This window comes from Oceanobacillus sp. HCA-5259 (genome assembly GCF_037892815.1).
Taxonomy (GTDB): domain Bacteria; phylum Bacillota; class Bacilli; order Bacillales; family Amphibacillaceae; genus Oceanobacillus; species Oceanobacillus indicireducens.
In genome coordinates this window covers 1-45,384 of record NZ_JBBKBV010000030.1, presented here as the reverse complement: position 1 = coordinate 45,384, position 45,384 = coordinate 1, and the positions used below count along the sequence as shown (strand labels likewise).

The following is a 45,384-nucleotide window of genomic DNA, read 5'->3' as shown; positions in this document are numbered from 1 at the left end:
ATAACTTTTTGGTATAAAAAAATGATTGCAAACTTAAACTGATGCTGGTATAATTCTTTTATGTGAGTTTTGATAAGTTTTTTACCACTTATGACGGCTCTTACAATAACTCTGTCTCCGCAGGATTCAGGGCAAAAAGGAGTGGAATGAAATGAAAAAGGATATTCATCCAGAATACCGTAAAGTAGTTTTTCTTGATACAAGCTCAGATTTCAAATTCTTAAGCGGCTCTACAAGAGAGTCTAACGAAACGATTGAATGGGAAGACGGCAACACGTACCCACTAATCAAAGTTGAAATCAGCTCAGACTCCCACCCGTTCTATACAGGCAAACAAAAAGCCGATCGCGTAGGCGGACGAGTAGACCGATTCAAGAAGAAATATAATATGAAATAAAAAGGTGAGGCGACTGTTCGGAAGCTGAACGCTAGCAAGGGACCGAAAAGCGGGTGCACTTCCCGCTATTCGTGTCCCTTGCTTATGACGGCAGCTTCAAGGAGCCGAATCTAGATTGAACCTAGATTGAACAAAAGGGTGAAAGGACTCGCCCAGCGACGAAAAGCATAAGTCAGAAGCCGCAGAGTGCCCGCTATTGGCACTCGGAGGATTATGGCTTATGTCTCGAGTCGCCAGCCCTTAAATCTAGATTGAAATAATAAAAAAGACAGGCAAAATGTCGAAAGCCAATTTGCCTGTCTTTTGTTTGTTTATATATCATGCTTGTTACACTCAAAATTAATTTTAATATTTTTCTCGAACAGGGTTAAAATACACTGCAAATTGGTATACACTTGTATAAGTAATCTGTTAACGACATAAAGGCGGAAGTGCCCATACAGGCTAAGTACGCGATTCGTTACGCGGGCGCCTATACTAAGCACGTCCGGTAGGCAAAGCGGCGTACAAACTGAAGCAGTCCGAGTCACTGGGCGCTAGACGTGGCTAGTACTAGCAACTAGTTATTCACAGCATTTTTATTTTATTGTTTGCTATGCAACAAGAAAAGAGGTCAACGCACATGTATATGATGAAGCAAAGCGGCTGGATCGAAGTAATTTGCGGCAGCATGTTTTCAGGAAAATCAGAAGAGCTTATTCGCCGGATTCGCCGCGCCAGCTATGCAAATATGCAGATTCGCGTGTTTAAGCCGGTAATCGACAACCGGTATGACGACGAGTCCGTCGTATCTCATAACGGAACGACAATTATGGCTCGCCCGATCAAACATGCAAAAGATATATTCGAGTACGTCGACGAAACGGTTGAAGTTGTCGGCGTCGATGAAGTGCAATTTTTTGATGAATCAATCATTGAAGTAATTGATGAACTCGCCAATCGCGGCATCCTTGTCATTGCTGCCGGACTCGACACCGATTTCCGCGGTGAACCATTCGGGCCGATGCCAAGATTAATGGCGATGAGTGAATACGTAACGAAACTTAATGCAATTTGCCCGATTTGCGGATCACCTGCAACGCGCACGCAACGATTAATCAACGGAAAACCAGCCTCCTACGATGATCCGGTCATTCTCGTCGGTGCCTCTGAATCCTATGAACCAAGATGCAGACACCATCATGAAGTACCGAACAAACCTAGTAGAATAGGTTTCGTTAACAAGTTAACAAACAGCACAAAATAGAGCATTTTTAATCGATTGGAGTTTAGTAGAGAAGTTTTAAACTTTCGAACGAGTCGGTAGAGCATTACCTGAATTGATTTAGGTGCTCTAACCGCTCGAACAGGCGGGCAACTGACGTCTTCGGCTTATTATGGGCTCTAATCGTTTGAAAAAACGTACCGGGCTCACTACTTCGATTGATTATAAGTGCTCCAACCTCTCAAACAAGAATGCCACCCACTTACTCCAGCTTATAATCGCTGGAAAAACGAGCTGATTCAACTTTCCGGTCGTTTATAAGCAGTATAACTCAATCAACGACTTACCTCGGGTGTTTACCACCTCCGCATCTTAAAAAAATTTTGACCAACTGTAGCGGCTATACTATAATTAGAGTGTTAATTCAAAAAGAGGTGTTCGTGATGTTAGATCGCTTACAAGCGTTGGAAGATCGTTATAATAAATTGAATGAATTATTAAGTGACCCGGAAGTGTCGAGTGATCCGAATAAATTACGCGAGTACGGGAAAGAACAATCTGATTTGGAAGATGTTGTTCAAGCATACCGCGAATATAAAAGTTTATCGACTGAGCTTTCCGATGCAAAAGAAATGCTCGAGGATGAGCTCGACGGTGATATGGAAGAAATGGTAAAAATGGAAATCAGTGAACTTGAAGAACAACTCGAGACATTAGAAGACAATATGAAAGTCCTTCTATTGCCAAAAGACCCGAACGATGGTAAAAACGTTATCGTGGAAATCCGCGGTGCGGCAGGTGGAGACGAAGCAGCGCTCTTTGCTGGTGATTTATACCGGATGTATTCCCGTTATGCCGAAGAAAAGGGCTGGAAAACGGATGTGATGGAAGCAAACACGACAGGTGTCGGCGGCTATAAAGAGATTATCTTCATGATTAATGGAAAAGATGTATATTCTCGCTTGAAGTACGAAAACGGTGCCCACCGTGTGCAGCGTGTACCAGAAACAGAATCTGGCGGACGTATCCATACATCGACCGCAACCGTTGCAGTACTTCCGGAAGCGGAAGAAGTGGAAATAGATATCCATGAAAAAGATATACGTGTTGATACCTTTGCCTCGAGCGGACCTGGAGGACAAAGTGTTAACACGACAATGTCAGCCGTTCGTTTGACCCACGAACCAACAGGAATTGTCGTCTCCATCCAAGATGAGAAATCACAAATTAAAAACAAAGAAAAAGCAATGAAAGTTCTGCGCGCAAGAATTTATGATAAATACCAGCAGGAAGCTCAAGCAGAATATGATGAAACGCGTAAGTCTGCGGTTGGTACAGGTGACCGTTCCGAACGTATCCGCACATATAATTTCCCGCAGAACCGTGTAACGGATCATCGTATCGGGCTTACTATCCAAAAGCTCGATCAAATTCTTGACGGGAAACTAGATGAATTTATTGAGGCCCTAGTTTTAGAAGAACAGACAGCGAAATTAGAGCAAATTGGTGAATAAAATGACGTTAAAACAATATGAAGTCCTGAAACGGGCTTCTCTTTTTTTAGAAGCAAATAACCGAGAACCTCGTTTTGCCGAGTTACTCCTCCAACATCATCTCGGCCTCTCGCGATCAGCATTTTTCCTAAATATGCGTGAGACGATTCCGGAAGAAGTGTATCATGCTTTTCAAACGGATCTGGAAAAGCATGTAAACACGGGTATCCCATTACAGCATCTTACCGGTTATGAGGAATTTTACGGCCGGCGTTTTCAGGTGAATGAATCAGTCCTCATTCCCCGCCCGGAAACGGAAGAACTCGTGCAGCATACGATTGCAGCCGTATACTTGAGGGGAAATCAAAAGGTGAGAATCGTTGATGTAGGTACGGGTAGCGGAATTATTGCGATTACACTGGCCTTGGAACTCCCTGAAGCAGACGTTTTCGCAACCGATATTTCCGAGGCAGCACTCCACGTCGCGCGGGCGAATGCAGCGAGGCTTGGAGCTGATGTTACTTTTTTTGAAGGTGATTTTTTACAACCACTCACGGAAAGACAACTACCTGTGGATATCCTCGTTTCAAATCCGCCTTATATTGCTGAAGCGGAACGGGGGGAACTTCATGACACGGTGAAAAACTTCGATCCCGATCTTGCCCTTTTTGCGGAAGACGACGGACTTGCTGCATATAAAAAAATCGTGAAACAAGCAACAGAGCTTATCAATCGAAACGGCTTGATTGCCTTTGAAATCGGGCATATGCAAGGAGAAGCAGTGAAACAACTTGTAGAGGAAAGTTTCCCTGACAGCAATGTGGAAATCATTCAAGATATCAACGGAAAAGATCGTATCGTTCTCGTAAAAATCTGCTAAAGTGAAACTCATTCAGTGGGTGTATCCTTACCTCGCCCACTGAATGTTTAGTTGAACAGAATCAGGTATTACAGACCGTTAATACGTGACAAATAACTTTTTACTAGAATACTAGTTTAAATTTTCGTTTCTTTGGTCATACTGTGGATAATTCAGTTGAAAAAGGAGTACCGAAAATGAAAAAACTAGTATTCTTTATTTTTATTATAGCTTTTATGTGGACAAGTCTTGCGGGATGGACTCCCGATGAACAAACAGAAAATCTAGATTACCAGGTCATTCCTGACGAAGCGATTCGCCTGCGGATTTTAGCAAACAGTGATGAGGAAAAGGACCAACAAATCAAGCGTGAGGTAAGAGATGAAGTTAACAGAGTAGTAAGCAGATGGGTGGCGGATATTACAGATATTGAGGAAGCACGCGAACTCATTCAGGAGCGTCTGCCTGAAATTGACGAGCTTGTCGGAGAAGTTTTGCAAGAGTCGGATTCGGATGAAAATAGGGAATACACAGTAGATTACGGCAAGAATATTACGTTTCCAATGAAGTTGTATGGAGACTATCTGTACCCGGCAGGTGAGTATGAAGCGATTTTAATTACACTTGGTGAAGGTGATGGCTCCAACTGGTGGTGTGTGTTATTCCCGCCCCTTTGCTTTCTTGATTTCTCATTCGGAACAACGGTAGAAGCGAAAGATGGCGAGTTAGACCAAGAACTAGAGGAAGAAGAGGAAACCGAGATTAAATTTTTCCTTTTTGAATGGCTTGGTTGGTCATAGTTTTCTTCGATTTGCATAACATGTCAGAAAGGGAACAATCAAATCTAGTAGAGGTGAATCGAAATGAAAGTAATGCCCGTAAAACACGCGACCTATGAGCAGCTTGATGATTTCTTGACGAGAAATGACCGTATCGATAAACCGTTACTCTTTGATAAGGGATTTGTAGTAGAAATTGGAGGGCGGATTGAGGCGAGTTTTATTCTTGATGAACTGGATTCTGGTGGATGTTGGTTGAAGCAGCTCTATATTACCCAGTCACATGCCGCGAAGTTACCTGTCTTGCTGGAAACGATTCTGCAGATTGCCCGTAAACAAGAGGCAAAAATTGTATATGTCCACAGTCACCAACCGGTTGTGGATATCCTGCTTGAGTCGCTTGACTTCCAACAGGAAAAAAATAAACAAAATATCCCCGAGAAGTCAGTAACATCAGGGTGTTGGTGGAGTTATCACGTTTCGTAAACAGCTATTTTATTTTCCACATTTTCCTGTGAATAACTTGTTGATAATTTACTTATAAATTTCAAAATGTTTATATGCCCACTTATTTTGAATAAAGTCCTGTGGATAAATTGCCGCAGGATTTTTTGTGGATAAATCAGTGGATTGCACAATATAAAAATATCAACTAAACTGGTAACATAGTAGCGAAGGTTAACGAAAGAGAAACGAGGATTTAATGAATGGAAACGAAACGATGGAACATACAACGAGGAACGACGATAAATAAACAATTCATTAGCGAGGCAGCTGCCCTCCTAAAGGCTGGAGAGACCGTTGCTTTTCCGACTGAGACGGTGTATGGTCTTGGAGCTGATGCAACGAACAAGTCAGCCGTCGCGAAGATATTTGAAGCGAAGGGGAGACCTCAAGATAATCCGCTTATCGCCCATGTCGCAAATGTTGAACAATTGCAACAACTTGTGGATAACCTCCCCGAATATGTGGATGATTTAATTACTGCTTTTTCTCCCGGTCCATTAACATACGTGCTCGAAAGTAATGGGGCTTGTGCAGAGAATGTGACTGCTGGACTATCCACAATCGGTGTGCGTATCCCTGATCATCCGGTTGCCTTGGAGCTGCTTCAAGCATGTAATTTCCCGGTCGCTGCCCCGAGTGCCAATCTTTCAGGTAAGCCGAGTCCGACCACCGCAAACCATGTGGATGAGGACTTAAACGGGAAGATATCGGGGATTGTAGATGGTGGTCCGACTGGGGTGGGTGTGGAGTCTACTGTCATTTCCTGTAGGGAACACGATGTTGTGATTCTTCGCCCAGGTGGCATTACGAAAGAACAAATTGAACAAATTGTTCCTGTTGCCGAGCCCGTGAATGAAACTGTGGATAAACCTGCCTCCCCGGGGATGAAATATAAACATTATTCACCGGATGTTCCCCTGTGGCTTGTGGACGGAGGTGCGGAGAAAATCCAAAACGTAATTGCTGAGGAAACCGCGAAAGGAAAAAAGGTTGCTCTTCTTGCACGTGATACGATCCTCGAGCTTGTCGAAGCAGATTTGAAACTTAGCCTCGGCTCCAGCTTAGAAGATGTTGCAAATAAGCTGTATGATAACTTACGGAAAGTTAAAAGATCGGATGTGGATATAATCGTTTCTGAAGTTTTTCCCGAATCGGGAATCGGACAAGCAATCATGAACCGTTTGAAAAAAGCGAAGACGGATTATATCCCTTAGTTTAATTATAGTAATTGGATGAAAAAAGCGATTCGTCTCGCAACATCGACATTAACGCGTTCTGTGCGTCGAAACTTCCGCTGAATGAAGTTTCGTTTTATTAAACGCTGGTGGTATAATAAGAAGTAAGAGTATTGTGGATAATTAAAATTGCAGGTACGGCGTCCGCACCCAGCAAAACTCAAATGAATTACAACTTCATGATATAGTCTAAAGCTCCCCGTCCTCTTAATCTCGCTTCAGGTAAAAAGGAAATCGATTAAGATCACGCACATATAGGCACCAACATCGAACTTCTTTCCATCCTGGAGGTACAGTTTGTGCATTGCTGTGACTACTGAACGCGCTCGTACAAAAATTCCTCGGTGGGACGATTAATCGCAATCTTTAGGCGGCCGCGCGAAAGCAAATCTTACTGTATGGCGCGGTTTTCGTCTTTGTTAATTTTCCACATATCCCCTCTTGGACATGCATATAGTGTATAAGCATGTCCAAGGGGGGATTTTTGTTGGGCATTTCAACAGGAGAATTTGTCACACTCATTTTTATGGGCCAGGCTCTTGCACTGGACGCTTTTTCGGTCTGCCTAGGGATCGGCATGCAGCAGATCCGATTAAAACGCATTCTGTGGATAAGTTTAATCATTGGGGCATTTCATATCATCATGCCGTTAATTGGAATTCTTATGGGAATAATGGTAGCAGGGCCATTTGAAAGTTATGCCCACCTGATCGGGGGAGCGTTACTTGTTTTCATCGGTTCCCAGATGTTTTTCAACGCTTTTACCGAAGAGAAAAAACTCATCATCCAGCCAGCTGGAATTGGTCTGATTATCCTTAGCTTTACCGTAAGCATGGATAGCTTCACAGTCGGTTTTGGTCTTGGGATTACAGGGGTCCATATTGCGCTTGCCCTTATATTATTCGGTGCATCCAGTGCCTTGTTATCTTGTATCGCCTTATTAATCGGGCGCCGTGTTCAAGGATTTCTAGGAAGATACAGTGAACTCCTTGGCGGAAGCATCCTATTCGGATTTGGCCTATACATCCTGCTCGCTTGAAAGGGACAGGGGGTCAGAGCATTTGTCCCGCGAAATGGGACAAATGCTCTGACCCCCTGTCCCGATTTTTCTGTCCGTGGGTGCTAGAGTGTGGTATATTTATAGGTAGATAGTCAGTGTTATCTTGCTTGGGGGGGAAAAGAGATGAATATTTTATTTGTTTGTACAGGGAATACGTGCCGCAGTCCGATGGCGGAAGCGATTTTACGGGATCGATATCCACAGGTCGCGGTTCAATCGGCAGGAGTTTTTGCTGTAGATGGAGTCTGTGCAAGTGGCAATACTTATAAAGCACTGGAGGAGTGTAATATTACACTGGATCACCGTTCCCAACCAGCCACTGAAGAATTGCTCCAGTGGGCAGAGCTTGTCCTTACAATGACGAGTCAGCATAAGGAGCTGCTTATTATGGAATATCCAGAATATGAAGCGAAAATTTACACACTGAAAGAGTACACAGGTAACGCAGATGAAGAAAGTCACGAGTATGATATTTCCGATCCATACGGTGGTGACTTGCACGTATACCGTTCCACTCGTGCAGAATTAGTAGAGCAAATCGACCGCCTAATAGAAAAAATAGAATCGGCAAAGGGGAAATAATAGTAAATGGAGAGAAAATATTCATTCAGTATCCGTAAGAAGCTTGTTTTATTCACCGTTTCATTAGCCATTATTACATATAGCACATCATTTGTTTTTATTTTTTTCCTATATGACTTTTTCCAGGATTACATACCGTTCAGTCTCGAGTGGTTCACAATCATTACCTTTATTCTTGGAATCACGTGGTCGGGCATCCTAGCCTTCTTCTTCGCGAGTTTTATCACCAAATCGATTGAAAAACTGGAAAAAGTTGCCACGATTGCAGCGGAAGGAAACTTGAACCAGACAGTCGAAATCCCGAAATCGAATGACGAAATACGTGGTCTGGCCCTCTCATTCAACACCATGCTGACGAATTTAAATAGTATCGTACAAAATATTGATGAAAACTTTGACAAGACGAATCAAGCGGTTATACAAATGAAAGAAGCATCAACAACTGCCCATACTCATTCCCGAATGATCGGTACATCGATTGGGGAAATCTCAAATGGGGCTGAAGATTCCTCTGTAGCGATTCAAAATACAGCAGAATCTGTCGAAATTGCGTCCGATCTTGCCTTAAAAGTTCAAGACCGGGCAGGGGAGTCAAAGGGTAAATCCGATCAAATGCTTGATACATTGAATGCGACGAAGGAAGTCGTGAACAATCTTGTTCAAGGCATTGACCAGATAGCAAAAGAACAGCAAGTGTCGTTAACTAGTGTTAATAATTTAAAACAAAATGCGATTCAAGTGGAATCCATTATCTCGATGGTTGGAGAAATCGCCGAACAGACGAACCTCCTTGCGTTAAATGCCTCTATTGAAGCGGCAAGGGCGGGAGAGCACGGGCAGGGATTTGCGGTTGTCGCAGAAGAAATTCGGAAACTCGCTGACCAAAGTGCCGGGGCTGTTCAGCAAATCTCTCGGCTTATCGGTTCCATCCAAGATGACGTGAAAAATGTTGTCGAAAATATTAATCAAAATGTCGTTTTTGCAAATAATGAAGCAAAGAATGGAAAACAGTCGAATGAGACGTTTGCAGAAATGTCCAATTCAGTCATGGAAGTAGCGTCCGAAATCGAAACAATCTCCGGCCTTGTTGATAAGCAATTACAGTCGATTCAAGATACGAGCCGTGAATCCCAGGAAGTTGCAGCAATTGCGGAAGAAACTTCAGCCGGTGCGGAAGAAGTGAACGCGGCAATTCAAGAACAGGTGGCTAGCATTGAAGATGTGGACCGCCTCGCAACAGAAATTGAAGAACATGCGAATCAATTGAAAAAACAAATACAGCAATTCCAACTTTAAAAAAGGAAAGGAAGAAACAACATGAAAGTTTTAATAACAGGCGACCATGCAGGCTTAACATTAAGGAATGAAGTGGCGGATTTAATGGATGAAATGGGAATTGAGTACGAAGATGCTGGAGCGAGTTGTGCAACCTCTGTCGATTATCCAGACTACGCCCTCCCAGCAGCAGAACGGATTGCAAACGGAGAGTTTGACCGGGGAATTTTCATCTGTGGAACAGGAATTGGCATGTCGATTGCTGCGAATAAAGTAAAAGGAATCCGCTGTGCTTTAGTGCATGACGTATTCAGTGCCCGGGCAACGAGAGAACATAACAACTCCAATGTTCTTGCGATGGGGGAGCGCGTTATCGGACCATCTCTAGGAAGAGAAATTGCCAAAGTTTGGCTTGAAACCGAGTTCCAAGGGGACCGTCATGCAAAAAGAATTGAAAAAATCCATTCCTATGAAGACAAATAAGTAGTATAGTAGAGGCATGGTTATTTTTCTGAAAAAAATGTTTAATGGAGGGAAGCCAAGTGACGTTAATCGAACAAGTAAAAGTGGATTTGGAGAAAATCGTCGATGAATGGCTTGCGACTGATTATTTACGTGAAGATGAACTTTTCGTAATCGGTTGTTCCACAAGCGAGGTGGCAGGGAAGAAAATCGGTACAGCAGGTACAGAGGATATTGCCGCCCATATTTTCAGAGAACTGAACCGTTTAAAGCAAGAAGCGAATATCCAGCTTGCTTTCCAATGCTGTGAACATTTGAACCGTGCCCTCGTTGTCGAACAAAACGCAGCAAAAACTTTCGGCCTTGATGAGGTAACAGTCATTCCTGTTCCGGAAGCTGGCGGATCGATGGCTTCTTTCGCCTACAAGCATATGGAAGAACCGGTCGTCGTTGAATCACTTGGGGCAAAAGCTCACGCCGGGTTGGATATTGGAGAAACGATGATTGCCATGCATTTAAAACCGGTTGTAGTCCCTTTGCGTTTCAGCAAGAAATATATCGGGGAAGCTCGGATTGGCCTCGCACGGACGAGACCGAAATTAATTGGCGGCGAACGAGCCGTTTATCAAGACACTTGAAGCGATTAAATAGAAGGATATATGTCCTTTTCATAATATTTAACAACTTACAGGGAGGACTCTACAATGGAACAAGTCAAGCAAACTGGATTAGAGCAAACGGATCCGGAATTATATCAAGCAATTGAGGATGAAAAGAAACGTCAACAAGACAACATCGAACTGATTGCTTCCGAGAACTTCGTATCAGAAGCGGTGATGGAAGCGATGGGATCTGTCTTGACGAATAAATATGCGGAAGGTTACCCGGGAAAACGTTACTATGGTGGTTGTACATACGTTGACGTGGCGGAAGATCTGGCGCGTGACCGTGTGAAACAGCTTTTTGGTGCGGATCATGCGAACGTACAACCACACTCTGGAGCCCAAGCGAACATGGCTGTTTATTCAGCTATTTTACAGCCGGGGGACACTGTACTTGGAATGAACTTAAACCATGGTGGGCACCTTACCCACGGGAGTCCCGTTAACTTCAGCGGTAAACTGTATAACTTTGAAGAGTATGGGGTAGACGAAAAAAATGAACAGCTCGATTACGATGCTGTTTTAGCAAAAGCAAAAGAAGTAAAACCGAAGCTGATTGTAGCTGGTGCAAGTGCTTATTCCCGGACGATTGATTTTAAGAAATTCCGTGAAATCGCGGATGCAGTCGATGCTTACTTGATGGTCGACATGGCTCATATCGCCGGCCTTGTTGCGGCAGGTGTTCATCCAAACCCGGTACCACATGCCCATTTTGTAACGACGACAACTCATAAAACGTTACGCGGCCCACGCGGTGGTGTTATCCTTTGTGAACAAGAATTCGCGAAGAAAATCGACAGCTCTGTATTCCCTGGGATGCAAGGCGGTCCACTCATGCACGTTATCGCTGCAAAAGCTACTGCGTTCAAAGAAGCATTATCTGATGACTTTAAAACATACGCAAAGCAAGTTGTTAAAAACGCTGCAGTCTTTGCAGAAGAATTATCGAAAGCAGGCATCCGCATCGTTTCCGGCGGTACAGATAACCACCTCTTGCTCCTTGACGTGAAGCCACTTGGATTCACTGGTAAGGATGCAGAAGAAGTGCTCGACAGTGTATTAATTACAACGAATAAAAACACGATTCCATTCGATACAGAAGGCCCGTTCATTACAAGCGGTGTCCGAATCGGAACAGCAGCTGTCACGACCCGTGGCTTCAAAGAAGAGGAAATCAAAGAAGTCGCAGAAATTATGGTTACTGCACTTAAAAACCACAAGAACAAAGACGTTCTTGAAGAATTAAAACAACGCGTCCTCAATTTGAACGCACGCTTTCCATTATATGCGAAATAATGAATAATCGAGGTTGGAATTTATCCCAGCCTCTTTTTTTCGTGTAATTAGCTGAGGGTTGTCACCACTAAAATGTAGTTCAACATTTTTTCAAAAATATATAATCCTGCTTGAATATCTTGTCGTTTTTCCGTATACTTTTAGGGATATGAAAATTTTAAAGGAGTGATCTGCAATTGAGTAGAGTATTCGTATTAGATCATCCGTTAATTCAACATAAATTAACGAAAATCCGTGATAAACACACAGGCACCAAAGAATTCCGTGAACTAGTTGATGAAGTGGCCATGTTAATGGCATTCGAAATCACAAGAGATCTTCCTTTAATGGACGTGGAAACAGAAACCCCTGTAACAGTTGCGAAAACAAAAGAACTCGTTGGGAAAAAAATCGGCCTTATTCCAATCCTTCGTGCCGGACTTGGAATGGTTGAAGGGGTACGCAAATTAATCCCAGCTGCAAAAGTAGGACATGTCGGACTATATCGTGATCCAGAAACGCTCAAGCCAGTCGAATATTACATTAAGCTTCCATCTGATATCTCAGATCGAGAACTGATCGTAATTGACCCGATGCTAGCAACAGGTGGTTCAGCAAACGATGCCATCCACTCACTAAAAAAACGCGGCGCAAAAAATATCAAACTCATGTGCCTAGTTGCTGCTCCAGAAGGTGTGGACGTCATCAAAGAAGACCATCCAGACGTTGATATTTATCTAGGTGCAATCGATGATGGTTTAGATGAGAACGGCTATATTATACCAGGTCTTGGTGACGCTGGTGACCGTTTATTCGGTACAAAATAAATAGGAAGTATGCAGTCTTTTTTGTAAAGAACTGCATACTTTTTTCTTTGGCTTTGGCTGCTTATGCCTGTAATCATTCGAATCCGGTTGTTTGTCGTTTCCTTGTGTGATGAGAGGGCTTGTAATCATTCGAATCCGTTTATTTGTCGTTTCCTTATGTGATGAGAGGGCTTGTAATCATTCGAATCCGTTTATTTGTCGTTTCCTTATGTGATGAGAGGACTTGTAATCGCTCGAACTCGAGTTTTTCTCGTACCTTCAAGTGATGAGGCCAGCTGTAATTCCTCGAACCGGAGCATCCCTGCGTTCCCTCGCATGATAAGACGTTGCAATTCTGCCCTAAACACTTACCCCCCACTCACAAAAAAACATACATATATTTACACTTTTATTAAAAACTAACCCTATCATGACAAAAGGAGCGGCCAACATGAGAGGATTTATTTTTTTCCTGATCGCGAGCTTCGTTTATTTTCCCGCCGTTCATGCGGAGGAAGTGGAAACGGTCATTATCGAAGTGGAGGGGAACGTGGAAGCGCACGCGGATTATATCAAAAACTATCATCCATTTATTGAAGTCGTCGCAACTTATTCGACTTTATTTAATGGTATCGCCCTACAAGGAAAACCAGAACAACTCGAGCGGCTGCACACAGCAGAATTCATAACAGGTATCCATGACGTCCAGACGTACAAAGCCGATCCGTTACATTCATCGGGACAACCGAAAACCGAGCCGCGAGACGCCCGGCAAAACTATACTGGGAAAAATATCAAAGTCGGAGTAATCGATACTGGGATTGACTACACCCATCCCGATTTAAAAAGTAACTTTGCTGGCGGGTACGATGTTTTTGATCTTGATGAAGACCCGATGGAAACAATACCGGAAGAAGGGATGCCGACGAGCCATGGAACTCATGTCGCAGGGATAATCGCGGCGAACGGAGAGTTGCAAGGAATAGCTCCTGAAGCCTCACTCTACGCTTATCGTGCTCTGGGCCCGGGTGGTTTTGGCTCGACAGTCCATGTGCTTGCCGCCCTTGAACAAGCGGTAAAAGACAAGATGGATGTCATCAATCTCTCCCTCGGTAATGAAGTCAATGGTCCCGACTATCCGACGAGTATTGCGGTTGATAAGGCAGTTGAGCTCGGTATTCCCGTCGTCATTGCCAATGGAAATAGCGGACCTGAGCCTTGGACGGTCGGGAGTCCAGCGACCGCAAAAAATGCTTTAGCTGTAGGGGCAGTTCAAGCACCTACTGAGGTGCCATATCTTTACCACGCGCCGGATAATAAAAAAATCTCCCTAGCTGCAATGCAGGGAGCGCCGGCCTGGGAGCTCACGAAGGATTATAAAATTGTAAACGCAGATGAAGACAGCACGAATCTTAACGGGAAAATTGCCCTGTTCGAGCGAGGGGAAGTAACCTTCCGAGACCTTGCACTGCAAGCGCAGGAAAAAGGTGCAGCAGCTGTTTTAATTTATAATAACGAACCTGGAGAACTCCATGGAGGCATCGAAAATGAAGAAGACGCGACAGTGGAAATCCCAGTTGCTGGAATTACAAAAGAGGACGGGGAATGGCTTATCGAACAGAATGTAACGTATCTCGATACCGTTTATGAATCCCTCGATACAACAATTGCTGCCTTCAGTTCCCGCGGACCTGTCACTGTCAATTGGCAGATCAAACCGAATGTAACGGCACCTGGAGCAGCAATCAACAGTACCGTTCCTGGAGGATATGAGCATTTGAGCGGAACAAGTATGGCAGCTCCATATGTTGCGGGTGCGGTTGCTTTACTAAAAGAAGCCCACCCGGACTGGGGTGTGGATACGATTTATCATGCATTAGAAACAACAGCAGTACCGCTACAGACAGAGAACGGTGATTTTCACGCACCATCGATTCAAGGACATGGCCTTATCCAACCAGAACAAGCAATCGAAACTCCGACTATTATAAAGAATGGAACACTTGAAGCAGGGAAAATTACAGAACGGCATGAAGCAGAGGAGTTTACCGTACAACTCGAAAATCGCTCATCTGATACCCAATCCTTTTCCTTTGACATTCCAAAGAGTGAACGGGGCATCGAATGGGAGCTTCCCTTATCGTTTGACGTCGCGCCGCACGAGACAGAAGAAATAAAAATCAAACTGAACATTACAAGCACGGAACTGGAAGAAGGGGTCCACGAAGGTTTCCTGACATTAAAGGAACAAACGGAAAATAAGACATATCATTTACCATATCTTTTCGTGAACCAATCGGCCGACCAGCCGAAAATTGCAGGGATAGAATTTAGTCTGAAACCATTTAGAGAAGATGTATACAGCTATAGTCTTTATTCAACAGAGGAATTGCAGCTCGTGTCAGTTGATTTATATGATCCCGACACCTTAACCTACCGTGGAAATTTACTGGAACTGGAAGAACCGACTGTCGGAATGAACGAAGGAGAAATCCCTAGTTACAAATTAACACCAGGCAACTATCTCGGTATCATCACCGCTATCAACAAAGACGAAAGAATAGAAACAACAGAAATCCCTCTCCACATCGAATAAAAACAGGACTTGGGGTCGAAGGCAATACTCTAATGGGACAACGCCTCTGACCCCGATGTCCCACCCTAATGGGACAACGCCTCTGACCCCAATGTCCCACCGAATATCCGGGATGTTTGAAAAACCGTTCACAGAAACGTCATATTTATGATGCTTGATTTCCTTTATAATAGTGGTGGATTAGAAGTGGTATGGTAGGTTTAACCTGTGATGAATTGATGGATAAAAGTGTTACGAAATGAATGTCATTTATCTATGGATTCTAATTGACAATGACCGTTCCAGTAAGGTACACTATCTTAGTGTGAGTATGGACATTTTTCGATAATTATTCGTTATTTATTCGAAAATTCGTCTGACTTTGTTAAAAAACATACAAATAGAGTAAACGATTCTGTTGGAGGTTTTTAGCAAGACTCATAAGTACATAAGTATAGGTCGCTGATTCTTGCAAGTTTCTGGCAACTGGAGGTACATCACCTTCTGCTATCGGGTAGAAGAACTGCGCCTCGCAAGTGGGAAGTTCATTGCCTGCCTGCGAATGTTTCACAGTAGGAGCGTAGAATACAAATGAACGAATTTGAAAGTATGATAACGCGCCAACGTAAATGGATGCTCTATTTACTGGCACTTATAGTGCTCGGAGTTGGGTTTCTTCCTTATACAAGGATTCTTAATGGACTCCTGTTAGGTGGAGCAATCAGTTTCTACAACCTATGGCTGCTCCAGCACAAGACAAAGCAGCTTGGTGATAGAGTAGCAGAATCAGGTGAGGCACGTGGAGGTTTGGGAACGTTCTCTAGAATGGCGGCAGCAGTATTAGGTGTGCTTATCGCAATTCGCTTTGAGGAAAACTTTCATATTATTGCTGTAGTAATTGGTTTGATGCTTTCTTACATCATACTCGGTCTTGATGGAATGTTTCGTTTTGTAATCAACAAAAAGTCAAGATGAATTCTGCACTACATACTACCTGCAGCTGTAATATGTAGGTTTTAAGGTGGGTATCTAAAATATCCACACAACCGCAATTTGACTGTTATCGTAGAAAAACAGTCAAATGTTCGAAAACCATCGATGTAAAGGGGTGATAATTTTGGATCATACAGCTCCAATAGTTGAAGATGTTTTTGGGATATCCTGGCTCGACTTTAACCTCGCAAACGTATTTATGATTGCAGTAATTTCCACACTTGTATTCATCGTCTGTGTATGGGCAAGTCGCAACCTCCAAATGAAGCCGACAGGAAAACAGAACGTCATGGAGTGGGCCATTGAATTTGTAAGAGGTATCATCAGCGACACGATGGACTGGAAGACAGGGAAACAATTCTTGCCACTCGGTCTCACACTCGCGCTCTACATTTTATTCAGTAACGTTGCAGGACTCGTCACCGTTGTTACAATTGGGGACGACCTCTGGTGGAAATCACCAACAGCTGACGCAACACTAACCTTAACATTGTCAACCATGGTTGTTGTGTTAACACACTATTACGGAATCAAACTACGCGGGACGAAACATTATCTCAAGACTTATGTCAGTCCAGTTCCTTTGATGCTACCGTTTAAGATTATTGAGGAATTTACCAACACCTTAACACTTGGTCTCCGTCTATTCGGTAACCTCTATGCAGGTGAAATTCTCTTAAGTCTACTTATTGGATTAACAGCTACAGGATTTGCAACTGGAATTGGTTCCGGGATCCTTAGTTTCGTACTATCAGCAGTTCCAACACTTGCCTGGATGGGCTTCAAGCTATTCATTGGTGCAATTCAGGTATACGTATTCGTTATGTTAACAATGGTGTACATGTCTCATAAAGTGAGCGTAGAAGACCATTAAATAAAAAAACAATAGCTTTAAGATAAAAAAGGAGGAAATTTTTAATGGGAGCTTTAGCAGCAGCAATCGCAATCGGACTTGCAGCATTAGGTGCGGGTCTAGGTAACGGAATGATCGTTAGTAAGGCACTGGAAGGTATTGCAAGACAGCCAGAACTCAAAGGTTCACTACAAGGTACAATGTTTATTGGGGTAGCACTAGTTGAGGCGATTCCAATCATCGCAGCGGTTATCGCATTCATGGCTATTTTCTTGTAAGAACACGTTCTTAAATAAGTTGAAAATGGCGAGGATCGATTTGTGGAATCTTCGCCATTCCTTTATTGCGGTGTAACTGGAGGCAGGACCTATATCAAGAATGGACGAAAAATGGAAGTTCTAAGTGGGATATCCTCGCGTCCAGTAACGGCCGATTGGTTTTACTAACATTTTTAGGGATGAAAAGAACACCCCTAAAATTAAGTTTTACTTTATGAAATGAAAAATCACTTGATTGTAGTATAAATGGAAGCGGGAAGCCGTTTCCGAAAGATCCGTGAAAGGAGTGAAAGCAGTGCATTCATACATCGACTTTATGTCTGTAGGTGCAGCTGTAGGAGGATTACGAGTGGGCGATATGCTTGTTCAATTAATCTTCTTCCTAATTCTACTTGCATTACTGAAAAAGTTCGCGTGGGGACCAGTCATGAACATGATGGAAAAGCGGGAAAACTATGTTGCTAATGAAATCGATGCAGCAGAAAAAAGCCGCGCGGAAGCTGAAAAGGCCGCAAAAGACGCAGCCGACCAGCTTAACAACGTAAGACAGGAAGCACAGAAAATTATTGAAGATGCAAAAACTGCCGGTGTAAGACAAGAGCAGGACATCATTGAATCTGCACGCGCGGAAGCTGAACGTATCAAAGAACAGGCGCAAGCGGATATCCAAAATGAAAAAGAACAGGCAATCCAAGCGCTTCAAGCACAAGTTGCTTCCCTATCTGTGTTAGTGGCAAGTAAAGTAATTGAGAAAGAAATCAATGAACAAGACCAAGCGGAATTCATTAATGACTACATTAAAGAGGTAGGAGAAGAGCGATGAGTGAAGTCGTAGTAGCCAAGCGTTATGCAGATGCTCTTTTTCAACTAGCTTTAGAAAAATCCACACTGGACCAATTTGTGGATGATTTAAAAGTCGTCCGTGACGTCTTTCAAACAAATGAAGATTTAAACGCATTCCTATTGCATCCAAGAGTGAATGGGGAACAAAAAGAACAGCTTGTAACAAAAAGCTTCAAAGGCTTACATACAGATGTCGTTAATACAGTAAAACTCCTTGTACAACGCCATCGTACAATGCTTATTCCATCCATTGTTGAAACGTTCATTAAACGGGTGAACGACGCAAAAGGAATTGAAGTTGCAACTGTTTATTCTGTTCGCGAACTGACCGCTGATGAGAAACATAATTTGAAGATATCTTTTGCCAAACGAATCGGTAAAACGACCCTCGAATTTGAGAATGTCATTGATCCGTCTCTTGTTGGCGGCATTAAAATTCGCGTCGGGAACACGATTTATGACGGTTCAGTCAGTGGGAAATTGCGCCGGATTGAGCGGAAAATTGCAGTAGCAAACAAATGATGATAGGGGTGAAATGGTATGAGCATTAATGCGGAAGAGATTAGTAAGCTGATAAAACAGCAAATCGAAAACTTTGAAACAGATATCGAAGTTTCGGATGTTGGAACAGTTATTGAAATCGGGGACGGGATTGCACGTGCACACGGCCTTGAGAATGCAATGGCTGGAGAACTACTCGAATTTGAAAATGGAGTCATGGGACTCGCACAGAACCTTGAAGAAAGTAACGTAGGTATCGTTATTCTTGGTGAGTTTACAGACATCAAAGAAGGCGATGAAGTTCGCCGTACAGGAAGAATCATGCAAGTACCAGTTGGAGAGGAGCTTCTGGGACGCGTTGTCAACACATTAGGTCAGCCGATTGATGGTCAGGGCCCAATTAACACAACGAAAACTCGTCCAATTGAAGCGGCTGCTCCAGGAGTAATGGACCGTCAATCGGTATTCGAACCATTACAGACAGGTATTAAAGCGATTGACGCGCTTGTACCAATTGGACGCGGACAGCGTGAATTAATCATCGGTGACCGTCAGACAGGTAAAACAACCGTAGCAATCGACACGATTATTAACCAAAAAGATCAAGATATGATCTGTATTTATGTTGCAATCGGACAAAAAGAATCCACTGTACGTTCTACAGTAGAAGTCCTTCGCCGTTACGGCGCATTAGACTATACAATTGTTGTATCTGCTGGTGCATCTGACCCGGCGCCATCCCTCTACCTTGCTCCATATGCAGGTGTAGCGATGGGTGAAGAATTCATGTACAACGGAAAACACGTACTCGTCGTTTATGATGACTTATCAAAACAAGCGACAGCATATCGTGAACTTTCCTTGCTATTACGCCGCCCGCCAGGACGTGAAGCTTTCCCAGGAGATGTATTCTACCTCCACTCACGTCTACTTGAGCGTGCAGCAAAACTGAGTGACGCAAAAGGCGGCGGATCTTTAACCGCACTGCCATTCGTTGAAACACAAGCAGGAGATATTTCTGCATATATTCCAACAAACGTAATCTCCATTACAGACGGACAAATTTTCTTACAGTCCGACCTCTTCTTCTCCGGCGTACGTCCGGCGATTAACCCAGGTCTATCTGTATCCCGTGTAGGTGGAGATGCACAAATTAAAGCGATGAAGAAAGTTGCAGGTACATTACGTCTTGACCTTGCTTCATTCCGTGAGCTTGAGGCCTTCTCCCAGTTCGGTTCCGACCTTGACGCAGCAACACAAGCCAAGCTGAACCGCGGGGAGCGAACAGTTGAAGTACTGAAACAAGGGCTGCATAAGCCACTCGCTGTAGAAAATCAAGTGATGATTATCTACGCACTTACGAAAGGCTTCCTCGATGATATTCCAGTGGAAGATATCGTCCGCTTTGAAGAGGAAATGAATATCTGGCTCGCTACAAACGAGAGCGAACTACTAGAAGAAATCCGCACAACCGGACAACTTCCAGATGCAGAGAAGATGGATGGAGCTGTAACAGCGTTTAAGAATACTTTCTTACCATCAAATGCGTAAAAATTAATTAAAAAACCCGAGGTCCGGTGTTCTTTTATACCGGTCCTCTCCCATATCACTGCGAAAGGGTGGTGAAATAGCTTGGCATCACTTAGAGATTTGAAAGCACGAATTGACTCTACAAAAAAGACGAAGCAAATTACTGGTGCGATGGAAATGGTATCTGCCTCTAAAATGGGAAGAGCAGAACGTAACGCAAAAGGTTTTGTCCCTTATAGCGACAAGATTCAGCAAGTTGTCGGCAGTATTGCTAACAGCCATACTGATGTCTCACACCCAATGCTGACAAAACGCAAGGTAAACAAGACTGGTTACCTCATTATCACATCAGATAAAGGACTTGTCGGAGCGTATAACAGTCATGTTTTGCGAGACCTCATGAAGACAATTGAAGAGCGTCATAACGACCCATCTGAATATACCCTCATCGTCATGGGATCAAAAGGCTTTGAGTATTGTAGAAGACGTAATTTACCAATTGGCAAAAGTATCCTTGGTGTAGCAGATCAACCGGAATATGCCGAAATTAGAGAACTGGCTTCCGAGACGGTGCAAATGTACACAGATGGAGAAATTGATGAATTAATCATTTTCCATAACCATTATGTCAGTGCAATTTCACAGGTCGTTACACAGAAGCAGTTACTACCGATAGAAGATATCGCAGATCTAGGAAATGCGAACAGTGAATACGAATATGAACCAAATGAACAGAAGATTTTAGATGTATTGCTACCACAATATGCTGAGAGTCTAATTTTCGGTGCATTATTAGACGCAAAAGCGAGTGAACATGCGGCGAGTATGACTGCAATGAAGAGCGCTACTGATAATGCGAATGAATTGATCGATGACCTTTCACTTGCATATAACCGTGCACGTCAAGCAGCAATCACGCAAGAAATCACCGAAATTGTTGGTGGAGCGGCTGCACTTGAATAGCAGATTGGAGATTATTGTTAGGAGGGAAATCCATGAGTAAGGGACATGTTACACAAATAATGGGTCCTGTTGTCGACGTTAAGTTCGAAGACGGCCAACTTCCTGATATTTACAACGCTCTTGTAGTAGATATCAACGTAAATGGAGTGGAAAGCAAGCTTACATTGGAAGTTGCACTTCACCTTGGTGACAACAGTGTCCGTACGATTGCAATGTCATCCACGGATGGCGTTCAACGCGGCGCGCCTGCTACAGACCTAGGCAGACCAATCTCCGTACCAGTAGGAGATGTGACATTAGGAAGAGTATTTAACGTATTAGGTGAAAACATTGACCTGGACGAGCCACTCGCTTCAGACGTTCGTTTAGATCCAATTCACCGAAATGCTCCTGAATTTGAAGAACTGTCAACAGAAACAGAAATCTTGGAAACAGGAATTAAAGTTGTTGACTTGCTCGCACCTTATATTAAAGGTGGTAAAATTGGATTGTTCGGTGGTGCGGGTGTAGGTAAAACCGTACTGATCCAGGAACTAATCAACAACATCGCTCAAGAACACGGTGGTATTTCCGTATTCGCCGGAGTTGGAGAGCGTACACGTGAAGGTAATGACCTTTACTTTGAAATGAAAGACTCTGGAGTTATTGCTAAAACGGCAATGGTATTCGGTCAGATGAACGAACCACCTGGAGCACGTATGCGTGTTGCCTTGACGGGTCTAACAATGGCTGAACATTTCCGTGATGAACAAGGCCAGGACGTTTTACTGTTCATCGACAACATTTTCCGTTTCACACAAGCAGGTTCCGAGGTTTCCGCGCTATTAGGCCGTATGCCTTCAGCGGTAGGTTACCAGCCGACGCTTGCGACTGAAATGGGACAGTTACAAGAACGAATTACATCAACGCAAAAAGGTTCCGTAACATCAATTCAAGCGATCTACGTACCTGCGGATGACTACACGGACCCGGCTCCGGCAACGACATTCGCACACCTTGACGCGACAACAAACCTTGACCGTAAACTTTCAGAGCAAGGTATCTACCCGGCGGTGGATCCACTAGCATCCACATCTCGTGCCCTTGACCCGGAAGTAGTAGGGGAAGAGCATTACCGCGTAGCAACGGAAGTACAACAAACACTTCAGAAATATCGTGAATTACAAGATATTATCGCAATTCTTGGTATGGATGAGTTGAGTGAAGAGGACAAACTGACGGTTTCTCGTGCACGTCGTATTCAGTTCTTCTTATCACAAAACTTCCACGTTGCTGAACAGTTCACTGGTCAGCCAGGTTCATATGTGCCTGTAAGCGAAACGGTAAAAGGATTTAAAGAAATTCTAGAAGGTAAATATGACGATCTTCCAGAGGATGCATTCCGTCTGGTAGGAAGCATTGAAGAAGTTGTGGAAAAAGCAAAACAATCACAATAAAAAATGGAAGAAGTGAGTAGAGATGAGGAATTTCTACTTGCTTCTTACCAATATTAGGAGGGGTTTATCCTGAAAACACTAAATGTGAGTGTTGTAACTCCTAGTGGTACAGTTCTGGAAGAGGATTATGAAATGATCGTCTGTATGACAGAAGATGGAGAATTAGGTATTCTACCAGGTCATATCCCTTTAGTAGCTCCATTAGCGATAGGTGTTGCTCGTTTAAAGAAAAATGACGAAACCTATAAAGTCGCAATAAGTGGCGGTTTCATGGAAGTGCGACCGGATAAAGTAACTATCTTAGCGCAAACTGCCGAAAAAGCAAGCGACATTGACGTCGCCCGCGCAAAAGAGGCGAAAGAACGGGCAGAACGTCGCTTACAAGCGAAACAAGACGATACCGACTTCCGGAGAGCTGAATTAGCACTCAAACGCGCAATGAATCGCCTCAGCGCAGGCGGAAAATAAAAAACAAAATCTCTTATGACACCACAGGTTATAAGAGATTTTTTTCATTGGGACAGGGGGTCAGAGCATCTGTCCCACTAAAAGTGGGACAATCGCTCTGACCCCCTGTCCCGGTTTCCGGAAATCATTTCCCGGGAAATATCGACAATAATATTCCTTATGGGAGGTCGTTTTATGTTTTCAATTGGACAGTTTGCGCTAATTGGAATGATTTCGCATATATTTTTCATTTGGCTCACATGGAGAGTCATGCTCAAGTTGAATTTTGATCCGATTATTCGAAAAGGCCATCCACAAGATGGCAGGATTTTCCTACTCTTCCTTGCCATCATGGTTGGAACAGGAGTCAGCAGATTCGTCCTCGACATCTTACAATGGTCACAGGATCTGATCTATCTGTTTTAACGTTAACGAATGGAAAGGTTATTCAATGAAGGGGAGGAGCATATATACTAATATGGATTAAATCCGAACAAATTATCTTTTTAGCTCCGGGAATATACGCTAGACTTCATTGGTCCGGCAAGTACAGTCACGTCCTGTGACCAGCACCGGCACGAGAGCTTCTTATTCATCGGGATTTAGATGGGAAGCCTAGGTGAGAAGCGACAGAATGCTCTGTTCGTTGCGGCTCGCCAGTCGCCCACGGCTAAAGTGAAGTATTTTCAAGCTTTAATGCTCCATTTATAACTTGTTCGGATTTATTTCTCCACTCTTTACTTCAGAATCTTAGTCAATCTCTCATTCTACCAATCTATGAATAAATTTCTGCCTTCTGTCCATACTGGAAATAACCAAATGGAGAGGGGTAACGACTATGCAACAGTTCATTATATCTTTTCTAATCGCAACCTTTATAACGCTGACAGGATCAACTCCTGCACATACAGAAATAGACCCACTACACACGCTGACAGAAATTACAACTACGAACCAATTACCACTAACAGGCTGGGAAGTAACCCTGAAAGAAACAATCCACACAACTGACTTTGAACAAATTGTGAATGATAAAAAAAATAGTTATTTCGTATCTAGAACAGAAGATGAAAATAGTATAATATTTAACTTTGTTAGTGCCGATAAACCGGCATTAATTATAACCCAAAAACGAATGATTATAGCGAAGGAAAATCCAGGGCAAATAGAACTAATTGCCGTCCTAAAAGGAGAATCATGGAACGAATCAGTCCAGCAGGAATATGACGAGACACGTAAAAATCTTCTGAATAAACTTTTCCACACAAATGTCAAATCATTTACTTGTATTGAAGTGATAGAAGATGATACAATAGGGAATAGGGCGATTATGGAGAATTTGACAGAATCGCTACAGCTGGTACATATAGAAGAACAGTATGATTCATACGAAATGTCCAAGCTTAAAAAGTTGATTTACGGGTATACACCACTATGGAATGACAAATTCATTCTGGAAGGTATACCTTATAACGTGCAAATTGCCACAGCCGAGAAGGAATCAGGAGAGCTTGTCTACACGATAGGAACACCTATCCTAATTACTGAATACTAATATCTAGAAATAAGGATTTGAAGGAGATTTATAAATATGGAAAAAATCATCGTAAGAGGTGGACAGCAACTACGCGGCACAGTAAAAATAGAGGGTGCCAAAAATGCCGTATTGCCAGTTTTGGCTGCGAGTTTAATTGCCAGCGAAGGCAAGAGTGTCATAACAGACGTACCTGTTTTAGCTGATGTCTATACAATTAATGAAGTACTGAGAAATCTAAATGCCGATGTAGAATTTAATGCAAATACGAATACCGTGGAAATTGATGCTTCCAAGGAATTACTTACAGAAGCCCCATTTGAATATGTACGAAAAATGCGCGCATCTGTGCTTGTTCTGGGACCATTACTTGCCCGCTACGGCCATGCCAACGTCGCAATGCCGGGTGGATGTGCCATCGGATCCCGTCCCATCGACCTTCATCTGAAAGGCTTCGAAGCTATGGGAGCAGACATTCATGTCGGCAATGGGTTCGTTGAAGCACGAGTGGATGGTCGTCTTCAAGGTGCAAAAATTTATCTCGACATGCCAAGTGTTGGCGCAACCGAGAACATCATGATGGCAGCATCCCTTGCAGAAGGAACGACGATTATTGAAAATGCTGCGAAAGAACCTGAAATAGTTGATTTAGCCAATTATTTGAATAAAATGGGTGCTGATATCGTTGGAGCAGGTACAGAAACCATCCGTATTTACGGAGTGGAAAAGCTTTACGGCACAACGCATACGATTATTCCTGACCGGATTGAAGCAGGAACCTTCATGGCTGCAGCTGCAATTACAGGTGGAAATGTTTTAGTGGAAAATGTGGAAAGCGAACATCTCCGTTCCGTTATTTCCAAGATGGAAGAAATGGGTGTATCGATTGAAGAAGAAGGCACAGGACTCCGTGTGATCGGACCGGAAACCTTTACATCAACCGATGTCAAAACACTTCCATATCCCGGATTCCCTACCGATATGCAATCCCAGATGATGGCTTTGATGCTGAAAGCAAATGGCACAAGTGTCCTCACCGAGACGGTTTTTGAAAATCGCTTCATGCATGTAGAAGAGTTCAGAAGAATGAACGCTAAAATCAAAATTGAAGGTCGCAGTGTGATCGTAGAAGGGCTAAATGACCTGCAAGGTGCTGAAGTTGCAGCAACCGATCTACGCGCTGCTGCTGCGCTTATTTTGGCTGGTCTTGTAGCAGAAGGACATACCCGCGTCACTCAATTAAAGCATCTTGACCGCGGCTATGTGAATATTGTTGGAAAGCTTGCTGCATTAGGTGCTGACATTGTCCGTGTTGATGAGTTCGACAATGTGATTGAAACAATTACAGAAACAAACGAATTAAGCGGAGAAGCAATTGCAAAGTTATTATAAAAAATAAACCGTCGGGCAGTTCGGACGCCTGGATACAAAATTAAACACCCCTATTTCAGAAAAAACAATTCTGGTAGGGGTTATTTGTATTTATAGCCTTTAAACCGTTATATTTTTTCCTATAAACTGCAATTCACAGGTCTATTTCTAACTTTTTCGTATAAATATAATAGTAGATTGCAATACTAGGCTGTGCATAAGGGGAAGTGAAACTCCTCTTCACGGCAAATCAGCGACGAGGAGGGAATTTGTGAAAAGTCCGAAGAAAAACGCCCATATCCAGAAACTACTCAAGAAAAAGACACAATTGAAATCAGTATCCAGCAAGCCGAAGTTTAAAACAATGAAACGAAAGCCACCCCCTTTCATTAAACGTAAGGGTTCTGCTTATTTCCAACATCACCAGCTCTCTTACCGGCTGCCGCTCATCCTGCTGGTTGCTTCCCTGTTTATCCTTATTATTGCCATTCCGAGCCTGATCGTGCTGCCACAGAACAAAAATAATGAAGCAACAGAGCCGGCGGATGATTTTACAATTATGAATGAACAACAACAGGAAGCCATATCCGTCGCGGTCATGCGAACGAAAGCAGATGTCGTTGAAGATGTTTCTCTGGAGAATTATATTGTCGGTGTCGTTGCTGCGGAAATGCCTGTAACCTTCGAAATGGAGGCACTGAAGGCTCAAGCCATTGCAGCTCGGACGTATACAGTTAACCATCTCCTCACAAATGATGAGGATTCCTACGATATTACAGATACCGTGCAAGATCAGGTATATAAGAACAATGACGAATTAAAGCAGCTATGGGGCAGTGCCTATGAAGACAATATTAAAAAAATCAAAGCTGCGGTGGAATCGACGCGTGGAGAAATTTTAACGTATGAAGATGCTCCGATCATGCCTGCCTACTTTTCGATGAGTAATGGCTATACGGAAAACTCGGAGGACTATTGGGAAAAAGAGCTGCCCTATCTACGGAGCGTGCCAAGCCCATGGGATTTAGAAAACCCGAAGCTCGTTAATCAGGAAACATTTACGAAAGCCGAACTGGAAGAGCGTCTTGGTATTACGTTATCCAGTGATGCGGCTGATCATATTACGATTGCCCGCTCAGACAGTGGCCGCGTCAGTCAATTTACAATGGATGAAAACACATTCACAGGAAGGGAAATCCGCGATAAGCTTGAGCTCCGTTCCACGGATTTCTCCGTTAAACAAGCAAATGATCATTATATTTTCACGACGAAAGGAAATGGTCACGGCATCGGCATGAGTCAGTACGGTGCGGATAGTATGGCGAAGGAAGGAAAGAACTATGAAGATATCGTGAAGCATTACTATCAGGGAATAGATATAAGTACGCTTGATGAAGCAGCTCCGACCCTCGTCTCGAAATAGACGGGGGTTTTTCCTTGATTACTGATAATATTGGCAAGTAACAGCTTAATTTCCCCTTAACAACCAAAATAATACATGTTTATGAAAAATATTTCCTTGCAGATGTATAGATTTTCTATTTTCTGAACAGAATGGTTGTTGAGGTGATGAAGATGAATGAGGAAAACAAATTCGGTCCAAAAAAAAGTTGGACACGCATTTTCCGTAAAAAGTGGTTCTTCCCTAGTCTTTATTTGGTTCTAGCAGCTCTATTAATCTCAGCAGTTGTCTGGTACCAAAATAATGGAGACGATCAGGAAATTGTCGAGGAGCGGGAACAGTCCGAAGAGTATTCCCCGGTTCTAAATGAAGAGGAAGCAGAGCCTGTCATGGAACAACAAGAAGTCGTACAATTACCGATCGAAAACAGTGAAGAAGCGCAGATTGTAACGAAATTTTTTGACTATAACGCAGACGAATCAGAGAAGGTAAATGCCCTAATCCATTACAACAATCGTTATTATCAAAGCACAGGTATTGATATTACAACAGAAGATGGGGAAGGCTTTGAAGTAGTCGCTGCGTTAAGTGGTACAGTCGCTGAAGTGAAAGAGGACCCGCTTTTAGGGAATGTTGTCGTAATCGATCATGGTGACGATGTGAAAACCTATTATGCGAGTCTTGGCGATGTGAAGGTTGAAGCAGATGCAAATGTAAAACAAGGAGAAGCAATTGGTACAGCCGGGAAAAATAAATTCGGAACAGAGCATGGCAACCATGTTCACTTCGAAGTCCGAAAAGGTGATACACCTGTGAACCCGGAAGCATTGCTGAACCAACCGCTTGCAAGCATTGATGATCTCATGGACTCAGCTGAATCAACTGAGGATGTAGCGGAGGATGCGGACGAATCAGAAGGTGTAACAGAAGAAGCGGAAGAAACAGAACCAACAGAAGAAACGGATGCAGTCGAGCAGCCAGAGGAAGCGGATGAACAGGATGAAGACGCTGATGCTGAACTAGATGAATCCGACGCTGACTTGGAAGTTGAAGATGAACAACCAGAAGAAACGGAAGACGACACAGAAGAATAAACACACAAGCAAACACCTTGGCATTTCAGGCCAAGGTGTTTTTGCGTGGTGGGACAGTGGGGTCAGAGGCATTTGTCCCACTGGGACATCGCCTCTGACCCCACTGTCCCACAAGCCGTCTCAAAAACTGGGACAAATGCTCTGACCCCTTGTCCCAAAAAGATTTATTCATATTCGGTTGGTGCTTGTAATAAAATGTTACAAACCAACCAAGATTTTAGTGCTGAGGTGAAAGAGCATAGTAGTGACTTTTTCCGTTCCCGCAATGATGCAAATTACATAGACTCACTTTTCGGTTCAGTTGACAGCATTAAATAATGAGCCCCGGTTGAAGAGATAAGAGATGACACCTCAGAACGATCAACTTAGGAGGCGAACGGTGTGCATGATTACATCAAAGAAAGAGCAATCCGTATTGGACAGCATGTGATTGAAACGAGAAAGACAGTCCGGAAAATTGCCAAAGAATTCGGGGTCTCCAAAAGTACTGTCCATAAAGATTTGACTGAACGTTTACCTGAGATCAATCCCGAACTTGCCGGACAGGTGAAAGAAGTGCTGGAATATCATAAAGCAATCAGACACCTGCGTGGCGGGGAAGCAACGAGACAGAAATATAAAAATGAAGGCCGCCTGAAGGTAAACCCCTCCCGGAATTAATACCCCCAAGCTACTAGTCGCCTCCCGGGATTAGTAGCCCATTTTTTTACAGAACTTCCCAGAATGAACCCGCACCCCTATCTGCCGTCAAGCACAACAAAAATTTCATAAAATAATTATCAATAAAAGAAGTTAAATGTGACAAACTGTGATAAAATATGTTAATAGTAGCATTGTGTCTAAATCACGATGTAAGACAAGTTAATTTGGGAGGACCTAGATAGAATGTTTTCTAGAGATATTGGAATAGACCTTGGAACCGCCAACGTTTTGATTCATGTAAAAGGAAAAGGAATTGTGTTGAATGAACCAGCTGTAGTAGCGATGGACCGAAATACTGGAAGAGTACTGGAAGTCGGAGAAGAAGCCCGTCGCATGGTTGGTCGGACACCTGGAAATATAGAAGCAATCCGCCCGTTGAAAGATGGGGTAATTGCTGATTTTGATGTGACTGAAGCGATGTTAAAGCATTTTATTAATAAAATCAATGTTAAAGGCCTGTTTACAAAACCGCGCATGCTCATTTGCTGCCCGACGAACATTACGAAAGTCGAGCAGAAAGCGATTAAAGAAGCGGCGGAAAAGTCAGGCGGAAAGAAAGTATATCTGGAAGAAGAGCCCAAGGTCGCAGCAATCGGTGCTGGGATGGAAATTTACCAGCCGAGTGGAAACATGGTTGTCGATATCGGTGGAGGAACGACAGATGTAGCCGTTCTTTCTATGGGTGGCATTGTAACCTCTGAGTCCATTAAAATGGCAGGGGATAATTTTGATGCAGAAATTCTACAGTATATTAAGAAAAAATATAAGCTCCTAATCGGTGAACGGACTGCCGAAGAAATTAAAATCAATGTCGCAACCGTTTTTGAAGGTTCACGTGATGAATCCCTTGAGATTCGTGGTCGAGACATGGTGAGTGGCCTTCCGCAAACAATAACGGTAAACTCCAAGGAGATTGAAGAAGCGCTTCGTGAACATGTTTATGTAATTGTACAAGCTGCGAAAACGGTTCTTGAGCAGACTCCACCGGAACTATCTGCTGACATCATCGACCGTGGTGTCATTCTCACTGGCGGAGGAGCGCTCATCCACGGTATGGACCAGTTGCTTGCTGAAGAGCTGAAGGTGCCTGTATTTGTGGCGGAAGAGCCAATGAGCTGTGTTGCTAAAGGAACCGGAATCATGCTTGAAAACATTGATAAGATCGAAGGTAAAAAGATTGGATAAGATTGAAAGGTGCTAAGCGACCCTTACAGTAAGTTGGGCGAATCGTTTCGCGGGCTTGGGACTGCTTTTACTTGTCCCACCGAAGAGCGTTTGTACCAGCACATAGCAGTAGTCGCGGCAACGCAACGTAGAAACTGTGTCTCCCAGGACGGGAAGCGGTTCTTCCGAGGTAGTTTTTTCACGGTAGAGAAACATTCGTTGCAAAGTCGCAAGAAGCTTACTTAAGAAGAGAATTCATCTTGTTTGTGCTAGGTGCAGTACGGAAAAGGTTATTGCTAGCAACTTTCAGTTCATAATCCACAGATTTTTATTAGTAATTCAATAATTTTTCAAAATATCCTGAACGCTAAAAAGGAGGAAATCGCGTGTTACGAGGATTCTACACTGCTGCAAGTGGCATGATGACCCAGCAGCGTCATCAGGAAGCATTAGGGAATAATCTGGCAAATATAAATACACCAGGATACAAGGCGGATCAAGCAACAATCCGGTCATTTCCTGAAATGCTGATTCAAGCCCAAGGGAAGAAACAGTTACCGGTGAATCGGAACGTGCATCTCCCAATAAGTGAGACAATCGGTTCGCTTAATACCGGAGTCTATGTCCAGGAATTCGTACCTAATTTTGCGCAGGGCGGCATCCGCGAGACGAATATCGGAACAGATCTTGCTATAACGCAAGATGCAGTACCGGACGAGACAGGTGGTATCTTTTTCCGTGTACAAAATGAAGCAGGGGAAGAACGCCTCACTCGCAACGGAAATTTCACCATTGACGGGAACGGCTTTCTTGTGACGAATCAGGGCTATTACGTGTTAAATAACGCTGGTACACCGATTGAGACAGGTGGCAGAGATTTTACCGTGACGGATACGGGAATGCTTCATACCGATACGGAAACGATTCCGCTAGGACTAGCCTACGTAAACGATGTGAATGAACTAACAAAAGAAGGCGATAACCTGTACGACGGCGAATCAATTGCGGTACCGGCTGATGCTGAATTTACTGTTTTGCAAGGCTTTCTAGAGCAGTCGAATGTGGACGCGCAGGCGACGATGACAGACCAGTTGAATGCTTACCGGATGTTTGAACTGAATCAGCGCGTGTTACGGGCTTATGATGAAAGTTTAGGAAAAGCAGTGTCAGATATCGGCCGCCTCGGTTAAACAAGATTTAGATTGGAGGTTTATAGATGTCACGGACGATGATTCAGGCAGCTGTGACGATGAATCAGCTGCAACAGAAATTGGACTTGATTGGACATAATATGGCGAACAGCCAAACACCTGGCTATAAAACACGAAACTCGGAATTTTCCTCCCTTTTAACCCAGCAAATCAATAATCTAAACACCCCGGAAAATGCGGTGAATCGACTAACGCCAGAAGGAATTCGTGTTGGGTCTGGAGCAAAGCTTGGAGCAATTAATAATGATTTTTCTATCGGATCTCTACAGACGACAAACCGGGCACTCGATCTTGCCCTTCGCAATGAAAGGCATTTTTTCCAGATTCAAACGGGGGAACCTGGAGCACTCGAGACGAATTACACACGCGATGGAAGTTTTTATTTACAGCCGACGAGTGCAGGGGCGGATGCAGTGATGCTGACAAATGGCGATGGCGAACCCGTCCTTGGGCAAAATGGTGAGCGAATTATAATTGCAAGTGGCTTCGAGGGAATCGAGGTTCGCGATAATGGACAAATCGTCGTTGAACGGAATGGTGAGCTGCAGGTAGTTGGTGCAGTTGGCATTGTCGAAATTACGCGGCCACATTTACTGGAAGCAGCTGGTGGCAATCTTTTCCGTCTGCCTGATGCTGGTGAGTTGGGCTATGTGATGGATGAAGTTGTGGAGCAAATCGGAGTTACCAATTTATTAGTTGAAAGTGGGATGTTGGAGCAGGCGAATGTTGATTTGGCAACTCAGATGTCAGAATTAATGGTGGCTCAGCGTGCCTACCAGTTTAATTCCCGGACGATTTCAACGACCGATCAGATGATGGGACTCATCAATCAACTGAGAAGTTAAGATTAAGGAGAACAAACGATGTCAACAAAGCAATTAAGACTAGCTGGAATAGGAAAGAAACAAGAAAAATCCAGCGAAGCAGAGGATAAAAAGCTAAATAAACGTGCAAAAAAAGCGGAACTTGCCGCCGAGAAAAAACAATCGAAGGCAAAAAGTCCTGAAACAAAAGAGCAGCAAAGGCGAAGTGAACAGCGGGACAAGCAATCGAGAGTACGGATTTTCCCGATTTGGCTGCGCATTATTATTGTTGCGATTCTCGCCGTATTTGCCCTTGTAGCAGGGCTTATGATCGGTTACGGAATCATTGGCGACGGAACCCCGACAGACGCACTTAAGGTGGAAACCTGGCAACATATCATCGACATCGTTACAAAAGAATAAAGTGGCACTTCTTCTCGTATAAGAGCCACACGTACAAGTTATATTGTGGTAAATGATAAAGGACATAGGTGGAAATCCTATGTCCTTTTTGTGAGTGTATTAGCTTTCGTTAGGCTGCAATTTTTAATTAAAAGTTAATCGACCCGTCCTCCAGTTATTAAACGGAAAATAAGCACGATTAAGGCGATAACTAAAAGTATGTGGACAAGACCGCCGCCAACATCAAATGAAAAGCCTAATAGCCATAATACGAGCAATAGAACAATAATTGACCAGAGCATTTTGTTTTCCTCCTAACTACTTCTAAGGTTGATTTTTGAGAAATGCACTTGCCTTTCTTTTTCCGTTTTCGATTGGAGTCAAACATGCAAACTTGATATAATCAAAACTAGCAAGCAAAAGGATATGGAAGCATCATTTTAAATATCCCTGCTTTATCATGGTGAAAAGAGGAGATTAAAACATGAATACGGAAGAAATTAAAGCAATTATCCCGCACCGTTATCCATTTTTATTAGTCGATAAAATTGTAGAGATGGACGAAGCGAAACGCGTGGTAGGCATTAAAAATGTAACAATCAATGAACCGTTTTTCCAAGGACATTTTCCCGAATATCCGGTCATGCCAGGCGTGCTGATTGTTGAGGCAATGGCCCAAGTTGGTGCAATTGCAGTGCTGAATAAGGAAGAGAATAAAGGGAAAATCGGCTTCCTCGCAGGACTGGATAAATGTCGTTTTAAACGTCAAGTAAAACCAGGAGACCAACTGCGACTTGAAGTGGAAATTACACGGATGAAAGGGCCGATCGGGAAAGGGAAAGGCCGGGCAACCGTTGATGGTGAGCTAGCTTGTGAAGCGGAGATTACATTTGCGATTCAGTAGGGAGTGTGTTAGGAGGAGCGATATCGTCTTTTATGTGTATAATGTATGACTTTCGGGTAAAGTGGTTATGCTAAATTCGAGCAACTACTTTAAGGAAAAGGAGGCATACACAGATGATGAATAAATGGCTTCTCCGTATTGGTTCACTTGCATTAGCACTTACATTGATCACAGGGTGTGCGACAAATAACGACAACAATGACAATAATGATAACGAACCAATTGACGAAACACCACGTGACCAAAATGATGACAACCAAGGTAACATCGACGACGGAACCAATGGTAATAATGGCGACAATGGCGACAACAACGACAACGAAGACATAATCGAAAGAGACGACACAGAAAGAGAAAAAGAACTCGACAGAGACGACACCCGCCAGAGATAATGAGCGCGGCGGGACATGGGGTCAGAGCAACTGTCCCAGATAGAACGCAGATGGCGGGACATTGGGGTCAGTGTAATTGTCCCACTTAATAAGAGTCCCATCGTCATCGCATATATAATAAAAAAATGGGTCATTCAAGAAATCATCTTGAATGACCCATTTTTATAGTTCCGGGACAAAAGCTCTGACCCCGCGTCCCGCTAAATCTGGGACAGGAGCTCTGACCCCGCGTCCCGCTCCAACCCCGTGTCCCGCTAAATCTGGGACAAGGTCTCTGACCCCGTGTCCCAGCTAAACTTCCCACCAGTGGTTGCCGTCTTGGTTGAGGAGTTCGTCTGATTTTTTCGGTCCCATCGAGCCGGATTCATAGTTCGGGAAGTTCGGCTGTTCATCTTCCCAAACTTTTAAGATCGGGTCGATGTATTGCCAGGACAACGCAACTTCATCCCAATGTGTAAAGTTTGTCGCGTCACCAATCATGCAATCATATAGAAGTTTTTCATACGCTTCTGGCGTGTTTATTGCTGGCATCGCGCCTTGTTTATAACTAAGCTCAATCGGCTCCGCAAGTGCCTCAGAACCAGATTTTTTCGCATTCAGATAAAGGGCGATTCCTTCATCCGGCTGAATATTAATGACAAGCAAGTTCGGATGATGTTCCCGCTCACTCTTAAAATACAGGTTCATCGGGATATCTTTAAATTCAATGACAATCTTCGTCCGCTTTTCTGGCATTCGTTTTCCAGTTCGAATATAGAACGGAACCCCAGCCCAGCGGTAATTATCGATTAAAATTTTCCCAGCCACGAACGTCTCTGTATTGGAAAAGATGAGATCCTCCGATTCTTTTCGATAACCGGCGACCTCTTTATCATTTACAACACCGTGTCCATACTGCCCGCGGACATAATACTCATGAACCTGATCTAAGTCAAGTTCCCGAAGCGCACGCATTACTTTAATTTTCTCCGAACGAACTTCATCCGTTGTCAGACTGATCGGCGGTTCCATCGCAAGCAGCGCAACCATTTGCAGCATATGGTTCTGCACCATATCCCGGATCGCCCCTGAATCATCGTAATAGCGCGACCTGTCCTCCACCCCGAGCGTTTCACTCGACGTAATTTGGATATTGGAAATAAATCGGTTGTTCCACAAGTGTTCAAAAATTCCATTCGCAAACCGGATAACTTCAATGTTTTGTACCATCTGTTTTCCAAGATAATGGTCAATCCGATAGATTTGCTCCTCATCAAACGCTGCCCGAATTTGGTTATTCAACTCTTTTGCCGAATCCAAATCATGACCGAACGGCTTTTCAATAATCAAGCGTGTCCAGCCCGGCGTTTCTTTCAAGCCGTATTCCTGCAGGCTATTTGCAATCTGTCCGAAAAATTCCGGCGCCATAGCCAAATAGAATAACCGATTTCCTTCTGTGTCGTATTGTGATTCAAGCTGTTCCACTAATTCTTTCATGCGGTCGTAAGCTGTCTTATCCGTCACATCAAAGGATTGATAGTGGAAATGTGACGCGAAATCATCCAACTCCTCGCACTCACCAAATGCTTGTTCAACCGATTCCTTTACATTATCGCGGAACACCTCATTGGACCATCCTCTACGTGCAAGTCCAATTACGGCAAAATCTTTACTAATCGTATTATTCCGCAAAAGGCGGTATATGGAAGGGTATAGCTTACGTTTAGCTAAGTCACCTGTTGCTCCAAATATTGTAATTAAAACTTTTGGCTTTATTTGTTCACTCATCAAACTTCCCTCACTTTATTGGAATAAAAATTATCGCAGTGTAACTGGCTGTAAGACTCCTACTTCAAACTTTAAAGTGGGAGATCCGCCCTTCCAGTAACGGCTCGATTATTTTATTAAACATTCCGTTAGGTTAAAAAGTAAACCCCGCAGAATGAAGTTTTATTTTATTGTAATGGAGTTTAGAAATTTAGCAATAGATACGAACTGAAAGTCAGTGAATTGTTTAAAAGAAAAAATATTCAGAAGTGTGTACTGTTTCAAGCTGAAGTTATTTATCTTATTTATGAACCGACAGTTTCACGACAACTTGCCGGATGACCTCTGAAAACATTAATCCAATCGCAATTCCACCAGCAAGCAATGCAACCTCAACCGATAGCTCAATTGCTGTCGTATAATCATTTTCGACAAAATGACGCATCGCATTATATGCAAGCCCACCTGGCACGAGCGGGATGATTCCGGAAATATTGAAAATGATAATCGGCACTTTAAACAGGCGGGCACAGAAATAACTGAGCACCGATACAAGCATCGCTGCAAAAATCGTCGCTGGAACATTATTCATAACCGCTGGTGTCAGAAAATAATAAAGCATCCAGCCGGACATCCCAACGAATCCGCATTGAATGAGGGCTCTTTTCGGGGCGCTGAATAAAATTCCGAATCCGCTTGATGCAATGAAGCTTGTAATAAGTTGTGCAAGTATCGTCAAAAGAACCCCCTCCTAGACAAAAGCGAATAGCAGCGACACACCAGCACCGATCGAGAACGCGGTCAATGTCGCTTCGACACCTTTAGATATTCCAGAAAGCAGATGTCCCGCTACCATATCGCGAATGGCATTCGTAATATGGAGCCCAGGAACGAGCGGCATCACTGCTCCAATAATCACTTTATCGAGTTCCAAAGCAAATCCATAATGAATCAACAGATAAGAACTGATTCCAATGACGAAAGCACCGAAGAACTCCGCCAAATAACGGATTTCAAGAAGACGGTCCATCCCAGCCATTACCGCAAAGCCAAGCCCACCGGCAATACAGGCTGGAAGGAAATCAGTCCAGGTCCCCTGAAACATTATGACAAAACAGCCGCTCACGAGCGCAGCAATTATAATCTGCAGCCAAACCGTATAAACAGGAGGGGCCGCTTCAATTTTTAGCAGTTTGCGGTATGCCTTTTCCGGGCTTAATTCCCCGGCGATGATTTTCCGGGAAATACTATTCACTTCGGCTATTTTATGCAAATCAGTCGGGCGCTTTAAAATCCGCACAAAGTTATTCACTTCAGTCATCCCAGCTGAGAAATTAATCCCAGTAGGTGTAGCATGACTCTGCGCACTCTCGACGCCAAAGGCATGCGCCATCCGATTCATCGTATCCTCCACCCGATGCGTCTCCGCCCCGCTCATCAACATAATCTTCCCAGCTATCATACAAACCTTCACAATACTATCCCGATCACCCGAACCAACCACCAAACCAACCCCCTCAAAAAAAACACCTACCCAAATCATACACCGGGATACAGGGTCAGGGCAACTGTCCCAGTTTGAGCGGGACATTGGGGTCAGAGGCACTGTCCCAGGAGGATGCCTTTTTGGGGTCAGTGCTGTTGTCCCAAACTTCAGTGGGACACTGGGGTCAGGGCATCTGTCCCGCACAGAACAAAAAAGACACTCATCGGAACGAGTGTCTCCTTATGTAGCCATCTATTCCACACATTATCCTTGCACCGACAAAAATAAAAACACAAGCGCAATAATAGGAATGGCATTCGACATCATGATCGCAATCATCGAAAAGCTAGTTACAACCTGCTTGCTGTCCTCATCAGTACCTACAGCTCGCTGCAAGAAGACAAAGAAGACCGAGAACGCAATTAACATAATAACAATAATAACAGGTAGATAAATCTGATCCACCGGCACCGGTTCGACATTGACGAATCCTAGGATAAGTAAAACAATCGGTAATGCTTCAATGAGTGCCGTACTAATGAAGAAATTTTTATGTACTTCAGCAACTTGACTCGGATTTTCCTTGAGTCGTTCTACATTTTTCTTATACATCATTAAAATACCAAATACTGCAATAGCGGCTGCTATTACAAAAATATACAGTCCCATAGAAATCCCCCCTATTCTTATGTATCGTTGTCTCCCATCCTTATTCTAACAAAGCGATTGCCCCAATAATAGTCCCCAAATTATTCAAAATTCAATTGAACTGGGTGATATACCGGCACAAGAGCCTCTGACCCCATGTCCCGCCCCTAAATCGGGACAAGAGCTCTGACCCCGTGTCCCGTCCCTAAACCGGGACAAGAGCTCTGACCCCGTGTCCCGCCCTTAAATCGGGACAAGAGCTCTGACCCCATGTCCCGCCCCCAAAACCGGGACAAGAGCCTCTGACCCCATGTCCCGCTCCAAATCGGGACAACGCCTCCGTCCCCATGTCCCGGTATCCTCACGGTTAAATTTGCCCAATCAACCTTTCTTTCGTTATAATTTAATCGATACGTGTAAATTGTTTGTTGAATATGTTAATTAGGAGAATATTATGTTTAACTTTGTCGATCTAGCTATTGCTTTTACGATAGCTTTAGTTTCATCTTTTGTTTTAACCTATCCAATAAAGCGATTTTCCATTTGGGTTGGTGCGGTTGACTTTCCGAATAACCGCAAAATACACAAGAAAGTTACGCCTCGGCTAGGTGGACTTGCGATCTTCTTAGGGGCTTTACTAGGAGGCTTATATTTATTTCCACGACATGAACATATGCCAGAAATATTTTTCGGTGCTTTGGTAATTGTCATTACAGGTGCCCTGGATGACCGTTTTGATATTAAACCGATTGCAAAACTAACAGGCCAGCTCGTTGCTGCATCTTTTTTAGTATCATCGGGGCTGATTATTGAACGGATTACCATACCCTTTATTGGCATGATTGACCTCGGATTTTTTAGTGTGCTTATTACCGTCCTTTGGGTTGTTGGAGTAACCAACGCAATAAATCTAATTGATGGATTAGATGGACTAGCTACGGGTGTTACAACAATTGCTTTGGTTAGTATTTTCATTATGGCAATTATTGATGGCCAACTTATTGCTGCATCTTTAAGCATTGTCATTATTGGATCGAATCTCGGGTTTCTTTATCATAATTTTTATCCGGCTAAAATTTATATGGGAGATACGGGCTCGAACTTCCTCGGATACATGGTTGCAGCAATATCAATGCTCGGCTTATTTAAAAACATTGCTTTCTTTAGTTTTGTTGTACCAATTATCGTACTGGCAATTCCAATTTTTGATACATTAGTTGCCATTGTTCGAAGGGCATATAACAAGAAAAGTATTATGACAGCCGATAATAAACATATCCACTATCAGATGATTAGGGCAGGCTACAGTCATCGACAAACAGTACTCATCATGTATGTATTTGGAGCTGTTTTCGGTGGACTAGCAATTCTCTTTTCAACTGTTAGTACAAAGTTCTCTCTTGTCGTAAGTATTTTCGTTCTATTTTTCCTCCATATAATTTCTGAACTTGCCGGTATTGTACTCGGAGGAAAACGACCAGTTATTGATTATCTGCGTAAACTTAAATGGAAAATCCATAGAAAGCGGGATAGCAGGGACAGCATCTGACTGTCCCCTTTTTTTATGGGACAATTGCTCTGACCCCTGTCCCCCTCCACCGAACTTTGACATTTATTCTGATTCCCCGATGGCCTACTATTTACCTGTAAAGCAGAATTTAAGAAACTTTCCTACTATTACTTTGTACACTAGTGTAGAATTTTGTAATTTCATAAAATTGTTTTATCAGAATTTTTAGATGTGTGCGAAGGGGGATGAAGAATAGGAATAAATGGAGAGTGTTGTTACAATTTAGACGCTTAAATTTTAATTCATAGGGGGAGAAAAATGGGGAAAAGATTATCTGTTTTAATTGCTGTAATTTTATTAGTTTTTAGCAACGTTTCATATGTAAATGCAATGGTGAAGGAGTTGCCAGGACAATTAAACCAGAAAACTGAAATTACAGCGGAGCAATCTGAATCAATTAAAGATACGGTGGATCCCAATAAAGATGTGCGTGTCATTATAGAGCTTGATGATAAAGCACCGATTGAAATAGCGACAACGCGCGGGATGAAATATGAAAATTTAACAGAACCAGAAAAAGATAAATTAGAAAAAGCAGTAATTACGCAACAAAAAGAAGTAAAAGATAGTATTAAAGCGGAAAAGATTGAAGTCACAGAACTCCAGGAATTTACAACAGTTGTAAATGGATTTAGTCTGGAGGTAAAGTATGCAGATATTGAAAAAATAGCTGAACTTCCAAACGTTAAAACAGTACACATGGTAAATGAATACGAGCGTCCAGAAGTGAAGCCTGATATGGTTTACAGTAAAGAACTGGTCGAAGCGCAGCAAGCTTGGCGAGACTACGGTGTCAAAGGGGAAGGGATGGTTGTTGGAATTATCGATACCGGGATTGATCCAACCCACGACGACATGATACTTACAGATAATGAAACTGGTAAACTGACGGAAAATTTCGTTAACAAAAAGATAGAATCGGAGAATTTGCCAGGTCAATATTATACAGACAAAATACCTTATGGCTATAACTATATGGATGAAAATGATGAAATTAGGGAAAAACATGCAACTGCTAACTATCATGGTATGCATGTTGCAGGAACAGTTGGGGCTAATGGGGAAGAAACAGACGGTGGTATTTTAGGGATTGCACCTGAAGCACAGCTTTTAGCATTAAAAGTTTTTGGAAATGATCCAGATATGCAATCAACATTTGGCGATATTTATATTAAAGCAATTGATGACGCAATCAAACTAGGTGTAGACGTACTAAACATGAGCTTAGGGAGCGCTGCAGGCTTTGTCAGTGAAGACTCACCAGAACAACAAGCTGTAACTCGTGCCGTAAATAACGGTGTACTGATGTCGATATCTGCAGGAAACTCAGCACTTTTCGGTGACGGCTATTTCTACCCATATGCATCTAACCCAGATTATGGGGTGGCTGGATCACCTGGTGTTTCGACTGATTCCCTCCAAGTCGCATCTTTTGAGAATACGTTTATGGATGTTGATGGCTTAGAGTATTCCATTGATGGAGAAATAGGAGAAGCAGCATTTTTATCAGCGGGAAGCACCCATCCTAACACTATCGATCAAAAAGAATTTGAAATCGTTGCAGCAGGACTCGGTTATCCAGAAGACTTTGAAGGTAAAGATGTGGACGGAAAGTATGCACTCATCCAACGTGGAGGTAATCCATTTACGGAAAAAGCATTAAATGCTCAAAATAGCGGTGCAGCCGGTGTAATCATTTATAACAATACAGATGGTATTGTAAATATGCAAACAGATCCAGAAATTACAATACCACAACTCTTTATGCTAAAGAGTCACGGAGATCTCCTTGCCGAAGCAGCACAGGCTGGACAAGCAGTCACTATTACCTTTAACGGTGAAAAAACAACAATTGATAATCCAGATGCAGGCAAAATGAGTGATTTTAGTTCATGGGGGCTAACACCGAATCTTGATTTCAAACCAGAAATCACAGCTCCGGGCGGGCAAATATTATCTACATTGAACGACAATCAATATGGTTTAATGAGCGGAACTTCTATGGCTGCTCCACATGTAGCTGGTGGTGGAGCTCTTGTATTAGATCGAGTGGATAATGAATTTGGTTATGACAATGCGGATCGTGTTAATTTTGCTAAAAATATTTTAATGAACACAGCAACGCAAATTGAGTTTGATGATGCCCCCGTTTCACCGCGTCGACAAGGTGCGGGAATGATGCAATTACATGCGGCTCTTTCTACTCCAGTAGTAGTGACGGAAGCAAAAACAAACGAAGCAAAAGTAGCATTAAAAGATTTTACAGAAGATAAGGTAACATTTGAACTGATAGCAGAAAATTATACAGACGAGGCTGTAACATATGAAGCGAGTGTAAACGTCCAAACGGATACTCCGGTTGACGCCGGTGATATGTTTGTTACGGCACCGAATTTATTTGGAGCACTTGATCTTGGAGCATTGGCAACAGTCAATGGAGAACAGGTGGGAACGGTTCAAGTGCCGGCACAAGGTAGAACATCCATCACGGTATCAATTGATATGAGTTCGGTGGATGCTGATTTGCAAGAGATTTATACAAACGGATATTGGCTGGAAGGATTTGTTACGCTAACTGATCCGTCCGATACAAATCCAAATTTAACTGTTCCATATGTTGGTTTTAAAGGCGACTGGCAAGATGCACCAATATTTGATGAACCGTTATGGGATGAATCCTCCTATTATGGCGTAACAGGAGTCGTAACTAGCGACGGAGATGGAAACTATGAATTTTTAGGAGAAGATTTAGCCACAGGAGATATTGATCCGGAAAAGATAGCATTTTCACCAAATGGCGACGGTATTCAGGACGATTCTTTCCTGATGCTTTCTCTCTTACGTAATGCCAAAGAAGCTAGCTTTCAAGTGCTTGATGAAGATCAGGAAGTAATTCGCACAATCAGAAAGGAATCGGACCTGCGAAAAAATTATTATGATAACGGAAGCTCCCCACACTATAGTTTGTCAAGTACTTGGGGATGGGACGGTAAAGTGAATGGTAAGCTAGCTTCAGAAGGTCAGTACTACTTACAAGTAGAAGCAGCAATTGATTATCCAGATGCCGAAGCACAAACACTGACAGTACCAGTCATTCTCGATATAACAGAACCTGAAGTCGATGCAAAAATGGACCAAGATGAAAATTTAGTTACAGTCGAAATGGATGATATGGACGGAAGTGGTATTGCTTATTGGGATGTGCTTGTGGACGGTGAATCCGTATTAGAAGAGCCATATGTAAATGGCGAAAGCGAGCATCGGTTTAGTGAAGCAGTTGATTTCGACAATCAGGTCGTTACAGTAGTAGCAGTTGACTATGCGGGGAACAAAGCGGAGGAAGAAGCTCAGCTCGTGGAAAAAGACACGACACCTCCAGATTTACGTGTAACTACACCGGAAGTTTTTGGCGTGGAAACATCTAAAGTAGTAGAAGTCACAGGATTCGTAACAGATGAATCGGGAATACGTGAAGTAACGGTTGATGGGAAAGAGGCCGAGCTCATTTTTGATGAGGAGAAAGATCGTTATCACTTTACATTTACAGTGGAATATAAAAAAGATGGTTATTACTTGAACAAGATTAAAGCAGTGGATAACGCTGGAAACGAGGCCGAATTCAGTCGTAGATACTTTGTCGATTCAACACCTGCAAGTTTAAAAGTGAATGCAAAGAAAAAGACAAAGGATGACACGGTTATATTAAAAACACATATTAAAGATGAATTCGACCAGATGGATGTATTCATTAATGGTGACCATGTATATAATAATGAACTCTCTCAACCATACGGAAGTAATAAATTTAATGAAAAACTAGAATTCGAACGAGCATTAGATGAAGGGGAAAATGTATTTGAAATTAAAGTAGTTGACTTAGGAGGACATGAAACAATTGAATACGTGACCGTAGAAAAACAGCCTGAAAAAGGAAAGCCGAATAAACCTGGAAAACCAGAAAAACCCGGATTTTCCTTACGTGATATTCTTGGAAAAGTGACAAACATCGTATCGAGTATATTCAACAAGCTCTGGACGATATTTGGCTAATTGAAAGTAGGGCTCTCTCTTTGCGGTTCCTAAGCAGCTTTTATAAGAACCGGATAGAAGTATAAAAGACCGCCACATCGGAAACATGATATGAATCGATCGGATTCTTATTAACCAAATTTTTGATGAAAAATAGAGGGTATGCATCTATACTAGGCCGCATACCCTCTAATCACTATGCAAAATTCACCTAAGTCCACGCAAGATATATAATTACACCAATATTAAGTAACGTGATAACGAGCGCTATACTAGGAATCAATTTCTTTTCTCGCTTCGAGACAAATGTAACAATGCTCATCACAATAGACACGATTAGTCCAACAATAATAAAAATTGCGATGATATCTGTCACCGTTTCACTCGAAGATTGCGCAACCGGACCAAGCAAGATCATGGACAAACTTGTTACGATGCTCGCAATCAGGAAAATATAACTTTTCCATGAAGTAACTTTACTATCCCACACCGTCACTTCCTCCTCTACTAGAATCTCCTTTTATTTTATACCGTTTTTCTTCTCCATTTACAAACATTTATTCTCCAATTCATCCAAAATTAACATTCCCTGGGTATAATCAAAAGTAATGATGCATAGAATCGATATGTAGCCCAATCGAGAGGAGAATTTAATGAAAATACAGGCTGTTGCGGAGCGCGGTTATCCAATACAATTTCCCGAGAATACATTGTCTTCTTTTCAGGCAGCAATCGATTTGAACTTTACCCATACAAAATTGGAGGTGCATCTGACGAAAGATGGTATCCCCGTCGTCATGCGTGATACGACCATCGACCGTGTAACAAGCGGTCGCGGTGAAATCAATCAATTCACCTATGCGGAATTGCTTGCTTTCCCGATCAATCATGATGAACGAATTCCCACCCTCGCAGAAGTCATCCATTTAACAAAAGGCAAAATAAAAACTGCCATCGAAATTAAACAGAGCGGTTTCTATTACGGTCTGGAGGAGAATGTGTATGATATCATCCGCCAGCATCAAGCAATGGAAGATGTTTTCATTATTTCGGAAAATCATCATTCACTCGCTAGACTGCGCATATTATCGAAGCAGATCAAACTTGGCTTACTTAGGGAAAATCCAGGAATTCATGATTTCTTCTTACTGAAAGAACTCATGGCATCTTATTATATGCTTAAGTTCGATTTTCAAACGGTTCAACAGCTCGATCTCGCTGTTCTTAAACGGATGGGCATCCAGCCGATTGTCGGTACCGTCCAAACGATTGAAGAAATGAAATTCATGCAAAACTATCCAGAAATCCTCATATCCACAACCGAACTGGAGAAATACCAAACAATCGCCCACCCCAAAACAATCACTATTTAATCGGGACATCGGGGTCAGAGCACTTGTCCCAGCTTGGTGGGACATTGGGGTCGGAGGCATTGTTCCAGTTTGGTGGGACAGAGGGGTCAGAGGCATTGTCCCAGGTTAGATTTTATAGAGGAAGGGCGGGCTTCTATGTTTCTAGAAGAGATAATTCGTCGTGAAGGAAACCTTGTGCCTTAGAACAACTACCATTTACAGTGAAGGCCATTCTATCTTCCATTTGCCGTGTTCGTTCGCTATAAAAGGACTGATCCACCCGCTCTCCGCCCTGCAATAACATTCAGCCGCTAGAAAGTGCTCTGACAACTCCATCTTCCCGAATGCACTACCATCATATAAAGTTGGAACTGCCTCCCGTTTGAATCCCCAATAATCTGAATTTTAACTAATAAATAGAAATCCTCCCTGAAATCATTGCCCTCTATTTGAAATGGAATGGAACGAATTGTGAAAAAATGGGACAGGTACACTGACCCTAATGTCCCAACTGGGACACTTGCTCTGACCCCGATGTCCCGCTCACCAACTGGAGCAA

45 protein-coding genes are annotated in these 45,384 nt (G+C 43.0%); 39 read left to right on the top strand and 6 right to left on the bottom strand.

The features are described from left to right. Nucleotides 1-151 precede the first annotated feature (151 nt). The 34 genes from WKU33_RS14595 to WKU33_RS14430 all read left to right on the top strand — a co-directional run bounded on the left by WKU33_RS14595 (nucleotide 152) and on the right by WKU33_RS14430 (nucleotide 32,719). Complete coding sequence (locus WKU33_RS14595; protein WP_156854231.1) at nucleotides 152-397, top strand: type B 50S ribosomal protein L31; 246 nt, start codon at nucleotides 152-154, stop codon at nucleotides 395-397. A gap of 622 nt (nucleotides 398-1,019) precedes the next feature. Continuing rightward, complete coding sequence (locus tag WKU33_RS14590) at nucleotides 1,020-1,643, top strand: thymidine kinase (RefSeq protein ID WP_156854233.1); 624 nt, start codon at nucleotides 1,020-1,022, stop codon at nucleotides 1,641-1,643. Between the two features lie 401 nt (nucleotides 1,644-2,044). Continuing rightward, nucleotides 2,045-3,115, top strand: a complete 1,071-nt coding sequence (gene prfA / locus WKU33_RS14585; protein WP_340455320.1) for a peptide chain release factor 1 — start codon at nucleotides 2,045-2,047, stop codon at nucleotides 3,113-3,115. A 1-nt stretch (nucleotide 3,116) separates the two neighbouring features. Further along, nucleotides 3,117-3,974 carry a peptide chain release factor N(5)-glutamine methyltransferase gene (gene prmC / locus WKU33_RS14580; protein WP_336251706.1) on the top strand — a complete coding sequence of 286 codons (858 nt, stop codon included), beginning with the start codon at nucleotides 3,117-3,119 and terminating at the stop codon, nucleotides 3,972-3,974. 176 nt (nucleotides 3,975-4,150) lie between these two features. Then, the gene (gene spoIIR, locus WKU33_RS14575) at nucleotides 4,151-4,753 is read left to right on the top strand and encodes a stage II sporulation protein R (protein WP_340455318.1); all 603 of its coding nucleotides are present in this window, start codon (nucleotides 4,151-4,153) and stop codon (nucleotides 4,751-4,753) included. A gap of 63 nt (nucleotides 4,754-4,816) precedes the next feature. Then, nucleotides 4,817-5,218, top strand: a complete 402-nt coding sequence (locus tag WKU33_RS14570) for a hypothetical protein (protein WP_156854241.1) — start codon at nucleotides 4,817-4,819, stop codon at nucleotides 5,216-5,218. A gap of 221 nt (nucleotides 5,219-5,439) precedes the next feature. Continuing rightward, nucleotides 5,440-6,453, top strand: a complete 1,014-nt coding sequence (locus tag WKU33_RS14565; RefSeq protein ID WP_336251704.1) for an L-threonylcarbamoyladenylate synthase — start codon at nucleotides 5,440-5,442, stop codon at nucleotides 6,451-6,453. A 508-nt stretch (nucleotides 6,454-6,961) separates the two neighbouring features. Continuing rightward, complete coding sequence (locus tag WKU33_RS14560; RefSeq protein ID WP_232334278.1) at nucleotides 6,962-7,513, top strand: manganese efflux pump MntP; 552 nt, start codon at nucleotides 6,962-6,964, stop codon at nucleotides 7,511-7,513. A 144-nt stretch (nucleotides 7,514-7,657) separates the two neighbouring features. Beyond that, entirely contained in the window at nucleotides 7,658-8,116 is a 459-nt protein-coding gene (locus WKU33_RS14555; protein WP_340455315.1) for a low molecular weight protein arginine phosphatase, read from the top strand. A gap of 6 nt (nucleotides 8,117-8,122) precedes the next feature. Beyond that, nucleotides 8,123-9,412: a methyl-accepting chemotaxis protein gene (locus WKU33_RS14550; protein ID WP_156854249.1), complete on the top strand. Its 1,290-nt coding sequence runs from the start codon at nucleotides 8,123-8,125 to the stop codon at nucleotides 9,410-9,412. A 21-nt stretch (nucleotides 9,413-9,433) separates the two neighbouring features. Further along, on the top strand, nucleotides 9,434-9,874 hold the full coding sequence (gene rpiB, locus WKU33_RS14545) for a ribose 5-phosphate isomerase B (protein ID WP_156854251.1): 441 nt from the start codon (nucleotides 9,434-9,436) through the stop codon (nucleotides 9,872-9,874). Between the two features lie 44 nt (nucleotides 9,875-9,918). After that, a complete protein-coding gene (locus WKU33_RS14540; RefSeq protein ID WP_340455313.1) occupies nucleotides 9,919-10,491 on the top strand; it encodes a TIGR01440 family protein in 573 nt (190 codons plus the stop codon). Between the two features lie 66 nt (nucleotides 10,492-10,557). Beyond that, on the top strand, nucleotides 10,558-11,811 hold the full coding sequence (glyA, locus tag WKU33_RS14535; RefSeq protein ID WP_340455311.1) for a serine hydroxymethyltransferase: 1,254 nt from the start codon (nucleotides 10,558-10,560) through the stop codon (nucleotides 11,809-11,811). 176 nt (nucleotides 11,812-11,987) lie between these two features. Then, on the top strand, nucleotides 11,988-12,617 hold the full coding sequence (gene upp, locus WKU33_RS14530) for a uracil phosphoribosyltransferase (RefSeq protein WP_156854257.1): 630 nt from the start codon (nucleotides 11,988-11,990) through the stop codon (nucleotides 12,615-12,617). 430 nt (nucleotides 12,618-13,047) lie between these two features. After that, nucleotides 13,048-15,192 (top strand): S8 family serine peptidase, encoded by a 2,145-nt coding sequence (locus WKU33_RS14525; RefSeq protein WP_156854259.1) that lies wholly within the window; start codon nucleotides 13,048-13,050, stop codon nucleotides 15,190-15,192. A gap of 570 nt (nucleotides 15,193-15,762) precedes the next feature. Continuing rightward, complete coding sequence (locus WKU33_RS14520) at nucleotides 15,763-16,146, top strand: ATP synthase subunit I (protein ID WP_156854261.1); 384 nt, start codon at nucleotides 15,763-15,765, stop codon at nucleotides 16,144-16,146. A 142-nt stretch (nucleotides 16,147-16,288) separates the two neighbouring features. Next, on the top strand, nucleotides 16,289-17,038 hold the full coding sequence (atpB, locus tag WKU33_RS14515; protein ID WP_156854263.1) for a F0F1 ATP synthase subunit A: 750 nt from the start codon (nucleotides 16,289-16,291) through the stop codon (nucleotides 17,036-17,038). A gap of 44 nt (nucleotides 17,039-17,082) precedes the next feature. After that, nucleotides 17,083-17,295: a F0F1 ATP synthase subunit C gene (gene atpE / locus WKU33_RS14510; protein WP_188855780.1), complete on the top strand. Its 213-nt coding sequence runs from the start codon at nucleotides 17,083-17,085 to the stop codon at nucleotides 17,293-17,295. Nucleotides 17,296-17,590: 295 nt separating this feature from the next. Then, nucleotides 17,591-18,118, top strand: coding sequence for a F0F1 ATP synthase subunit B (gene atpF, locus WKU33_RS14505; protein WP_156854267.1), 528 nt, complete (start codon nucleotides 17,591-17,593; stop codon nucleotides 18,116-18,118). After that, nucleotides 18,115-18,660, top strand: a complete 546-nt coding sequence (locus WKU33_RS14500; protein ID WP_156854269.1) for a F0F1 ATP synthase subunit delta — start codon at nucleotides 18,115-18,117, stop codon at nucleotides 18,658-18,660. The genes atpF and WKU33_RS14500 overlap by 4 nt, the downstream gene beginning before the upstream one ends. An 18-nt stretch (nucleotides 18,661-18,678) precedes the next feature. Continuing rightward, nucleotides 18,679-20,190 (top strand): F0F1 ATP synthase subunit alpha, encoded by a 1,512-nt coding sequence (atpA, locus tag WKU33_RS14495; RefSeq protein WP_156854271.1) that lies wholly within the window; start codon nucleotides 18,679-18,681, stop codon nucleotides 20,188-20,190. An 81-nt stretch (nucleotides 20,191-20,271) separates the two neighbouring features. Beyond that, entirely contained in the window at nucleotides 20,272-21,132 is an 861-nt protein-coding gene (atpG, locus tag WKU33_RS14490; RefSeq protein WP_340455307.1) for an ATP synthase F1 subunit gamma, read from the top strand. A gap of 32 nt (nucleotides 21,133-21,164) precedes the next feature. Further along, nucleotides 21,165-22,568, top strand: a complete 1,404-nt coding sequence (atpD, locus tag WKU33_RS14485; protein WP_156854274.1) for a F0F1 ATP synthase subunit beta — start codon at nucleotides 21,165-21,167, stop codon at nucleotides 22,566-22,568. Between the two features lie 69 nt (nucleotides 22,569-22,637). Next, nucleotides 22,638-23,036: a F0F1 ATP synthase subunit epsilon gene (locus WKU33_RS14480; RefSeq protein WP_156854276.1), complete on the top strand. Its 399-nt coding sequence runs from the start codon at nucleotides 22,638-22,640 to the stop codon at nucleotides 23,034-23,036. 174 nt (nucleotides 23,037-23,210) lie between these two features. After that, nucleotides 23,211-23,441, top strand: a complete 231-nt coding sequence (locus tag WKU33_RS14475; protein ID WP_340455305.1) for a DUF1146 family protein — start codon at nucleotides 23,211-23,213, stop codon at nucleotides 23,439-23,441. A 412-nt stretch (nucleotides 23,442-23,853) separates the two neighbouring features. Then, nucleotides 23,854-24,570: a YwmB family TATA-box binding protein gene (locus WKU33_RS14470; RefSeq protein ID WP_340455304.1), complete on the top strand. Its 717-nt coding sequence runs from the start codon at nucleotides 23,854-23,856 to the stop codon at nucleotides 24,568-24,570. Nucleotides 24,571-24,606: 36 nt separating this feature from the next. Next, on the top strand, nucleotides 24,607-25,941 hold the full coding sequence (murA, locus tag WKU33_RS14465) for a UDP-N-acetylglucosamine 1-carboxyvinyltransferase (protein WP_340455302.1): 1,335 nt from the start codon (nucleotides 24,607-24,609) through the stop codon (nucleotides 25,939-25,941). Nucleotides 25,942-26,191: 250 nt separating this feature from the next. Beyond that, complete coding sequence (gene spoIID / locus WKU33_RS14460; protein WP_340455300.1) at nucleotides 26,192-27,343, top strand: stage II sporulation protein D; 1,152 nt, start codon at nucleotides 26,192-26,194, stop codon at nucleotides 27,341-27,343. Between the two features lie 131 nt (nucleotides 27,344-27,474). Then, on the top strand, nucleotides 27,475-28,416 hold the full coding sequence (locus WKU33_RS14455) for a M23 family metallopeptidase (protein WP_340455298.1): 942 nt from the start codon (nucleotides 27,475-27,477) through the stop codon (nucleotides 28,414-28,416). Between the two features lie 381 nt (nucleotides 28,417-28,797). Beyond that, the gene (gene spoIIID, locus WKU33_RS14450) at nucleotides 28,798-29,076 is read left to right on the top strand and encodes a sporulation transcriptional regulator SpoIIID (RefSeq protein WP_156854285.1); all 279 of its coding nucleotides are present in this window, start codon (nucleotides 28,798-28,800) and stop codon (nucleotides 29,074-29,076) included. 225 nt (nucleotides 29,077-29,301) lie between these two features. Then, complete coding sequence (locus tag WKU33_RS14445; RefSeq protein WP_340455296.1) at nucleotides 29,302-30,303, top strand: rod shape-determining protein; 1,002 nt, start codon at nucleotides 29,302-29,304, stop codon at nucleotides 30,301-30,303. Between the two features lie 365 nt (nucleotides 30,304-30,668). Beyond that, on the top strand, nucleotides 30,669-31,472 hold the full coding sequence (locus tag WKU33_RS14440; protein WP_340455295.1) for a flagellar hook-basal body protein: 804 nt from the start codon (nucleotides 30,669-30,671) through the stop codon (nucleotides 31,470-31,472). 26 nt (nucleotides 31,473-31,498) lie between these two features. Further along, a complete protein-coding gene (locus tag WKU33_RS14435; RefSeq protein ID WP_340455294.1) occupies nucleotides 31,499-32,338 on the top strand; it encodes a flagellar hook-basal body protein in 840 nt (279 codons plus the stop codon). 18 nt (nucleotides 32,339-32,356) lie between these two features. Beyond that, on the top strand, nucleotides 32,357-32,719 hold the full coding sequence (locus tag WKU33_RS14430; protein ID WP_156854293.1) for a DNA-directed RNA polymerase subunit beta: 363 nt from the start codon (nucleotides 32,357-32,359) through the stop codon (nucleotides 32,717-32,719). A 134-nt stretch (nucleotides 32,720-32,853) separates the two neighbouring features. Here WKU33_RS14430 and WKU33_RS14425 read toward each other — a convergent pair whose 3' ends face one another. Then, on the bottom strand, nucleotides 32,854-33,000 hold the full coding sequence (locus tag WKU33_RS14425; protein WP_188855774.1) for a lmo0937 family membrane protein: 147 nt from the start codon (nucleotides 32,998-33,000) through the stop codon (nucleotides 32,854-32,856). Between the two features lie 182 nt (nucleotides 33,001-33,182). Between WKU33_RS14425 and fabZ the strand changes: the two genes are divergently transcribed. Together fabZ and WKU33_RS14415 are read left to right on the top strand one after the other, a co-directional pair. Next, the gene (gene fabZ, locus WKU33_RS14420) at nucleotides 33,183-33,602 is read left to right on the top strand and encodes a 3-hydroxyacyl-ACP dehydratase FabZ (RefSeq protein ID WP_156854297.1); all 420 of its coding nucleotides are present in this window, start codon (nucleotides 33,183-33,185) and stop codon (nucleotides 33,600-33,602) included. A gap of 113 nt (nucleotides 33,603-33,715) precedes the next feature. Then, a complete protein-coding gene (locus WKU33_RS14415; protein ID WP_336251692.1) occupies nucleotides 33,716-33,994 on the top strand; it encodes a hypothetical protein in 279 nt (92 codons plus the stop codon). A gap of 291 nt (nucleotides 33,995-34,285) precedes the next feature. On the opposite strand, the gene zwf is transcribed toward WKU33_RS14415, so the two are convergent. The 4 genes from zwf to WKU33_RS14395 form a co-directional block, all read right to left on the bottom strand. Then, nucleotides 34,286-35,761: a glucose-6-phosphate dehydrogenase gene (gene zwf, locus WKU33_RS14410; RefSeq protein WP_156854301.1), complete on the bottom strand. Its 1,476-nt coding sequence runs from the start codon at nucleotides 35,759-35,761 to the stop codon at nucleotides 34,286-34,288. 280 nt (nucleotides 35,762-36,041) lie between these two features. Beyond that, nucleotides 36,042-36,479, bottom strand: coding sequence for a threonine/serine exporter family protein (locus WKU33_RS14405; protein WP_156854303.1), 438 nt, complete (start codon nucleotides 36,477-36,479; stop codon nucleotides 36,042-36,044). 12 nt (nucleotides 36,480-36,491) lie between these two features. Continuing rightward, nucleotides 36,492-37,244: a threonine/serine exporter family protein gene (locus WKU33_RS14400; protein ID WP_340455292.1), complete on the bottom strand. Its 753-nt coding sequence runs from the start codon at nucleotides 37,242-37,244 to the stop codon at nucleotides 36,492-36,494. A gap of 246 nt (nucleotides 37,245-37,490) precedes the next feature. Next, nucleotides 37,491-37,895, bottom strand: coding sequence for a hypothetical protein (locus WKU33_RS14395; RefSeq protein WP_156854305.1), 405 nt, complete (start codon nucleotides 37,893-37,895; stop codon nucleotides 37,491-37,493). 433 nt (nucleotides 37,896-38,328) lie between these two features. Between WKU33_RS14395 and WKU33_RS14390 the strand changes: the two genes are divergently transcribed. Together WKU33_RS14390 and WKU33_RS14385 are read left to right on the top strand one after the other, a co-directional pair. Then, complete coding sequence (locus WKU33_RS14390; protein WP_340455290.1) at nucleotides 38,329-39,423, top strand: glycosyltransferase family 4 protein; 1,095 nt, start codon at nucleotides 38,329-38,331, stop codon at nucleotides 39,421-39,423. A 279-nt stretch (nucleotides 39,424-39,702) separates the two neighbouring features. Beyond that, the gene (locus WKU33_RS14385; RefSeq protein ID WP_340455288.1) at nucleotides 39,703-43,494 is read left to right on the top strand and encodes a S8 family serine peptidase; all 3,792 of its coding nucleotides are present in this window, start codon (nucleotides 39,703-39,705) and stop codon (nucleotides 43,492-43,494) included. 190 nt (nucleotides 43,495-43,684) lie between these two features. On the opposite strand, the gene WKU33_RS14380 is transcribed toward WKU33_RS14385, so the two are convergent. Then, entirely contained in the window at nucleotides 43,685-43,963 is a 279-nt protein-coding gene (locus WKU33_RS14380) for a hypothetical protein (RefSeq protein WP_340455286.1), read from the bottom strand. 163 nt (nucleotides 43,964-44,126) lie between these two features. On the opposite strand from WKU33_RS14380, the gene WKU33_RS14375 reads away from it, so the two are divergent. After that, nucleotides 44,127-44,846, top strand: a complete 720-nt coding sequence (locus tag WKU33_RS14375; protein WP_340455284.1) for a glycerophosphodiester phosphodiesterase — start codon at nucleotides 44,127-44,129, stop codon at nucleotides 44,844-44,846. The last annotated feature ends 538 nt before the right edge of the window (nucleotides 44,847-45,384 follow it).

What these genes read in the sequence shown, in the direction of transcription:
- WKU33_RS14385 (WP_340455288.1), top strand. Translation starts at nt 39,703, where the DNA reads ATGGGGAAAAGATTATCTGTTTTAATTGCTGTAATTTTATTAGTTTTT.
- atpA (WP_156854271.1), top strand. Translation starts at nt 18,679, where the DNA reads ATGAGCATTAATGCGGAAGAGATTAGTAAGCTGATAAAACAGCAAATC.
- murA (WP_340455302.1), top strand. Translation starts at nt 24,607, where the DNA reads ATGGAAAAAATCATCGTAAGAGGTGGACAGCAACTACGCGGCACAGTA.
- atpE (WP_188855780.1), top strand. Translation starts at nt 17,083, where the DNA reads ATGGGAGCTTTAGCAGCAGCAATCGCAATCGGACTTGCAGCATTAGGT.
- atpD (WP_156854274.1), top strand. Translation starts at nt 21,165, where the DNA reads ATGAGTAAGGGACATGTTACACAAATAATGGGTCCTGTTGTCGACGTT.
- WKU33_RS14455 (WP_340455298.1), top strand. Translation starts at nt 27,475, where the DNA reads ATGGTTGTTGAGGTGATGAAGATGAATGAGGAAAACAAATTCGGTCCA.
- WKU33_RS14395 (WP_156854305.1), bottom strand. Translation starts at nt 37,895, where the DNA reads ATGGGACTGTATATTTTTGTAATAGCAGCCGCTATTGCAGTATTTGGT.
- WKU33_RS14430 (WP_156854293.1), top strand. Translation starts at nt 32,357, where the DNA reads ATGTCAACAAAGCAATTAAGACTAGCTGGAATAGGAAAGAAACAAGAA.
- WKU33_RS14375 (WP_340455284.1), top strand. Translation starts at nt 44,127, where the DNA reads ATGAAAATACAGGCTGTTGCGGAGCGCGGTTATCCAATACAATTTCCC.
- WKU33_RS14435 (WP_340455294.1), top strand. Translation starts at nt 31,499, where the DNA reads ATGTCACGGACGATGATTCAGGCAGCTGTGACGATGAATCAGCTGCAA.
- WKU33_RS14540 (WP_340455313.1), top strand. Translation starts at nt 9,919, where the DNA reads ATGGAGGGAAGCCAAGTGACGTTAATCGAACAAGTAAAAGTGGATTTG.
- WKU33_RS14590 (WP_156854233.1), top strand. Translation starts at nt 1,020, where the DNA reads ATGTATATGATGAAGCAAAGCGGCTGGATCGAAGTAATTTGCGGCAGC.
- fabZ (WP_156854297.1), top strand. Translation starts at nt 33,183, where the DNA reads ATGAATACGGAAGAAATTAAAGCAATTATCCCGCACCGTTATCCATTT.
- spoIIR (WP_340455318.1), top strand. Translation starts at nt 4,151, where the DNA reads ATGAAAAAACTAGTATTCTTTATTTTTATTATAGCTTTTATGTGGACA.
- WKU33_RS14500 (WP_156854269.1), top strand. Translation starts at nt 18,115, where the DNA reads ATGAGTGAAGTCGTAGTAGCCAAGCGTTATGCAGATGCTCTTTTTCAA.
- WKU33_RS14475 (WP_340455305.1), top strand. Translation starts at nt 23,211, where the DNA reads ATGTTTTCAATTGGACAGTTTGCGCTAATTGGAATGATTTCGCATATA.
- WKU33_RS14555 (WP_340455315.1), top strand. Translation starts at nt 7,658, where the DNA reads ATGAATATTTTATTTGTTTGTACAGGGAATACGTGCCGCAGTCCGATG.
- zwf (WP_156854301.1), bottom strand. Translation starts at nt 35,761, where the DNA reads ATGAGTGAACAAATAAAGCCAAAAGTTTTAATTACAATATTTGGAGCA.
- WKU33_RS14470 (WP_340455304.1), top strand. Translation starts at nt 23,854, where the DNA reads ATGCAACAGTTCATTATATCTTTTCTAATCGCAACCTTTATAACGCTG.
- WKU33_RS14425 (WP_188855774.1), bottom strand. Translation starts at nt 33,000, where the DNA reads ATGCTCTGGTCAATTATTGTTCTATTGCTCGTATTATGGCTATTAGGC.
- WKU33_RS14520 (WP_156854261.1), top strand. Translation starts at nt 15,763, where the DNA reads ATGAACGAATTTGAAAGTATGATAACGCGCCAACGTAAATGGATGCTC.
- WKU33_RS14525 (WP_156854259.1), top strand. Translation starts at nt 13,048, where the DNA reads ATGAGAGGATTTATTTTTTTCCTGATCGCGAGCTTCGTTTATTTTCCC.
- WKU33_RS14570 (WP_156854241.1), top strand. Translation starts at nt 4,817, where the DNA reads ATGAAAGTAATGCCCGTAAAACACGCGACCTATGAGCAGCTTGATGAT.
- prfA (WP_340455320.1), top strand. Translation starts at nt 2,045, where the DNA reads ATGTTAGATCGCTTACAAGCGTTGGAAGATCGTTATAATAAATTGAAT.
- WKU33_RS14550 (WP_156854249.1), top strand. Translation starts at nt 8,123, where the DNA reads ATGGAGAGAAAATATTCATTCAGTATCCGTAAGAAGCTTGTTTTATTC.
- rpiB (WP_156854251.1), top strand. Translation starts at nt 9,434, where the DNA reads ATGAAAGTTTTAATAACAGGCGACCATGCAGGCTTAACATTAAGGAAT.
- glyA (WP_340455311.1), top strand. Translation starts at nt 10,558, where the DNA reads ATGGAACAAGTCAAGCAAACTGGATTAGAGCAAACGGATCCGGAATTA.
- WKU33_RS14390 (WP_340455290.1), top strand. Translation starts at nt 38,329, where the DNA reads ATGTTTAACTTTGTCGATCTAGCTATTGCTTTTACGATAGCTTTAGTT.
- WKU33_RS14595 (WP_156854231.1), top strand. Translation starts at nt 152, where the DNA reads ATGAAAAAGGATATTCATCCAGAATACCGTAAAGTAGTTTTTCTTGAT.
- prmC (WP_336251706.1), top strand. Translation starts at nt 3,117, where the DNA reads ATGACGTTAAAACAATATGAAGTCCTGAAACGGGCTTCTCTTTTTTTA.
- WKU33_RS14415 (WP_336251692.1), top strand. Translation starts at nt 33,716, where the DNA reads ATGATGAATAAATGGCTTCTCCGTATTGGTTCACTTGCATTAGCACTT.
- WKU33_RS14565 (WP_336251704.1), top strand. Translation starts at nt 5,440, where the DNA reads ATGGAAACGAAACGATGGAACATACAACGAGGAACGACGATAAATAAA.
- WKU33_RS14445 (WP_340455296.1), top strand. Translation starts at nt 29,302, where the DNA reads ATGTTTTCTAGAGATATTGGAATAGACCTTGGAACCGCCAACGTTTTG.